Annotated in this window: 32 protein-coding genes and 1 tRNA gene (1 of these 33 running past the window's edge); 22 read left to right on the top strand and 11 right to left on the bottom strand. The window is 70.4% G+C overall.

Annotated features, from left to right (window positions below; all coding sequences use genetic code 11):
* The 6 genes from purH to ENSA5_RS29940 all read left to right on the top strand — a co-directional run.
* Positions 1-1081, top strand: partial view of a bifunctional phosphoribosylaminoimidazolecarboxamide formyltransferase/IMP cyclohydrolase gene (gene purH, locus ENSA5_RS29965; RefSeq protein WP_258183056.1) — the 3' portion only. The gene continues 533 nt to the left of window position 1, outside the view; the window shows 1081 of its 1614 coding nt (coding positions 534-1614); its start codon lies off the left edge, out of view; it ends in the stop codon at positions 1079-1081.
* Positions 1082-1100: 19 nt separating this feature from the next.
* Positions 1101-2378, top strand: coding sequence for a phosphoribosylamine--glycine ligase (gene purD, locus ENSA5_RS29960; RefSeq protein ID WP_219906890.1), 1278 nt, complete (start codon positions 1101-1103; stop codon positions 2376-2378).
* A gap of 30 nt (positions 2379-2408) precedes the next feature.
* Positions 2409-3734: a DUF1015 domain-containing protein gene (locus ENSA5_RS29955; protein ID WP_106395135.1), complete on the top strand. Its 1326-nt coding sequence runs from the start codon at positions 2409-2411 to the stop codon at positions 3732-3734.
* Between the two features lie 10 nt (positions 3735-3744).
* Positions 3745-5148 carry an ATP phosphoribosyltransferase regulatory subunit gene (locus tag ENSA5_RS29950; RefSeq protein ID WP_106395134.1) on the top strand — a complete coding sequence of 468 codons (1404 nt, stop codon included), beginning with the start codon at positions 3745-3747 and terminating at the stop codon, positions 5146-5148.
* On the top strand, positions 5145-6428 hold the full coding sequence (locus tag ENSA5_RS29945) for an adenylosuccinate synthase (RefSeq protein ID WP_106395133.1): 1284 nt from the start codon (positions 5145-5147) through the stop codon (positions 6426-6428). The genes ENSA5_RS29950 and ENSA5_RS29945 overlap by 4 nt, the downstream gene beginning before the upstream one ends.
* Before the next feature lie 442 nt (positions 6429-6870).
* Positions 6871-8514, top strand: a complete 1644-nt coding sequence (locus ENSA5_RS29940; RefSeq protein WP_106395132.1) for a GYF domain-containing protein — start codon at positions 6871-6873, stop codon at positions 8512-8514.
* A 78-nt stretch (positions 8515-8592) separates the two neighbouring features.
* On the opposite strand, the gene ENSA5_RS29935 is transcribed toward ENSA5_RS29940, so the two are convergent.
* Together ENSA5_RS29935 and ENSA5_RS29930 are read right to left on the bottom strand one after the other, a co-directional pair.
* Positions 8593-9618, bottom strand: coding sequence for a threonine aldolase family protein (locus ENSA5_RS29935; protein ID WP_106395131.1), 1026 nt, complete (start codon positions 9616-9618; stop codon positions 8593-8595).
* A complete protein-coding gene (locus tag ENSA5_RS29930) occupies positions 9615-10124 on the bottom strand; it encodes a hypothetical protein (RefSeq protein ID WP_106395130.1) in 510 nt (169 codons plus the stop codon). Before ENSA5_RS29930 ends, ENSA5_RS29935 begins: the two co-directional genes overlap by 4 nt.
* 302 nt (positions 10125-10426) lie before the next feature.
* On the opposite strand from ENSA5_RS29930, the gene ENSA5_RS29925 reads away from it, so the two are divergent.
* Positions 10427-11230 carry a coiled-coil domain-containing protein gene (locus ENSA5_RS29925; protein WP_106395129.1) on the top strand — a complete coding sequence of 268 codons (804 nt, stop codon included), beginning with the start codon at positions 10427-10429 and terminating at the stop codon, positions 11228-11230.
* Positions 11231-11354: 124 nt separating this feature from the next.
* A tRNA-Cys gene (locus ENSA5_RS29920) sits at positions 11355-11426 on the top strand.
* A 67-nt stretch (positions 11427-11493) separates the two neighbouring features.
* Here ENSA5_RS29920 and ENSA5_RS29915 read toward each other — a convergent pair.
* Together ENSA5_RS29915 and ENSA5_RS29910 are read right to left on the bottom strand one after the other, a co-directional pair.
* Positions 11494-13692 carry a tetratricopeptide repeat protein gene (locus tag ENSA5_RS29915; RefSeq protein WP_146156254.1) on the bottom strand — a complete coding sequence of 733 codons (2199 nt, stop codon included), beginning with the start codon at positions 13690-13692 and terminating at the stop codon, positions 11494-11496.
* A gap of 68 nt (positions 13693-13760) precedes the next feature.
* Positions 13761-15587, bottom strand: coding sequence for a hypothetical protein (locus ENSA5_RS29910; protein ID WP_106395127.1), 1827 nt, complete (start codon positions 15585-15587; stop codon positions 13761-13763).
* Positions 15588-15894: 307 nt separating this feature from the next.
* On the opposite strand from ENSA5_RS29910, the gene ENSA5_RS39600 reads away from it, so the two are divergent.
* The gene (locus tag ENSA5_RS39600) at positions 15895-16563 is read left to right on the top strand and encodes an FHA domain-containing protein (RefSeq protein ID WP_106395126.1); all 669 of its coding nucleotides are present in this window, start codon (positions 15895-15897) and stop codon (positions 16561-16563) included.
* 37 nt (positions 16564-16600) lie between these two features.
* On the top strand, positions 16601-19369 hold the full coding sequence (gene recG, locus ENSA5_RS29900; protein ID WP_106395125.1) for an ATP-dependent DNA helicase RecG: 2769 nt from the start codon (positions 16601-16603) through the stop codon (positions 19367-19369).
* A gap of 93 nt (positions 19370-19462) precedes the next feature.
* Here recG and ENSA5_RS38520 read toward each other — a convergent pair whose 3' ends face one another.
* The 3 genes from ENSA5_RS38520 to ENSA5_RS29885 are packed head-to-tail and all read right to left on the bottom strand — an operon-like array spanning position 19463 to position 22628.
* Positions 19463-21127 carry a hypothetical protein gene (locus tag ENSA5_RS38520; protein WP_181198297.1) on the bottom strand — a complete coding sequence of 555 codons (1665 nt, stop codon included), beginning with the start codon at positions 21125-21127 and terminating at the stop codon, positions 19463-19465.
* Positions 21124-22308 (bottom strand): hypothetical protein, encoded by a 1185-nt coding sequence (locus tag ENSA5_RS38515; protein WP_181198296.1) that lies wholly within the window; start codon positions 22306-22308, stop codon positions 21124-21126. Before ENSA5_RS38515 ends, ENSA5_RS38520 begins: the two co-directional genes overlap by 4 nt.
* A gap of 44 nt (positions 22309-22352) precedes the next feature.
* Complete coding sequence (locus ENSA5_RS29885; protein WP_219906889.1) at positions 22353-22628, bottom strand: (2Fe-2S)-binding protein; 276 nt, start codon at positions 22626-22628, stop codon at positions 22353-22355.
* Positions 22629-22706: 78 nt separating this feature from the next.
* Between ENSA5_RS29885 and ENSA5_RS38990 the strand changes: the two genes are divergently transcribed.
* The gene (locus tag ENSA5_RS38990) at positions 22707-23237 is read left to right on the top strand and encodes a ComEA family DNA-binding protein (RefSeq protein ID WP_219906888.1); all 531 of its coding nucleotides are present in this window, start codon (positions 22707-22709) and stop codon (positions 23235-23237) included.
* A 54-nt stretch (positions 23238-23291) separates the two neighbouring features.
* Here ENSA5_RS38990 and ENSA5_RS29875 read toward each other — a convergent pair whose 3' ends face one another.
* Entirely contained in the window at positions 23292-24641 is a 1350-nt protein-coding gene (locus ENSA5_RS29875) for an aminopeptidase P N-terminal domain-containing protein (RefSeq protein ID WP_106395122.1), read from the bottom strand.
* Between the two features lie 172 nt (positions 24642-24813).
* Here ENSA5_RS29875 and ENSA5_RS29870 point away from each other — a divergent pair, with 172 nt between their 5' ends.
* Positions 24814-29550 carry an NAD-glutamate dehydrogenase domain-containing protein gene (locus tag ENSA5_RS29870; protein WP_106395121.1) on the top strand — a complete coding sequence of 1579 codons (4737 nt, stop codon included), beginning with the start codon at positions 24814-24816 and terminating at the stop codon, positions 29548-29550.
* Positions 29551-29658: 108 nt separating this feature from the next.
* Here the strand turns inward: ENSA5_RS29870 and ndk are convergent, their stop codons facing one another.
* Complete coding sequence (ndk, locus tag ENSA5_RS29865) at positions 29659-30075, bottom strand: nucleoside-diphosphate kinase (RefSeq protein WP_106395120.1); 417 nt, start codon at positions 30073-30075, stop codon at positions 29659-29661.
* A 67-nt stretch (positions 30076-30142) separates the two neighbouring features.
* On the opposite strand from ndk, the gene ENSA5_RS38510 reads away from it, so the two are divergent.
* The 3 genes from ENSA5_RS38510 to ENSA5_RS29850 all read left to right on the top strand — a co-directional run bounded on the left by ENSA5_RS38510 (position 30143) and on the right by ENSA5_RS29850 (position 37505).
* On the top strand, positions 30143-32023 hold the full coding sequence (locus tag ENSA5_RS38510; protein WP_181198295.1) for a receptor L domain-containing protein: 1881 nt from the start codon (positions 30143-30145) through the stop codon (positions 32021-32023).
* Positions 32024-32286: 263 nt separating this feature from the next.
* Positions 32287-36051: a DNA polymerase III subunit alpha gene (dnaE, locus tag ENSA5_RS29855; protein ID WP_106395119.1), complete on the top strand. Its 3765-nt coding sequence runs from the start codon at positions 32287-32289 to the stop codon at positions 36049-36051.
* A gap of 170 nt (positions 36052-36221) precedes the next feature.
* Positions 36222-37505: a cyclic nucleotide-binding domain-containing protein gene (locus tag ENSA5_RS29850; protein WP_106395118.1), complete on the top strand. Its 1284-nt coding sequence runs from the start codon at positions 36222-36224 to the stop codon at positions 37503-37505.
* 24 nt (positions 37506-37529) lie between these two features.
* Here the strand turns inward: ENSA5_RS29850 and ENSA5_RS29845 are convergent, their stop codons facing one another.
* On the bottom strand, positions 37530-39200 hold the full coding sequence (locus ENSA5_RS29845; protein WP_181198294.1) for a tetratricopeptide repeat protein: 1671 nt from the start codon (positions 39198-39200) through the stop codon (positions 37530-37532).
* Between the two features lie 87 nt (positions 39201-39287).
* On the opposite strand from ENSA5_RS29845, the gene ENSA5_RS29840 reads away from it, so the two are divergent.
* From ENSA5_RS29840 to udk, 4 genes are all read left to right on the top strand, one after another.
* Complete coding sequence (locus tag ENSA5_RS29840) at positions 39288-41015, top strand: ABC transporter substrate-binding protein (protein WP_146156253.1); 1728 nt, start codon at positions 39288-39290, stop codon at positions 41013-41015.
* 31 nt (positions 41016-41046) lie between these two features.
* A complete protein-coding gene (rlmB, locus tag ENSA5_RS29835) occupies positions 41047-41787 on the top strand; it encodes a 23S rRNA (guanosine(2251)-2'-O)-methyltransferase RlmB (protein WP_181198293.1) in 741 nt (246 codons plus the stop codon).
* A 348-nt stretch (positions 41788-42135) separates the two neighbouring features.
* Positions 42136-52962, top strand: coding sequence for a tetratricopeptide repeat protein (locus ENSA5_RS29830; protein WP_106395114.1), 10827 nt, complete (start codon positions 42136-42138; stop codon positions 52960-52962).
* An 89-nt stretch (positions 52963-53051) separates the two neighbouring features.
* A complete protein-coding gene (udk, locus tag ENSA5_RS29825; protein ID WP_106395113.1) occupies positions 53052-53675 on the top strand; it encodes a uridine kinase in 624 nt (207 codons plus the stop codon).
* 55 nt (positions 53676-53730) lie between these two features.
* Here udk and ENSA5_RS39430 read toward each other — a convergent pair whose 3' ends face one another.
* A complete protein-coding gene (locus tag ENSA5_RS39430; protein WP_106395112.1) occupies positions 53731-54483 on the bottom strand; it encodes a MopE-related protein in 753 nt (250 codons plus the stop codon).
* 74 nt (positions 54484-54557) lie between these two features.
* Here ENSA5_RS39430 and ENSA5_RS29815 point away from each other — a divergent pair, with 74 nt between their 5' ends.
* From ENSA5_RS29815 to ENSA5_RS29805, 3 genes are read left to right on the top strand one after another with little or no spacing between them, the layout of a single operon-like run.
* On the top strand, positions 54558-55094 hold the full coding sequence (locus ENSA5_RS29815; RefSeq protein WP_106395111.1) for a hypothetical protein: 537 nt from the start codon (positions 54558-54560) through the stop codon (positions 55092-55094).
* Positions 55091-56221, top strand: coding sequence for a tetratricopeptide repeat protein (locus ENSA5_RS29810; RefSeq protein WP_106395110.1), 1131 nt, complete (start codon positions 55091-55093; stop codon positions 56219-56221). Before ENSA5_RS29815 ends, ENSA5_RS29810 begins: the two co-directional genes overlap by 4 nt.
* A gap of 30 nt (positions 56222-56251) precedes the next feature.
* Positions 56252-57670 carry an AI-2E family transporter gene (locus tag ENSA5_RS29805; protein WP_106395109.1) on the top strand — a complete coding sequence of 473 codons (1419 nt, stop codon included), beginning with the start codon at positions 56252-56254 and terminating at the stop codon, positions 57668-57670.
* The last annotated feature ends 1 nt before the right edge of the window (position 57671 follow it).

Below are 57671 nucleotides of genomic sequence, written 5' to 3'. Positions count from 1 at the left end.
CAAGGCCTTCGCCCACACCGCCAGCTACGACGCGGCGATCGCCGACTACCTCGCGCGCCACGACGATGAGGGCCAGGCGATCGACGCCGCGGCGATCACCCCGGGGCTGTTCGTCAGCGGCGAGCCCCTCGTCGAGCTGCGCTACGGCGAGAACCCCCACCAGCCCGCGCGCTTCTTTCGGACCGACTACGCGGCCGCCGAGCAGACCGGCCTCGATCGGGCCCTGATCCACCAGGGCAAGGCGCTGAGCTACAACAACCTGCTCGACGCCGACGCGGCGCTGGGGCTGATTCGTGATCTCCACGCGGGCCTGCCCGAGGGCGGGCGCGCGGCCGCGGTGTTCAAGCACTTGTCGCCGTGCGGCGCCGCGCTCGGGAGCCGCGAGGAGAGTCTGGCCGAGACCTTTATCCGCGCCCGTCAGGCCGACGCCGAGAGCGCGTTCGGTGGGATCGTGTCCGTCAGCGAGGCGGTCGACGCGGCGACCGCCGAGCGCCTGGTCGAGACCTTCCTCGAGGTCGTGATCGCGCCGGGCTACAGCCCCGAGGCTCGCAAGATCCTGGCCAAGAAGAAGCGCCTGCGGGTGCTCGAGCTGCCCGAGATGTTCAGCCCGAGCTCGGGCCCGCCGCCGCTGCGCCTGCGCTCGGTCGCGGGCGGCGTGCTCGTTCAGCGCGAAGATCTGATCGGCGTGGCCGCCAAGGACGGCCAGGTCCCGACCGAGCGCAGCCCATCGGCGGCCGAGCTGACCAGCCTCGACCTCGGCCAGCGCGTCGCCAAGCACGTGCGGTCCAACGCGATCGTGCTGGTCCGCGAGGGCGCGACCGTCGGGATCGGCGGCGGGCAGACCTCGCGGGTCGAGGCCGTCCGTCAGGCGATCAGCCGGGCCGGGGACGCGGCCAAGGGCGCGGTCCTGGCGTCCGACGCGTTCTTCCCCTTCCGCGACAGCATCGACGCGATCGCGGCGGCGGGCGTGACCGCGGTCGTCCAACCTGGCGGCTCGATGCGCGACGCCGAGGTCATCGCCGCGTGCGACGAGCACGGCGTCGCAATGGTCTTCACCGGCGAGCGTCACTTCCGCCACTGAGCGGCCCCGGGGCGATGTTGTGAGCACGATACTGATCGTTGGGGGGGGAGGTCGCGAGCACGCGCTCGCGTGGCGCTGCGCGAGGGAAGGGCACCGCGTGGTCGCGAGCCCCGGGAGCGACGCGCTGGCCGAGATCGCCGACTGCTTCACGCTCGGGCCGAGCCACGCCGAGCAGGTCGCGCTCGCGCAGCGCGAGGGCGTCGAGCTGGCGATCGTCGGGCCCGAGGCGCCGCTCGTCGCCGGGCTCGGCGATGTCCTGCGGGCAGCCGGGATCCCGACGATCGGGCCGAGCGCCGCCGCGGCCGAGCTCGAGGGCAGCAAGGCCGCGGCCAAGGCCTTCATGAGCGCCCACGGCATCCCCAGCGCCCGGCACGTGACGGTCTCGTCGATGGCCGAGGGCCTCGCGGCGATCCGGAGCTTCGAGCGCCCACCGGTCGTCAAGGCCAGCGGGCTCGCGGCCGGCAAGGGCGTGACCGTGGCCGAGACCCACGCCGAGGCCGAGGCCGCCCTGCGCGCCTGCGTCGAGGGCGGGCGCTTTGGCCTCGCGGGCGCCGAGGTCGTGCTCGAGCAGCGCCTCCACGGTCAGGAGGCCAGCTTCTTCGTGCTGACCGACGGGACCCGCGCGGCGTGCTTCGAGCCCTGCCAGGATCACAAGCGGATCGGCGAGGGCGACACGGGCCCCAACACCGGGGGCATGGGGGCCTACGCGCCCGCGCCGATCGTCGACGAGGCGGTCCGCGGCCGGATCATGGATCGCGTCGTCGAGCCGACGCTCGCGGGCCTCCGCGGCGAGGGGCGGCCCTTCGTCGGCGTGCTCTTCGTGGGCCTGATGATCGACGAGGGCGGCGCCCCGCAGGTCATCGAGTACAACGTGCGCTTCGGCGATCCCGAGGTCCAGGCGCTGATGCTCGGGCTCGAGGTCCCGCTCGTGCCGCGGCTGCTCGCGGCCGCCCGGGGCCGCGGCGAGCTCGTCGACGAGCAGCTGCCCGGGATGCCGGCCGCGACCGTGGTCATGGCCTCGGCGGGCTACCCCGAGAGCTCGACCAAGGGGGTCGAGCTCGTCGGGCTGGGCGAGGCCATGCGCGTCGCCGCCGACGATCCGAACCTGGCGATCTTCCACGCGGGCACCCGCCGCGACGGCGCCCGCTGGCTGACCAACGGCGGCCGGGTCCTCGGCGTGAGCGCCCGTGGCGAGGAATTGCGCGCTGCGCTCACGCGGGCCTATGGCCTGGTCGATCGCATCACGCTCGCGGGCGGCCAGGTTCGGCGGGACATCGGCGCCCGGGCGCTGGCCTAGGAGCCCGTCGGCGGGGTATAGGCGACTGCCATGGCCAGGATCCGCGCCTTCAAAGGGCTCCGCTACGACTCGAGCAAAGCCGGGCCGCTCGGCGATCTGCTCGCCCCGCCCTACGACGTGATCGACGCGCGTCAGCGGGCCGAGCTCGCGGCGGCTTCGCCTCACAACTGCGTCCACGTGATCCTGCCGGAGGCGCCCGCGGGCGCCGAGGATCCCCTCGCCAAGTATCGCGCGGGCGCCGAGGCCTTCGCGCGCTTGGAGGCCGAGGCCCTGATCCGCGACGCCGAGCCGAGCCTCTACGTCTATCACCAGCGCTTCGAGTCGGAGGGCCAGACCTACGTCCGCAAGGGCCTCGTCGCGCTGATCGAGCTGACGCGCTTTGGCCAGGGCCCGGTCCTGCCCCACGAGCGGACCCTCGCCGGCCCCAAGCTCGATCGCCTCGAGCTCATGCGCGCCTGCGATGCCCACCTCGAGCTGGTGTTCGGCCTGTTCCCCGATCCCGAGCGCCGCTGGCAGGCGGCGGTCGAGCCCGCGCTCGCCGAGCCCGATCTCGAGCTCGACTGGGGCGGCATTCATCACCAGCTGTGGCGGGTGGCCGACCCGGGCGTGGTCGCGACCGTTGAAGGGATCCTGGCCGACAAGAACATCTATATCGCCGACGGCCACCATCGCTACGAGACGATGTGCAGCTTCCGCGACGAGCTCGAGGCCGCCGGACGCGGCGACGCGGCGCGCTGGGGCATGATCTACCTGTCGAGCCTCGATGACGAGGGGCTCGTGGTCCTGCCCACGCACCGCCTCGTCCACGGCCTCGCGAGCTGCGAGCTGCCCGCGCTGCTCGAACAGCTGAGCCCGTGGTTCGAGATCACGCGCGCGCCGATGCCCAACGACGCGGCCGCGCTGCGTCAGCTGCTCGTCGACGCGGGCGCCGAGCGGGCCGCGTTCGCGCTCGCGGTGCCCGGGGCCGACGCGCTCGAGCTCGTGACGCTGCGACCCGACTTCGATCCGGCGGCCGCTGGCCTCGGCGAGCTCCCGGCCGCGCTCGCGCGCCTCGACGTCGCGCTGCTCCACGAGCTGGTGCTCGAGCGCGGGCTCGGGATCACCAAGCAGGCTCAGGCCGACAAGACCAACATCCGCTACGAAAAATCGACCGCCGCGGCGCTCGCCGTCGCGCGCGGCTCGGACCCGGGCGACACCCAGCTGGTCTGCTTCATGAACGCGACCCCGGTCCGCGACGTCGTCGCGGTCTGCGACAGCGGCGAGGTCATGCCGCAAAAGAGCACCTTCTTCTATCCCAAGATCCCGACCGGGCTCGTGTTCCGCACGATCGCTGGGCCCGGGCCCACCGCCGACTGAGCGCGCCGCGATGTCGAAGGCGAAGGCCAAGCCCCGGGTCGCCGCGCAGCCCCAGCCGGCCAACCCCGCGATCGTCGACGCGAGCGTGTTCAACCCGCTGCCCGTCGGCGCCCGCGATCTACTCCCGGCCGCGGCGAGGCGGCGGCGGGCGCTCACGTCCACGCTGCTCGCCGGGTTCGAGCGCTGGGGCTACCGCGAGGTCACGCCGCCGCTGATCGAGTACTTCGAGGTCCTCGGCCGCGGGCTCGGGCCCGAGGACCGTGAGCGCTGCGTTCGCTTCATCGAGGCCGGGACCGGCGGGCTGGTCGCGCTGCGCTCGGACGTGACCCCGCAGATCGCCCGGATGGTCGCGCAGCGGGTCGGGGGGACGGTCGCGCCCGACGATGGCCTGCGCCTGTGCTACGCGGCGACGCTCGTGCGCTTGCCGAGCGGCCGCCACGATCGGGCCGAGCTCCATCAGGTCGGGGTCGAGTACGTCGGCGACGCGAGCCCGACCGCCGACGCGGAGCTGGTCGGCCTCGCCGACCAGCTCCTGATCACGCTCGGCTCGAGCGACCACCGCTTCGATCTCTCGCACTCGGCCGTGGTCCGCGACGCGCTGGCCTTCCTCGCGCTCGCGCCCAAGGTCGAGCGCGAGCTCCGAGACCGGCTCGCGCGCAAGGATCGGGACGGGCTCGCCGAGGTGCTCGCGCGCGTCGGCGTCGGCGCTCGGGCGGCGCGGGTGTTCGCGTCGCTCGCGGATCTTCACGGTCCGCCCGCGCTGCTGGCCTCGGCGCGCACGCGGCTCCGGGAGATCGGCGCGGGCGCGGCCGTCGATCGTCTGGCCGAGGTCGTCAGGGCCATCGAGCTCGAGCACCCGCGCAGCGCCCCGCGGGTGCTCGTGGATCTCGGCGAGGCCCGGGGCTTCGACTACTACACGGGCGTGCGCCTGCGGGTCTGGGCGCCGGGGGTCGGCGGGCCGATCGTCCGCGGGGGTCGCTACGACGATCTGGTCGCCCGCTACGGCGCCGCGCTGCCCGCGACCGGCCTCGCCTTTGATCTGGACGCGCTCGAGCAGGCCCTCGCAACCGCCGGGGCGGCCATCGACGGGGCCGAGCAGGCGTCGGCGCGGCTGGTCGTGACCGCCGGAGCGCGCGTGCGCAAGGACCTCGCGGCCGGGCTGCGCAGCGCCGCGGTCCGCGAGGCCGCCGACGCGCGGAGGCGAGGGCTGCGGGCCTGGATCGATCGCGAGCCCAAGCTCGAGCAGGCCCAGCGCTCGGCCGAGCGCCACCGGGTCGAGCGGCTCACGTGGCTGTTCGTCGCGGGCCGCGGCGCCGCGGCCGAGATCATTCGTCAGCGCTGGCGCCGAGGCGCGAAGGGCTGGCGGCAGGAGTCGGAGACAACCATGAGCAAGCAAGGCAAGGACCCGTCATGAGTACTCTCGCGGTCGTCGGCGCGCAGTGGGGCGACGAGGGCAAGGGCAAGGTCGTCGACGTGCTCGCGGCCGAGGCCGATCTCGTCGCTCGCTTCGCAGGTGGCAACAACGCCGGGCACACCCTCGTCGTTGGCGGCAAGAAGATCATCACGCACCTGGTGCCCTCGGGCTGCACCTACCCGGGGACCCGGTGCTTGCTCGGCGCCGGGATGGTCATCGATCCCGAGGTCTTCGCCGAGGAGATCGCCGAGATTCGCGCCCACGGGTTGCTGCAGGGCGACGAGCTCCGGGTCTCGCTCGACGCCCACGTGATCTTCCCCTTTCATCGCGAGCTCGACGGCCTGCGCGAGGACGCCTCGGCAGCGCAGAAGATCGGGACCACGCGGCGCGGGATCGGCCCGGCCTACGAGGCCAAGGTCGGGCGTCGCGGGATCCGGGTCCGAGACCTGCTCAACCCGGCCAGGCTCCGCGCGCGGCTCGAGCACAACAAGAGCGCGCTCGAGCCCGAGTTCGCGCGCCTCGGCGGCGCCCGACAGATCGACGTCGACGCGCTGTGCGAGGTCGCGGCCGGGTGGGCGCAGTGGCTCCGCCCGATGGTCTGTGACGCGAGCGCGGAGGTCCTCGACTATGTCGCCGCCGGTCGCCCGGTGTTGTTCGAGGGCGCGCAGGGAGCCCTGCTCGACGTCGACCACGGCACCTATCCCTACGTGACCTCGAGCTCGACGATCGCCGGGGGCGTGTGCACCGGCCTCGGTGTTGGGCCCACCCTGATCGACGGGGTCTGGGGGATCACCAAGGCCTACACGACTCGGGTCGGCGCGGGGCCGTTCCCAACCCGGCTCGACGGCGAGCAGGGCGAGCGCATCCGCGCCGCCGGAGGCGAGTACGGTGCCACGACCGGGCGGCCCCGCGACTGCGGCTGGCTCGATCTGCCCGCGCTGCGCCTGGCCGCCCGACGCAACGGCTTGACGGGCCTGGTCGTGACCAAGCTCGACGTCCTCGCCGAGCTCCCCGCGATCGAGGTCTGCACCCGCTACCAAGACGATCTCGATCCCGGCCGCGACGGATTTGACGACGCCGTCCCGGTCTTTGAGCCCGTCCCCGACTGGGGCGATCCGAGCTGGGGCGATCGCGTGAGCGCGGCGCGCTCGGTCGAGGATCTGCCCAAGCCAGTGCGCGCTTACCTCGATCTCATAAGCGAGCACGTGGACGTGCCCGTCACGATGATCTCGGTTGGGGCCGATCGCGAACAAACCATACGTCTAGGGGCCGCGTTCTGAGCCCCGTGCGCGTAACCAGCGGCCGCTTATCCCCGTTTGCGAGCCCCTCGAGCCTCTTGGTGGCCGTCGCCGGGTGGCGCCCGCGCCGGGTAACCTGCCTGGCACATCCGGCTCCTTGGGCCCCCGGACGAGGGCTGAGGGGCGCTCGGAGGGTGTCCACGATCGCTGCGGTTTCACCGCAGCATCATGAAATGATACGGACCTCGAAGGTTGTCGGTGATGGCTTGGTTCCATATACTGACGCACCGCTCGCGCGGGGCCGGCGTGGCAAACAACTCACCCACTTCGGCGTACGCGCGCTCCCGTCTCCCATGACGTCTCGGTTCACCTCAGGTTTGGGTTCAGGTTCGCGGCCCGCTTTCATGGCCGGACCCGCGGATCATCTTGTTTGGGAGCAACGTGCTCAAACGTCGGGATCATCAGGATCATCAGAGGGCGTCCTATGAGAATTGAATGTGACAAGTGCGGCGCGAAGTACTCGATCGCGGACGAGAAGGTTCGCGGCAAGACGTTCAAGATCCGCTGCAAGAAGTGCAGCAACGTCATCATCGTCCGTGACAAGGCGGTCGCTGCCGGAGAGGCAGAGGCGCCCGCGGGCGAGGCTGCATCCGAAGAGCCGCCCGGTTGGCACCTCGCGATCGACGGCGACACGGTCGGACCGCTGCCCGAGGACGAAGTCCGTCGGCGCTACGACGCCGGTCAGATCGACAAGTCGACCTCGGTCTGGCAGGAGGGCTTCGAGGACTGGCTCGAGCTCGGTCAGATCGAGACCTTCGCCGATCTGCCCGATCGCGCGCCCGGGGCCGCCATGGGTGGCGGGATCGCGGCGGGGGCAGCGGCTGCGGCTGACGATCCTTTCGCCAGCGCCGGATCGGACGACGCGTTCGCGGCGGGCAGCGGTGAGTTTGGTGGTGGGGCCGGTTTCGGTTCCGAGCCTGAAGCTCCGCCCGCGGCCGCGGCCGCGCCGGTGGACGAGTCACCTCGCGTCGACTCGCTGACCGGCCAGCGCAACGAGAACTCGGTCCTGTTCTCGCTCGACAGCCTCAAGGCGATGGCCTCGACCTCGAAGCCTGCCTCGGCGGGTCCCGTGCGTCAGGCACCGTCGACGACCGCGCCCTCTTCCGAGGGCTCGGGCTTGATCGACATCCGGGCGATGGGCGCGATGATGGACGCGCCGAGCGCCGATGCCGGTGGCGGCGCGAGCGGTGGCGGTGGCGGTGGCGAAGAAGAGATGCTGCCGAGCTTCGGCGGCGGTGGCCTCGGCGGTCTGTCCGTCGAGCCCCTCGTCACCGAGCCTCCACCCTCGGCGGCGCCGGTCCAGGCCGAGCCCCAGCGGTCCAACACCCCGATGTACATCCTCATCGCGCTCCTGCTCGTCGGGCTCATCGGCCTCGGCGCGATGATCCTGCTCGATAAAGACGAGGAGCCTCAGGTCATCAAGGAGGTCGTCACCGTCCCCGGCTCCGTCGAGGAGAAGAAGGACGACGACGGCGACGAGGACAAAGACAAGGACAAGGAAGACAGCGACGGCGACGATGAAGCCGCCGAGACCGGGGGCGAGACCGGGGGCGAGACCGGCGCAGAAGAAGCCAGCACGGGCAACAAGCCCTCGGGCAAGAGGAAGAAGAAGACCGGCGGCAGCGGCGGCAGCGTCGCGGGTAGCTCGTCGGGCTCGGGTGGGTCCTCCGGTGGCAGCTCAGGCGGCTCCTCCGGTGGCTCCAAAGAGAAGGATCCCGACGTCGACTGCCTCCTCGATCCCAACCTCGCCAAGTGCAAGGGCGGCAGCAGCGGCAGCAGCGAAAGCAAGGCGGCGCCGGATCCCAGCCTGCCCAAGAAGCTCGGCGCGGCCGAGATCAAAAAGGGCATCGACGGAGTCAAGCCGGCGGCCAAGAGCTGCGGCACGGGCACCACGGTCGCCGTCAAGTTCTCGGTCAAGGGCTCGACCGGTTCGGTCATCTCCGCGAAGGCCCTCGACGAGCACGCTTCGAGCTCGGTCGGCAAGTGCGTGGCCGCAGCGGCCAAGAAGGCGAAGTTCCCCAAGTTCCAGGCGGACCAGCAGGGCTTCACCTTCAAGTTCCGGATCTGACTCAGGGATCCCGTTCAAACGCAGAGGGCCGCCATCGCGCGGCCCTCTCGTTTTGGTTTCGGGTGCTGTGCTCGAGCTTCAGCCGAGCACGGATCGGATCCACTCGATCGCCTGCTCGATCGCGTTGTCGTCGACGCCGAGGTGCACGACGAGCCGAATCTCGGCGTACTTGTTCGGGTAGCAGAGCACGCCGGCCTCGCGCAGCGGCGCGCACAGGAGATCAGCGTCGCCACGATCGGGGAGCTCGAACAGCGCGATGTTGGTCTCGGGCTCGATCGCCCGCCAGCAGCTCAGATCGGACAGACCCTGCCACAGTCGACGGGCGCGGCGGTGATCGTCGCGGAGCCGCTCGACGTGGTGGTCGAGGGCGTGGAGCCCGGCCGCGGCGAGGATCCCCGCCTGACGCAGCGCGCCGCCGAACGCGTGTCGGCTCGCGCGGGCGCGGGCGACGAACTCGAGCTCCCCGCACAGCAACGAGCCGACCGGACAGCCCAGGCCCTTGCTCAGGCACACGCTGACGCTGTCGGCGACGCTCGCGAGTTCGGCCATCGAGCAGCCCGAGGCGACGTGGGCGTTCCACAGGCGCGCGCCGTCGAGGTGGAGCGGGCGGGCGTGGGTGCGCGCGAGCTCGGCGATCGCCTGCATCTGCGCGAGGGGCCAGACCCGCCCGCCGGCGAGGCCGAGGGTGTTCTCGAGCCAGACCAGGCCCACGCGCGGCCAGCCCCAGCGCTCCTCGGAGATCCGCTCGTCGAGGTCCGCGGCCGAGAAGCCGTGGCGATCGCCGATCTCCATGGCCTGAACCCCCGAGAGCCGAGCCGGCGAAGCGTCTTCGTGGACTTGCACGTGGGCCTCGACCATGCAGGCGAGGGCGTCGCCCGGCCGCGTGTGGGTTGCGACGGCGAGCTGGTTGGCCATGGTCCCCGAGGGCACGAAGAGCGCGGCGGGCTTGCCGAGCAGCTGCGCGACGCGGCGCTCGAGCTCGTTGACGCTGGGGTCGTCGCCGTAGCAGTCGTCGCCGACAGCGGCGCGGGCCATCGCCTCGCGCATCGCGACGGTCGGCTTGGACACGGTGTCGCTGCGCAGATCGATCGCCTGGGCGCTCATGGGTCCTGGGCCGGGGGAAGCAGCGGCACGGAGTGGTCGTCTTCGGGCTTGTCTTCCTCGGCCGGAGGATCTTCCTGGGGCGGGGGAGGGGGAGGCGCCGGCTGTCCGCGCTCGGCGCGAACCTTGGCCGTGATGCCGTCGAGCATGGCGTTGGGCAGGTGGACCGGGCCTGCGCCCGTGTTGACCCCGATGCTCACGCTCGCCCGTCCGGCCGGGTCTTCGGTTGGAAACATCTCGATGCTCCCGCTGCCGATCCGGTTCCCGTCGAGGGGGAACTCGAACAGGATGTAGCCTGCCTCCTGATCGCGGTCCGTGATCGAGAACCCGCGATCGATGCGGAGGTAGCGGATCGCCGTCGGCCAGACCTGATCGATTGGATAGCTCAGGACCCGTCGGTTCTCGAGCAACGCGAGCGGGCGGGCGACGACGGCCGCGGTGGCCTCGTCGCTTGTCTGGCTCGCGCGCGTCTCGATCGCTGGCCCCGCGACGAGCGTCAGCGCGATCACCCCGAACGCGCTCCGCGGACCGAGCCGGCTGCGCCGACCGAGAGGAGCGGAGGGAAGGGTAGCTATGTTGGCCTGAGAGGGGCCGGAAGAGGTCATGTCAGCACGCTAGGAAGGGGTAGCGAAATAATCAAAATTCCGGCACTTTTGATCTGGCTCATCCTGAGCGTTCAGGGGTAGACCAGGAGTAGCGGTGGAGCGTTTCGCCCGAAGTCCGTGCTCCCCGATACCAACTGGTCAACGAGAGCAAGTCCTTCACCCGTCGCAGCCGTAGTCGTCGCCCGTCCCAGCGGAGGTCCCCAGAAATGTCACGAGAAAACTCAGCCCTGATCGCCCTCGAAGAGCTCAAGAACCTCGAGGCCCAGCGAGTCCAAACCGTCGAGGAAGAGGCTCGGGCCAAGAGCGAAGCCGAGCGGCGCGCCAAAGAAGAGGCCGAGCGCAAGGCTCGCGAGGAGCAAGAGCGGATCCAGCGCGAGCAGGAGGAGCAGGCTCGTCTCGCCCAGGAAGAGAAGGAGCGCAAGGAGCGTGAAGAGCGAATTCGCGTGGCCGAAGCCGAGGCTCGCAGTCGCGCCGAGCAAGAGGCGCGCCTGCGCGAGGAGCAGATGCGACTCGACGCGCAGGTCAAGATGGCCGAGCGCAAGAAGACCCCGTACTGGCTCTACATCACCGCTGGTGTGCTCGCGATTGGCCTCGGCGTCGGTGGCTACGTTCTGGTTCAGAAGAACAAAGAGAAGGAAGCGACCGAGCTCGCCAAGCAGGAGACCGAAAAGCAGCTCGCCGCCGAGAAAAAGGCGCGCGAGGAGGCCGAGGCTCAGGTCGCCGAGCTCGAGGCCAAATCGGCCGAGCTCGCCGACAAGCAAGCCGAGCTCGCCGCACAGCTCGAGGCGGCCACGTCCGAGGCTGAGCGGGCCAAGATCCTCGCCGAGCAAAAGAAGCTCGACGAGGAGCAAGCCTCGATCAAGAAGAAGATCTCGGCTGGCCGCAAGAAGGGCAGCGGCAATGGTGGTGGCGGCAGCAGCAGCAGCAGCAGCTCGAAGAAGCCCGCGACCAAAGAGCGCAAGGACAAGCTCAGCATCGGTGGCGGCGACGCGCCGCTCGGCGGGCTCTAGCCGCGAAACTGGTCTCGGGGCCAGGCCGGGACCAGCCCGGGAGAACGCCGACGCGGACTGCCGCGTCGGCGTTCTTCGTTTGCGCTTGCGAGCACTCGCAGGCCATGTTAGTTGACCGGCCCGCGGCACGGTGGCCAAGTGGTAAGGCAGAGCTCTGCAAAAGCTCTATTCGCCGGTTCGATTCCGGCCCGTGCCTACGAAGAGGGACCCAAGTGGGTCCCTCTTTTTTCTTTTTCTGCGGGCTGCGGGCTACGGCCCCCAGGCTACAGCGCGGTGCGGGCGGTCTTGGGCAGCTCCTTCCAGCGCAGGTAGCTCTGGGCCATCTGGTACTCGAAGTCACCCATCATCTGCTGATCGAGGACCTTGGTCATGAGCTCGAGGCAGGCCTCGTGGCCGCCTCCGCGCCAGCGCTGGAGGGCCTCATAGAAGAACGCCTCGGACCGCTCGCGGGGGCTGTCGGCGGCGGCGGCGAGGCCATCGTCGTCGAGCTGGCCGAGGCCGTAGCGGGCGAGCTTGCGCTGCCAGGGATCGCCGTCGTCGCTGGTTGCGTAGCTGCGCAGGAATTCACGGGCGAGCTTCGGCTCGGGCGCCCCGAGGCGCTCGGCGAGATCGAGGACCCACAGCGAGTAGTAGACCCCGAGCTCGCCGCCGCCGTCGCGGGCGAGGGCGGCCGCGAACAGCTCGGCGGCCTGGTCGAGGTGACCGTGGATGACCGTGAAGATCAGGGGCTCGGTGTACGCGTCGTCGCGATCGGGCGCGAGCCGCTGGGCGTCGCGGACGTCGTTCATCGCGAGCTCGATCTCGCCGAGATAGAAGAAGACTCGCGCGCGGCGCAGGCCGAATTCAGCGCGGAGTGAGTCGGCGAGGCCGGGGTAGCTCAGCAGGGTGTTGAGCTGGCGGAGGGCCTCGCGCAGCTGCTCGGCGCTGGCTTCGCGGTCGCCGGCGAGGGCCTCGACCTCCGCGAGGCTGATGTGCGCGCTGATCTGCCAGTCGTAGCGCTCGAGCTGATCACTGAGGGCTCCGGACAGCTTGTCGAGGCGACGAAGGTGAGCGCGGGCCTCGTCGAAGTCGCCCCGCCGCATCGCGATGACCCCGAGCAGCGACAGCGCGGCCGAGCGCGGCTCGAGGGCCACCGTCTGCTCCATCAGGGCCTCGGCGCGGTCGATGTGACCGGCGTTGAACTCGGCCACGGCCACGGTCATCCACGCGAGGGTGATGCCGGGCTCGATCGCGCGCTGGGGCCAGGTTTGGGCCGCGCGCTCGTGAAAGGCCTCCACGCGCTCGAGCATGGCGCTGGTCTCGCTCGCTCCGGACGCGGCGCGGGTCTCGAGCGCGAGCTGGTAGAGGGTCGAGAGCTCCGACCACGCGCGGTGGAGGTCGTCGCGGTCGGTCGCCCGGGTCTTGCCTGCGAACGCCTGCTCGTAGTGGACGATCGCGGCCTCGGTGAGGTTGCGCGAGCGCAGCACGCGACCGAGGGCGAGGTGGGCTGGGGGGTGATCGGGGAAGCGCGCGAGGCTTCGGCGGGCGAGGTTGTCGATGATGCCCCAGCTCTGGCGGACGATCTCGTCGGGCAGGCGGTGGTCGGGCTCGGGGAGGAACTCGCGCGTCAGCTGGTCGAGGTCGGCCGGCGAGCGGCCGCTGGCGCTCGAGTCTGCGGCGTCGCGGATCAGGTCGCGCAGCGCGGCGGTCGGTGCGTCGGTCTCGAGTCGATCGAGCGCGGCCACGGCGGCGTCGGGATCGTCCGCGCGCAGGTAGAGGCGCGCGAGCAGGTAGCCGGTGAAGGGCACGCGCGGATCGCTGGTGCTGGAGAAGCTGCCGCTGCGCTGGGCGTCGCGGTAGCGCCCGAGGTACACGCCAGCGAGCTGGTCGACCAGGAAGGGCGAGGGCAGCAGCGCGCTGACATCTTCGAGGAGGCGGTCGAGGTGATCGTTGAAGCGCGGATCGTTGCCAAACTCGGCCGTCCGATCGATCCAGTCCTCGAGTTTTGCGTAGTTCGCCCGGGCCTTGGTCCGCTGGCCCTCGTCGCCGAAGGCCTCGCTCAGGCCGAGCGCGAGCAGGGCAGGGCGCTCGTCGCCCGCTGGGGCCGTGCGCCCGTAGACGGCGGCCGCCGCGGCGGCGAGCTCGGGGTCGGGCGCGAGCGTGCGCAGCTCACTCGGGACCCAGAGTCCGGCGAGCTGCTCGAGGGCGTCGACCGCCGCGGGCGTCCTGTCGCTGGCGAGCGCGTGATCGAGGTAAGCGAGGAGGTAGGTCCGCAGCTGCGCGCGGGCGGCCGCGCGGCCCGGATCATCGACGGCCAGCAGCGCGTAGGCGTTGCGCGCCTCGCCGTAGTCGTCGAGATCGTTGATCGTGTCCGGGGCGACGAGCTGCGGGGTCTCGGCCCCGGGCCCTGTGGTCTTGGTGCAGGCCGGCGCGCACAGCAGCGAGCCCAGCACGGCGAGGGTCAAGAGGGGGCGTCGAGCCACCGACACAGTGTACGGAGTCGATTGCGCTCGGGCCAGTCGCGCCGCGCAGGTGTTTCGCAGGGGTGGGCTCAGAGCGACGCTCCGCGGCCGCCGCTCTCCCTCCGATTCTTCGGCAGCTCGCGGGCGCCGAAGCCACGCTCGGACCACCGGATGCCAAAGGTGATCGTGTGGACCGCACCGACGTAGGTCCCGGCGTTGCTCGGCAGCCCGCGCCCCGCCAGGACCGCGTCGGCGTAGGGCGAGTTGATGTCGGCGCCGCTGCGCTCGAACTCGATCGCCGCGACTGGATCGAAGGCCGGGCTCACGCCGCCAGGGCCGACGCGGGTCGGGACCAGAAAGTCGACGCCGTAGGACGGGACCAGCGACCAGGTCCCGTTGCGGCCAGGAAGATTGAAGCTGGCGCCGATCGTGGCGAGGATGGTCCAGCCGTCGCTGTTGGCCGCCGTCAGCGCGCTGGGCCGGACGCCGGGAGAGTTGAAGCCGCCGCCGAACAACAGGTCGACGCGCGGAAAGCAGCGCAGCTGCTTGCCCGTCTCGGGATCGACGCCCTCGCTCCCGCCGCTGCACAGGACCTTGTAGTAGGGCAAGTTGGCGCCGATGACGTCATCGAGGCGGTAGCGGGCCCACAGCTCGGCGCCGAAGATGTCCTTGAAGCCGCGATAGATCGGGGTCTCGGGCAGGGTCGAGGCGTCCTGATCGAGGCCGACGAGCTCGAGCGAGCGGCTGTCGCGTCCGTCGCACCCGCCGTCGGGGTCGAAGCCCGGGCAGCGATCGATCCAGTAGAGGTTGGCGTCGAGCGCCCAGTTGCCCAGCTCCCCGGCTGCTCCGATCGCGAACTCCCGGGGGATGGTCTCGGACAGGGTCGCGTCGATCGGGGTCGCGCCCTCGCAGGCCGGCAAGCTGCTGTCGTCGACGCTGCGCTGATCGGGCAGACAGACCGCAGCCGAGCCGTTGAGCGTGACCTCGCCGCCCGCGAGCAGCGGCTGGGTCCGGTAGCGCAGGCCGATCGTCACGCGATCGCGGATGTCGAAGGCGACGCCCAGGGTCAGCGCGAAGTCGAGGCGCGTCCCGTTGGGGTTGAGCCCAAACCAGCGCAGGCGCGTGCTGCCGCGGAAGCTCAGGCGCTCGGCGCAGGCCGGGTTCTCGACCGACGCCGACTGCGGGTCGCAGCCCGCGTCGGCGTTGGCTCCGGTCAGGACCGAGTCGACGTCGCGCGCGAGGTAGGTGCGCTGGCGTGGAAAGTGGGCGGTGGCCCCGAGGCGCATGAAGTGGAGCGCGTTCCAGGCCAAGGAGAGATCGAAGTCGGTCCGCATCTCGAGCATCCCGCCCTTGCGCAGACGCGGGCAGATACGCGAGCCATCGATCGCGCAGCCGATGTCGGTCTCGGACAGGAGGTGATAGTTGAGGCTCGGATCGCTGTCGATGCGGTAGCGCGAGTCGAAGGTGTGGACCGCGACCCCGATAGCGATCGGATCGAGCAGGAAGCTGGCGCCGATGAAGTAGTCGAAGGCCGGGTTGACGAGGTTGATGCGGTCGCCGAGGGCGTCGATCGGCGCGCCGTTGACGTCGACGCCGAAGCGTCGGATCGCGAGGTGATCGATCCCGGCGCGCAGCGTGGCCTCGAAGGTCAGGCCCGGGAGCGAGCCGAGCATCGCGGGGTTGTGGTAGATCGCGGTGACCGACGAGGAGGCTGGCCCCTGGGCGCTGGGCCCCCCGAGGCGCTTGGCCACGCCCGGTGTCGCGTGGACCGTCGCCGGCAGGGCCAGGACCGCGAGCCCGCCGAGCCACCTTGCCGCCCACCGCCGGGCCGCCCGGCCGGATCCGAGAGCACGCGCGCGGGTCGTCGAGATCCGGCGGCCGATCTCGATCGGGCGAAATGCGAGTTTGACCGCCACAGGCGTCGCAACTCTGCCACGCACTGCCGCCGCGCGTCAGGTCGCTCGAGCGCATGTCTGAGGCGATTTACGCGCTGCGGGGGGCTCTGTGGACACAGGATCGGCGAGTGATCCGACGACCGCGGGGGACCCCAGCATGTGAGCTGGCTGTCGGCGCCGGGGTGCTGATCACCCGTCTCGCGGGGGACGCGGGCGGGGCGAAGCTCAGCGCGGGTTGACCCTTCGCCGAAGCTAGCCCTAGGATCTGCGCTGGCGCTTGGCCGAGAACCAAGCGTCGAGAGCCGCGCCACGCGGCTCAGGAAACGGCATGAACAAGACGGTTCACCAGTTCGAGTGCCGAGACGACATCTGGAAGCGAGTCGAGGCGCTCGCCAAGCGTCGCGGCGTGGCGACGGACGAAATCGTCCAAGCGGCGCTGATCCAGTTGTTCACGCGCAAGAAGTCTACGGCTGTATCCAGCGATGCGAACACTCCGGCCCCCGCGCCGCGGCCGAGTCCGCCGGGCGGGCCGCCGGGGCGGGGAGCACCACCTCGTCCGAGCGGCGCGGGCGGTCGACCCACGCTCCCGCGCCCAGCCAGCGGGGGAGGGCGCCTGCCGCCGCCGGGGGGACGTCCGCAGCCCCCGGGCGCGCCGCCGCCGGGCGCAGGCGCACCGCCACCTTCGGCCGCGGCCGAGGTCGTCGAGGATCGGCCGCTGTACCTGTTCTTCGAGGGCAACTGGTACACGGTCGACCAAGAGCAGTTCGTGATCGGCCGCGGGAGCAAGTTCTCGGATCTGCCGATCAAGGACGCGAACATCTCGCGTCGTCACTGCGCGGTCGTGCGTCGAAACGGCCAGTACTACATCAAGGATCTCGGGAGCACGAACGGCGTCGAGTTTGCCGGCCAGCGCGTCGACGATCACCTCGTCGAAGAGGGCAACGTGTACTACCTGTGTGATCACGAGCTGCGCTTCTCCTTCCAAGCGCCTTACTGACCGAGCTGCCCGTCGTGGATCTGGGCACGCTTCGCTGATGACCAGCGATCCTCTCGAGCAATTGCGGGTCGCGCTGCGCTCCGCGGCGGTCGATCAGTTCGCGGGGGTCCTGGCCGAGGGCCTCGGTCAGCGCCTGCGCGAGCCGACCGATCGTCTGCTCGCGGCTGGCGTTGGGCCGCAAGAGCGCGAGCTTCGGCATTTTCGGGGCGGGCTCGACCGCTTCGAGGAGCGCGGGCGTCAGGATCGCAGCCGGGTGGTCGCCCATGGCCTGCGCGTGTGCCTGGCGCTCAGCGCCGCGCGCTCCGACGTGGCCGAGGCCGGCAAGCCGAAGACCGGGCGGCGCAAGCAGGACCTCGGTCGACGGCTCGGGAAGTCGAGCGCGAAGGCGCAGGCCGGGGCTGACGCGTCGAGCTCCAAATCCGAGAGCGCGGCTCGGACGGACGACACGGCCGCGCCGACGAGCAAGAAGAAGACGGCGAGCAAGAAGAAGACCGCGAGCAAGAAGAAGACCGCGAGCAAGAAGAAGACCGCGGGCAAGAAGACAACCGCGAGCAAGAAGACGACCGCGAGCAAGAAGACAACCGCGAGCAAGAAGAAGACGGCGAGCAAGAAGAAGACGGCGAGCAAGAAGAAGACCGCGAGCAAGAAGACAGCCGCGGGCAACAACGCCGATCCCGAGCTCACGGCGCTGCGCGCCGCCGCCGAGCAACGTCAGGCGAGCGTCGAGCTGCTGCCCGGCGTCGGGGCGCGAACGCGAGACAAGCTGGCCGCGCGCGGGCTCGAGACGATCGAGGATCTCGCCTACCTGCTCCCGCTCGCCTACGAAGATCGCAGGCGGACCTCGTCGCTCCAGGACATCGAGGAGGGCGCGGCGGTCGTCATCGACGGCGTGATCCGGAGCTTTCGCCAGGGTTGGTTCAGCGGGCGCTACTCCGCGACCTTGCGCATCGAGCAGGTTCAGCGAAACGGCGCGCGCCTGGGCCTCGAGGCTCGGTGGTTTCACCCGGTCGGCGGTCTCGGGCAGCGGGTCACGACGGGCGCACCGATCCTGCTCGCGGGCGTGGTCAAGCGCTTCCGGGGCAAGCTCAACATGGTCCACCCCGACGTCCTCGACCCCGAGCACGGCCTCGGGATCGCGCTGCGCTACCCGCAGGTCGAGGGCATCGGTCAGCGAACCCTGGTCCGGCTGTGTCGGGCCGCGCTCGAGCGCCTGCGCGCCGCCAAGCTGGCCGAGCCGCTCCCGCCCGCGCTGGTCCGCGAGCACGGGCTGCCCGGTCAGATCGAGGCTCTGAGCGCGCTGCACGATCCGCCCGACGATCTGCCCGAGCCGGCCCTCGAGGCGCTGATGCGGCGCGACAGCCCGGCTCATCGGCGTCTGGCCTTCGAGGAGTTCTTCTTCTTGCAGCTCGGCCTGCTGCGCCAGCGCGGGGCCTACCGCTCGGTCCCCTGCGCGCTGCCGCCCCTGGCCGAGGGCAGCTTCGACAGCGAGCGGCTGCGCGCGTGCCTGCCCTTCGAGCCGACCGGCGCCCAGTGGCGGGTCATCGCCGAGATCGAGCGCGACCTCGCCCGGTCCAAGCCGATGCTGCGGCTGCTGCAGGGCGACGTCGGATCGGGCAAGACCGCGGTCGCGTTCGCGGCCGCGCTCGCGGTCCTCGACGCCGGGGCCCAGGCGGCGCTCATGGCCCCGACCGAGATCCTCGCCGAGCAGCACCTGCGCAGCCTGACGCCCTGGTGCGAGAAGGCCGGGGTCCGCATCGCGCTGCTGACCGGCTCGACGCCCCGGGCCCAGCGGACCAGCCTGCTCGCGCTGCTCGCCGCGGGCGAGATCGATCTGCTCGTCGGGACCCACGCGCTGCTCGTCGAGGGCGTCGACTTTGCCCGGCTCGCGCTCGTGATCGTCGACGAGCAGCACCGCTTCGGCGTCGAGCAGCGCGGGGCCCTGCGCGACAAGGGCGCGGCCCCGCACCTCCTGGTCATGACGGCCACGCCGATCCCCCGCAGCCTCGCGCTCACGGCCTTCGGCGAGCTCGACGTCTCGGTCATCGACGAGCTCCCGCCGGGCCGGGTCGGCGCCACGACCAAGGTCTTCGCAGGGGCGCGCTCGCTCGGGCGGGCCCGCGCGGCCCTGGTCGAGCGGGTCCGCGCGAACGAGAAGGCCTATGTGGTCTGTCCGCTGGTCGAGGCCAGCGAGGCGATCGACGCGTCCGACGTGGAGGCGACGGCCGCGGCCTTGCGCAAGCTCGTGCCCAAGACCGAGATCGCGGTCGTTCACGGCCGGATGCTCGGGCGCGAGAAGGACGCGGTCATGCAGCGCTTTCGGGCTGGCGAGGTCCGGGTGTTGGTCGCGACGACGGTGATCGAGGTTGGCGTCGACGTGCCCGATGCTCGGGCGATCCTGATCGAGCACGCCGAGCGCTTCGGCCTCGCTCAGCTCCATCAGCTCCGCGGTCGCGTCGGTCGGTCTCAGGGCCAGTCGCTGTGTCTGCTGCACACCGCCAGCGCTCGGGACTCTGACGCGGGCCGGCGCCTCGAGGTGCTCGAGGCCAGCACCGACGGCTTCGTGGTCGCCGAGCGCGACCTCGAGCTCCGCGGGCCGGGCGAGCTGTTTGGGACCCGGCAGTCGGGCATTCCGCGGCTGCGCTTCGCGAGCTTCTCGGGCGAGGGCATGAAGATGTTGGTCGCTGCGCGCGAGGCTGCGTTGAAGATCATCGACGAGGATCCGACGCTGGCGCGGCATCCGGCGCTGCGCCTGGAGCTGCGCCTGCGGACCGGCGACACCCAGCTGTGGGCCGGCGAGTCGGGCTGAGCCGACCGATCCAGCTCGACGAGCGGCGAACCCAGCCCGATCCGAGCGCGCGCTCGGGTCGGTCGCGCGTGGCCGCGAAGCCCGGAGCCGAGCTCAGGGGTTCGCGCCCGCGGCGATCCACTCGCGGACCAAGGCCACGCTCCGGTCATCGAGCAACACCGGCGAGTTGCGTGGCATGTGCCCGACCGTCTCGCCCTCGCCCGTCTGCGGCTCACACTTGGCGAGGACCTGGTACAGCCACGACGCGTCCGGATCGCCAGGCTCGACCAGCGACGCCCCCGGATTACCCACGACCTCGTGGTCGAGCAGCTCCGCGAGCAGATCCACCGCTTGGAGGTTCAGCCCCGCGGCCTGGCCGGAGACCCCGTGGCAGGCGTTGAACATGCACGAGGGCTGAAACACCGCGCCGAACACGTTGGCGAGGGTCGGCTCGAGATCCGGCGCGACGCCAGGATCGTGATCGCTACACTCGGGCACGGGCGGGATGCTCTCGTCGCCGCTCTCGGGCACGTTGAAGGGCTCGTCTTGCTCGGCGGAGGTCGGCATGCTCTGGGCCGGGTTCTTGGGCACCGTCAGGATCCCGCAGGGCCCCTCGAACTCGAGCACGCCGTCGTTCTCGCCCACGGCGACCGTCCCGCCCGTGACCGACAGATCCATCATGACCTTGGTGTCGACGAGGGCGAGCATCACACACATCTCCTGATCGCCGATCCCCCAGCCAACGTTGACGTCGCGCCAGTTGTCGTAGCCGCAGGTGTAGCGCAGGCCCTCGACCCCGGTCAGATCGAGGGGCGGGTCGAACACGCCGCCGTTGGCCTCCCCGTCGAAGCCGTCGACGGTGAACACGCTCACCCCGTCGAGCGGACCGCCGGTGAAGCTGAGGTCGAAGTGGTTGCCGAGGTAGTGGTAGTGCGGCAGCACGTAGTGCAGCTTCATGTCGAGCGGCGTGCCGGTCGAGTCCTCGTAGCGGGCGCCAAAGTCCTCGCAGACCCCGGTGAACTTGCTGACCGCGTTGGCCGGGATGTCGAGGTCGAGGTAGCTCGTGCGCAGGGGCGTGAGCACGACCTCGACGTCCTTGGGGTGGATCAGCTCGAGGGTCATGAACAGGTCGGTCTCGATCGCCGCGGGCCCGACGTTGAGCATGTGCAGATCCGACACGACCTTGTGACGCGGCGGGATCTTGATGACCGCGCCCGCGCCCGTGCGCTGCTCCTCGACGAAGGACTGGGTCGACTGGGCGAAGAGCACGGTCCCGGCCGTGGCCGCGCCGAGCTCGTTGAAGCCGCGATCGCTGCACTTGTAGTAGCCGTCGTCGCCCGCGTAGAGCTCTTCGGGGACCACGAACCAGTTGGAGTGGTGGAAGTAGCCGAGGTTGCTGAGGGTGACGGCCTGGACGTAGATCGGGGCCTCGTTGTCGAGGGTCCACTGGACGCAGGGCTCGGTCTCCTCGAAGGGCGCGAGCTCGCGGGTCCCGAAGCGGTGGGTCAAGATCGCCGTCTCGGGATCCTCGCCGCTGGTGTCGGTGCCCGCGTCTCCGTCGCCGTCGCCGTCGCCGTCGCCGTCGCCGCTGCCGCTGGTGTCCGCGTCGGCGCCCTCGCTCTCGCCCTCATCGGCGTCGTCGCCCTTGCAGCCGAAGGCCACGACGGGGCTGGTCAGGAGCAGGACCAGGGCGACCCGAGCGCGGGCGCGACCGTCTGCAGCTCCTCGGCCGAGGCGACTGGGAGTTCGACTGGGAATTCGACTGGGATCGTGCGTCATGCTGACCTCTCGCGGGCGTGTCGGCGCCGCACCAGAACCAAAAATAGAGCCCAAAAGGGGAGCGCTCGTGGGGCGCCAAAGCGGTCCAGCTTGCCACGGCGCGGGTCGACTGAGCAGCGGCTGCCCCCGCCTGAGCTTGGGTCTGCGCCCGCGCTGGTCTCGGTGCCCGTGTCTGAGCCGGTGTCCGTGTCGCCGTTGGCCGAGCCGCCGTCGCCGTCGCCGTTTCCGTCGCCGTCGCCGTCGCCGTCGCCCGGGTCGGCGAACACGATCAGGGGAGCCAGGCCGTGGCCGACGTAGGCGTCGCCCTGCGGCTGCTCGATCGTGGCCCGAAGCACGAGCGTCTGGCCCCAGCTCGACTCGGGCGGCGAGAAGGGCACGAGCAGCTCGCCGGGCCCGTTGAGCCCGGTATCGAGATCGATCGTAGCGAGGGTCGACCACTCGAGCTGCGCGGGCTTGGTCGAGGCCCAGGCGAGCGCCAGCGTCGAGCCGGGGCTCGCGTCGACGCAGATCTGCAGCTCGAGGAGCTCCTCGCCATCGAGGGAGTCGGCCGTGTCGGCGATCGTCGCGGCGGCCTGCACGGGCTCGGTCGGCTCGGCCTCGTCGGTCACGCGCACGACCCAGGGCGCCCGCATCCAGAGGTTGTAGGGCGGCTCCCAGGTGTAGCCGGCGACGAGCCAGGTCCCGGCCGGGACCTCGGCGCTGGCCCAGATCACGGGGTCGGCCGCGGCGGCGTAGGTGATCGGGCGGCGCGCGTCGTCGGCGGTGATCCGCGTCCAGCACCCGGCCCAGGCCGCGCTGGTCTCGAGCGTCGACTCGGGATCGTCGAGCAGCTCGGGCTGCTCGAGCCCGGCCTCGACCGAGCGCTCGAGATCGAAGGTCGAGATGTAGCGAGGCGGCGGGCGACCGGCGGGCCACTGGCGGCAAAAGCCGATGAATTGGTGGGTCCGGCTGTCGTCGAATTCGTCGACCGAGAGCAGCGTGTCCTCGGCCGGGATCTCGTAGCTGAAGGCGAAGTTCGACTCTGCGCTGCGGTCTACGGTCTGGATACACGGAGCATCGGGCCACAGTACCGGCGTGCGTGGGTGCACGGTGTTGCCTGCGCGCGCGTCGGGCACGTGGGCGAGCGTGGCGATCAAGGCGAGCGGGGGCCCTGCGCCGAGCATGAGTTTCCAGACGGGCATCCGAGCAGCCCTGATCATATCAGCTCGGCGCGGCGACGATGGCGTCAGCGCTTGTGGCTGCCCATCGGCGCGCTCTGCCGACGGCCCCCCGCGTCATCGACCAGCTCGTCGAAGAGCGAGAGCTGACGCAGGGACTTGGGCGCCCGACTGCGGGCCAGGTCGCGCCGCGCCTCCTGCTGGAGCAACACGCGGATCGGATCGTGGCAGCTCTTGCAGCCCGTGCCGGCCTCGCAGTAGCGGCCGACGGCCTCGAGCGAGTCGGCGCCGGTACGGATCGCGTGCACGACCTCGGCCTCGGAGACCGAGAGGCAGTGACACACGAGAGGATCCTCTTCGCGCATCTGGAGATGTTTTAGCACCAACGCGCAACGACGTGGGAGCCGGGCCGAGACCAGGGCATGCGAGCTTCGAGCAAGGTCCCGCCCTTGGCCGCTGCGGTCGCCCTGATTGCGTCCCTGGCGGGGCTGTGTCCGGCCCCACCCGGCCTCGGCTCGAGGCTCGCTTGCGCCCGCGCGCAGCTGGTCGAGGGGGAGCTGCGCTGCGACCGGGAGCTGCTCGAGGATGTCGGCGAGCTGTGTGAGGCCGCGGAGCCCCGCGCGCTCGGGCCTGGCGACGCCCTGCCGCCCGCTGCGTGCGTGTGCGCGGCCGCGGCCGCCTTGCCCCTGCGCGAGCTCGGCCTCGGGTGCGCGCCCGCGGGCCGGATGCCACCGGATCAGCTCGCCGCCCTCGACCAGCCCGTGAACGTCAACCTCGCGTCACCCGCCGAGCTCGCGAGCTTGCCGGGGATCGGACCGAAGCTCGCCGAGCGGATCGTCGCGGGTCGGCCCTACGCTCAGGTCGGGGACCTGGCCGAGGTCCGCGGGATCGGGCCGGTGCGGCTCGCCGCGCTCCGGCGCCGCGTGCGGATCAGCCCCGCGCGGTCCCGATGATCTCTTCCAGCGCCCCGATCGCCTTGGGGACCGCGGCGGTCAGCCGCGTGCGGATCAGCCCCGCTCGGTCCCGATGATCTCTTCCAGCGCCCCGATCGCCTTGGGGACCGCGGCGGTCAGGACCTCGGGCCCCTCGGGCCGGATCAGCACGTCGTCCTCAATCCGGATCCCGAGCCCACGAAAGCCCTCGGGCACGTCTTCGGTGTCGGCGGCGATGTAGAGGCCTGGCTCGACCGTCAAGACCTGACCGGGCGTGAAGGGGCGGGGGGTGCCGCCGATCGTGTAGCGCCCGGCGTCGTGGACGTCGACGCCGAGCCAGTGGCTGGTCCGGTGCATGTAAAAGCGCTTGTAGAGGTCCTTGGCGCGGATCTCCTCGGCGCTCGCGTCGATCAGGCCGAGCTGTGCGATGCCCTCGCACAGGACCTCGAGGCAGGCCTCGTGGATGAGCTCGATGTTGCCGCCGACGACGGCGCGCTCGATCCCGGCGAGGTTGGCCGCGAGCACGACCTCGTAGACGGCCCGCTGCTCGGGCGTGAACCGGCCCGAGACCGGCCAGCTCCGGGTGATGTCGCCGCTGAAGTAGTCCCACTCGGCGCCCGCGTCGATCAAAATGACCTCGCCCGCGCGGAGCTGATCGCGGTTGTCGACGTAGTGGAGGATCGTCGCGTTGTCCCCGCTGCCGACGATGCTGCCGTAGCCGGGCCCGGAGCTGCCTCGGCGGCGAAATTCGTACTCGAGCAGGGCCTCGAGCTGGTACTCCCACACGCCGGGTCGGCCCTGGCGCATGGCCGCGAGGTGACCGGCGGCGCTGATGTCGATCGCGCGCCGGAGGCTGTCGAGCCCCGCGGCGTCCTTGATGATCCGGTCCTCACCGATCAGATCTGCGGCCTCGCCGTAGCGCAGCGGTGGGGTCGTGCCCTCACGGTTGCGACGACGCAGCGAGGTGACGGCGCGGGCGAGGGTCGCGTCGAGCTGCGGCCACCGACCGACGGGGAGGTAAACGGTTTCACAGCCGTCGAGCAGGCCGGGCAGGCGCTCGTCGAGCTCGTCGAGGGCGTAGGCCTCGGTCGCGCCGTAGCGCTCGCGCGCGCCCTCGGGGCCGACGCGCCGACCACTCCAGATCTCGGCGTCACGGTCGTGAGGCCGCACGAACAGCGTCAGGCGCGGTGGGCTTGCGCCGTCGTCCCTGCCAGGTCGGAGGAGCATGACCGCGCCGGGCTCCTCGAGCCCGGTCAGGTAGTGGAAGTCGGAGTCGGGCCGAAAGCGGAATTCAGTGTCGTTGGCGCGAGTCTGGAGCTCGCCGCCAAACAGCAGCAGCCCGGCCGACTCGGCGCGCAGCTTTGTAGCGAGGCGTGCGCGACGTTCGGCGTAGGCCTCGACGCAGGGGCGGGGACCGGCTGACATGTCCGACAGTGTGTCACACCTGCGATCGGCCGCGTCCGCTGTGTCGCCCTGTGAATGTGAATTCGCGTGGCCGTGGGCCCAACCCCGAGCGCTCGGTACCGCCTGGTCGGGTCGGTGAACTCGGTGCGCCAGGATCTTGCCAAGATCGCGCGCGCGGACCATCGTTGCGCCGATGTCTCCGCGCGAGCTGAGCACCCGACGAATCCACGAAGTCCGTGACTCCCTGGCCTCCTACCAACCCAAGTTGGAGGGCACGGACGTCAACCAGCTGTCGCGCCTGTGTCAGGCTGTGATCTCGGCGATCGATGTTCGCGATCTGCGGGACACGACGACGGTCGAGTTGATCGAGCAGCTCGAGCTCGTGCTCGACACGATCAAGCAGCGCAAGACCGGCGAGATCAAGACGGCGGTGCGCCGCCGCGACACCGACGTGATCGTGTTCGAGAGCTGCGTCGACGACCAACCATTTTTGGTCTCGGCCGTCCGGGCCCTGGTCGCGCACGAGCGCTTCGAAGTCCGGACCTCGCTCAACGCGGTGACCAAGCTGCGCCGCGATCGCAGCGGGGCGCTCGTCGACTTCAACTCCGGCACCCGCGAGTCGATCATTCGGATCGAGGCCCGGGTGCCCGAGGGCTACGCGACCCGCGACAGCGACCTCGAGCGCCTCCGCGAGCGCCTCGAGCAGCGCCTGCGCCTGACCTCTTCGATGGTCGGTGACTTCCAGGCCATGAAGTCGCACATCCGCTCGCTGGCCGACGCGCACGCGAGCGCGGCGGCCATGAGCGCGCCGGAGCTGTCCGTCGATCTGCGCGAGGCCGAGGGCTTGCTGCGCTGGCTGTGCGACGACAACTACGTGATCTTCTCGGTCGAGGAGTACAGCCGCGAGGGCGAGAACCTCGTCGCGCTCGGGACCGCGGCCGCGGGCCTGCCCGCGCGCGACTCGGAGATCCTGCGCAAGGCTGGCGGCGAGGTCAGCCGCCTCGTCCGCTACCAACGCAGCCGCGAGGAGTCGCCGGTCCACCGCGCTGGCAAGCCCGGGCACTTCGTGTTCACGGCGGTCAACCGCAGCGGGGAGCCGAGCGGCGTGACCGTGATCGACGGCCTGTTCACCTACAAGGCCCTGCACACGCCGCCCGAAGAGATCCCCTATCTGCGCTCTGCGCTCCGCGATCTGCTCCGCGATCGTGAGGTCTCGGTCGACAGCCACCGCGGCAAGAGCATCACCAACGCGTTCAACTCGCTGCCGCTCGAGTTCCTGCTCGCCGAGTCGCGCGACAACGTCTGGACCCTGACCGATCGGGTCCTGCGCGCCGAGGAAGAGGGCGGCAGCGACGTCCACATCCAGGTCGGCGAGACCGGGCACTTCGCCTTCGTGTTCGTGTCGCTGCCGCGCGAGCAGTTCTCGGAGGAGCTGCGCATCGAGCTCCAGGATCTGCTCCTCGCCGAGCTCGGGGCCAGCTACTCCGACTACGGCGTGTACCTCGACCGCTACGAGAACGCGATCGTCCACTTCTACGTGACCGCGCCGGGCCAGCTGCGGATCATCGACACCGACAGCCTCCGGGCCAAGGTCCACTCGATGGCCAAGGGCTGGAGCGAGCGGCTCCGCGAGTCGCTCGAGAGCTACGTCCGCGACTACCTGCCCGACGTCGAAAAGGCCGACGAGCGCGTCGACGAGCTGTTCACGGTCTACGTCAACGCGTTCAACGAGGAGCACCGCCGCCGGGCCGCCGACGAGCGCCTGATCGGTGACCTGCGCTGCATCGAGAACCTGCGGGCGGGCGCGCCGCTCGACTGTGATCTGTTCATCTCGCGGACCGGTGACTACCCCGGGAGCCTCAACCTGCGCGTGTTCTCGCGCGATCCGCTGACGCTCAGCGCCCAGCTGCCGGTCATCGACAGCTTCGGCTTCGAGGTCATCGATCAGTACACGCGCCTGCTCAAGCTACCCCACGCGGTCCAGTACGAGATGCACACCTTCCGCCTCAACGTCCGGCGCGAGCGGCACCGCGGCGTGCTCGGGCGCGTCGGCGAGATCACCCGGGGCCTCCGGGCGGTCTACACGGGCAGCGTCGGGCTCGACCGGCTCAACCGCCTCGTCGTCGCGACCAACCTCAGCATCGAGGACGTCGCGACCTTGCGCGCCTACGTGGCCTACCTTCATCAGCTCGGGGTGGTCTGGGACCGCGATCTCATCCAGCAGGTCCTGGTTCGGCACTCGACCGTCGCGGCGGGGCTGCTGACCTGGCTGGCGGCGCGCTTCGATCCGCGCGAGACCGGCCTCGACGCCGCGGGCGCGGCCGCGGCCCTCGACCACGAGCTGCGCGCGGTCACCGACTACACCGCCGACCGCGTGCTCCAGGCCCTCGCGCGGGTCGTCCGGGCGACGGTGCGGACCAACGCCTTCGTGGCCCCCGAGGACGCGGCGCTCGCGTTCAAGGTCGACGGGCCCGCGGTCGGCTTCGGGCCCGAGCCCCGGCCGTTTCGCGAGATCTGGGTCTACCACCCGCAGCTCGAGGGCGTGCACCTGCGCGGCGGTCGGGTCGCCCGCGGCGGGCTGCGCTTCTCCGATCGCCCCGATGACTTCCGCACGGAGATCCACGGCCTGATGGCCACGCAGATGGTCAAGAACGTGCTGATCGTGCCGATGGGGGCCAAAGGTGGGTTCGTGCTCCGCAACCCGCCGGCCGACCGCCGGCGCCTGCGTGAGGCCGGCGATCACTACTACCAGGTGTTCATCCGCGCGCTGCTCTCGGTCACCGACAACGTCGTCGACGGCGAGTACGTCACGCCTGAAGGCATCGTCCACGAGGAGGACCCCGATCCCTACCTGGTCGTGGCCGCCGACAAGGGCACCGCGCACCTGTCGGACACCGCCAACGGCATCAGCATGGACCAGGGCTTTTGGCTCGACGACGCCTTCGCCTCGGGCGGGTCCAACGGCTACGACCACAAGAAGACCGGCATCACCGCGCGCGGGGCGTGGGAGGTGACCAAGCGCAGCTTTCGCGAGCTCGGCGTCGACGCCGAGCAGGACGTGATCACGGCGATCGGCGTCGGCGACATGAGCGGCGACGTGTTCGGCAACGGCCTCTTGCGCAGCAAGTCGGTCAAGCTGCTCGCGGCCTTCAACCACCTCCACGTGTTCATCGATCCCGATCCGGATCCGGCCGTGTCCTTCGCCGAGCGCAAGCGCCTGTTCGAGCTGCCGGGCTCGAGCTGGACGGACTACGACGCCAAGCTGCTCTCACCTGGCGGCGGCGTCTACGGGCGCAAGTCCAAGGAGGTCCCGCTCTCGCCCGAGGCCCGGGCGCTGCTCGGGATCGACGCCGCGGCCACGATCAGCGGTGACGAGCTGATCCGCGCGGTCATGAAGCTCGAGGTCGACCTGTTTTGGATGGGCGGGATCGGGACCTACGTGAAGGCCCACGACGAGACCCACGCCCAGGTCGGCGACAAGGCCAACGACAGCGTCCGCGTCGACGGCCGCGAGCTCAACTGTCGGGTGTTCGCCGAGGGCGCGAACCTGTCGATCACCGATCGCGGCCGGGTCGAGTTCTCGCGCAAGGGTGGGGCGGTCTACACCGCCTTCCTCGACAACTCCGGCGGCGTCGACACCTCGGACCACGAGGTCAACATCAAGATCTTGTTCGCGCCCTTGCTCGCGGCCGAGACGATCTCTCGCGCGCAGCGCAACGACGTGCTCGTCGAGGTCGAGAGCGAGGTCTGCGAGATGGTCCTGGCCAACAACCGGTCCCAGAGCCGGATGGTCAGCTACGACGTGCGCCGCTCGGGCCCCGACCTGTGGCGCTACGCCCGGACCATGGCTCTGCTCGAGGAGGAGGTCCCCTTCGCGCCCGAGTCCTTCGCGATGCCCAACGAGGACGAGCTCGCGCAGCGCCGCCGCAAGGGCGACGGGCTGTTCAAGTGCGAGGCCGCGGTCCTCGGATCCCACGCCAAGATGCTGGCCTATCGCGAGCTGCTCCGCGACGAGCCGCTGCCGACGGCGATGGCCGTCGAGCTCGTGCGCGAGTACTTCCCGGCCCGGGTCCGCGAGCTCGCCGGGGAGTCGGCGATCGCCGACCACCTGCTGTTCCGCGAGATCGCCACGACCATGGCCGTCAACCGGATCGTCGACGCCGCGGGCTGCAGCCTGTTCGCCGAGATGACCACCGTCACCGGTCGCAGCTACCGCGACGTCGCCGTCGCCTACCTCCAGGCCCTGGAGATCGGCGGCGTCGACCGGCTCATGAGTGAGCTCCACGAGCTCGAGGACAAGCACCGGCAAGAGGGCGTCTACCGGGCCATGGAGCGCCTCGGCTTCGCGCTCGAGGACGCGACCTTCTACCTGCTCGGGCCGATCGCCGAGGGCGGCAAGATCGATCCGGTCAAGACCCAGGAGCTGCTCGCGTCGATCCTCGACTACCTCCCGCCGACCTCGCGCGATCGCTCGCGCCTCGATCGCCACGTCCGGCAGCTGACCGAGGCGGGCATCCCCGACGAGCTCGCGCTGGCCGTCGCGCGCACGCGCTTCTTGTTGGTCGTGCTCGACGCCCTCGAGATCAGCCGCGCGCGCGGCATGGCCCCCGAGGACGTCCTGCGCCTGCGCCTCGCGGTGTCCGACTCGATGCGGATGTCCGAGCTCCAGTCCGCGATCTCGCGGATGAAGCTGGCCTCGACCTGGGACGGGCCGGCGGTGCTCTCACTCGCCCGCCAGCTCGAGTTCCACGCCCACAAGATGACGCTGCTGGTCGAGGACGGCGACATCGACGCGATGATCGAGGCCTACGGGCTCGGCAAGGTCCAGACCTTGATCGGCGAGTACCTCGAGGGCGACGTGACCGTCGCGAGCCTGGTCATGCTCGACAGCCAGCTGCGGCGGCTGCTGCCGCCGATGCGCGGCGGCTGAGGGGTCAAGAGGGGCAAGAGGGCCAAAACCGCGGAGTCCCCTGGTCTGAAGTTCCGCGAGGAACTTCAGACACAGGGGACTCGATGCGCGGTTTTGGTGCGAGGGGGTTCAGCGCGCGAGCTCGAGCCCGCTGAAGAAGTAGCCAATCTCGAACGCGGCGGTGTCCTCGGCGTCCGAGCCGTGGGTCGCGTTGCGCTCGATGTTGGTGCCGAACTGTCCACGCAAGGTGGTCGAGGGGGCCTCGGCGGCGTTGGTTGGACCCATGAGGTCACGCCAGCGCTTGATCGCGTCGTCGCCCTCCAGGACCATGGCCAGGATCGGGCCCTCGGTCATGAATTTGACCAGATCCCCGAAGAAGGGCCGCTCGGCGTGGACATGATAAAAGCCCTTCGCCTGGCGCTCGGACAGGAGCAGAGTCTTCATGGCGACCACCTTCAGGCCCGACTCCTGAATGGCCGAGATGATCTTGCCCTGGAAACCTGCGGCAAAGGCGTCGGGTTTGATGACGGCGAACGTGCGTTGCATGGCGGCCGGAAGCTAGGAGTTCGTCCTTCGTTTGTCCAGCATGACGAACCTCTGGCAAGATCTCTGCATGACTCGGTGCCACCGCGCAGGGGGAACGGACGCGGGGCGGACCCGAACAGGGTGGAGCGGCCTCGGAGCCAACGTGATGTTGCTCGCGGCCGCGCTCGGGGGGAGCGCCGCGGGCTGCGGGCCCGATCAATTTCCTGGCCGAGAAGGCTTCACCGACGGCGGGACCCTCGGCGAGACCGGGACCGGGACCGAGACCGGGACCGAGACCGAGACCGACACGGAGACCGAGACCGGTGACCCCGAATGCCCCGAGCTCGTCAACACGGGCAACGTCTCGATCGGCGATCTCGACACCCTCGACGCGCTGGCCGGGGTCACCAAGATCGACGGCGACGTCGAGATCACCGGCGAGTTCGGCCTGCTCGACAACGGGCTCGAGCCGCTCAGCTGCCTCGAGGAGATCACCGGCTTCGTCCACGTCCACGACACGGACCTCTACAACTTCGTCGGCCTCGAGCGCCTGCGCAGGATCGGCGGCTACTTCTACATCGGTCAGACCTTCAACCTCGTCGATCTCAGCGGACTGAGCGCGCTGCGTCAGGTCGGCGCCTACTTCCACCTGAGCGAGAATTTCGGGCTCGTGTCCTCCGCGGGCACCGACCTGCTCGTCGACGTCGGGACCTTCGTCTACGTCGACCACAACCCGCAGCTGCAGGACCTCGACGGACTCGCCTCGCTCCCCGGGACCAACGGCCTCCTGCGGATCGAGAGCAACGCCGCGCTCACCAACCTCGACGGCCTGTCGAGCATGATCGGGGTCAGCGGCGATCTCGGCATCATCAGCAACCCCTCGCTGTCCGACACCTCGGGGCTCGCGGGCATCGAGGCGGTCGGCGGCGACGTGCTGTGCCAGAGCAACCCCGCGCTGCCCTCGCTCAACCTCGACAGCGTCGAGACGATCGGCGGCTCCTTGTTCCTGACCGACCTGCCGAGCCTCGCCTCGCTCGACGATCTCTACGGGCTGATCGGGATCAACAACTCGCTCTACATCTGGAACACCGGGCTGAGCAACGTCGATGGGCTCATCGATCTCGAGTTCCTCGGCGGCGCGATCTGGATCGAGAACAACGCCAACCTCGGCGACGTCGACGGGCTGCTGTCGCTGACCGAGACCTTCGCTTCGGTCCGCATCGATCAAAACTTCGGGCTCGTCGACGCGAGCGGCCTCGCCAACTTGGAGGTCGCCAACGGCGGCCTGTCGCTGTGGGGCAACCCGAACCTCGCGGTCGTCGGCCTCGACAGCCTCGAGCTCGTCGGTGACTACCTCCGGGTCGGGTTCTCGTCGCTCGACGCGCTGACCGCCCCGCAGCTCCAGACGATCGGCGGCGATCTGCTCGTGTTCAACAACGCCAGCCTCGCCACGGCCGTCGGCTTCTCGCAGCTCCAGACGATCGGCGGGCGGCTGTACTTCCGCGAGAACCCTGGGCTGAACAGCGTCGGCTTCCCCGCGCTCACGCAGGTGCTCGGGCGCGTGCAGTTCATCGACAACGACGCCCTCGTCAACCTCGACGGCCTCGGGGCCCTGCAGCTGGCCCAAGAGGTCAACATCCGCGAGAATTTCATGCTCAACAGCATCTCGGGGCTGTCGAAGCTGAGCGAGGTTCCGGGCTACTTTCGGGTGGTCGAGAACGAGGGCCTGTCGGTCCTCGCTGGCCTCAACCAGCTCAGCGCGGTCGGCGGTGACCTCCAGATCCGCGACAACTTCAACCTCGAGCTGATCAGCGGCCTCCAGGCCCTCGACGCCGTCGGCAGCGACGTGACCGTGACCGGCAACATCGACCTGCCGACCTGCGCGGCCGAGGGCCTGGTCGAGGGCATCGCGTTCATCGGCGGGGCCGTCGACATCAGCGGCAACCTGCCCGACGGCTGCGGGGGCTAGCCCGGGGTGCTAGCTCCTCTCGCGTCGCGGCGCTCGCGGGCTGGATCGCGGCCGCGGCCGTGGTCGGCGTCGGCGGGGGCTGTCCTCGAGCGGTGACCCGGGCCGACCCGGGAGTGCCACTTTCGCGCGCTCTCACCTGGCGCCCCGAGCACGTGAGACTGACCCGGCCCTGGAGATCTCACGCACGTCGACTCGGACGCAGAACGGCGTTTAAGAGGCTTCCAGGTCATGACCCAGCCTCGCGAGGGGGGTACGCTGCGCACATGTCCACGGACCTCACGGGCGACGCGTCCGGCGTCGACGATTTCGCGCATCTGCACCTCCACACGCAGTACTCGCTCCTCGACGGGGCCATCCGCATGAGTGATCTGTGTTCCAAGGTCCAGGCCCGCGGCATGAAGGCCGTGGCCATGACCGACCACGGCAACATGTTCGGGGCCATCCAGTTCTACCAGACCGCCAAGGCCCACGGCGTCAAGCCGATCTTCGGCTGCGAGGCCTACATCGCCGACGGCGACGCCGAGGCCAAGTCCGACCGCAAGAACTACCACATCGTGCTCCTGGCCAAGAACGAGGTCGGCTACAAGAACCTCCAGCGCCTCGTCAGCTACGGCCACCTGCGCGGCTTTTATTACAACCCCCGGATCGACCGTAAGGTCCTGCGTGAGCACAGCGAGGGGCTGATCGGCCTGTCGGCGTGCCTCGGCGGCCACGTCTCGCGCCTGATCACCAGCGGCGACATGGACACCGCGCGCGAGCGCGTGCGCGAGTACGCCGACATCTTCGAGCCCGGCCAGTACTTCTTGGAGCTCCAGCCCAACGGCCTCGAGGCTCAGGAGCAGGTCAACGCCTCGCTCGCCCAGCTCGGCCGCGACCTCGGCGTCCCGCTCGCCGCGACCAACGACTGCCACTACGTCGATCGCAGCGAGTCCTACGCCCACGAGGTCCTGATGTGCATGGGCATGGGCCGGACGATCAACGACGAGAAGCGCCTCAAGCACGACTGCAGCGAGTTCTTCATCAAGACGCCGGAGGAGATGTGGGGCTACTTCAACCGCTACCCCGAGGCGATGGAGAACACCGCCCGGATCGCGCAGATGTGCAACGTCGAGCTCGATCTCGGGCGCCCGGAGCTGCCGGACTTTCGCCTGCCCGAGGGCATCGAGGACGAGGTCGAGTACCTGCGCCGGGTCGCCTATCAAGGCCTCAATGAGCGCCTCGCCGAGCTCCGCGTGCTCGGGCGCAAGCCCAACGAGGACGCCTACCGCGAGCGACTCGAGCGCGAGCTCGGGATCATCATCGACATGAAGTTCCCGGGCTACTTCTTGATCGTCTGGGACTTCATCCGCCACGCCAAGCAGATCGGCGTGCCGGTCGGGCCCGGGCGTGGATCGGGCGCGGGCAGCCTCGTGGCCTACAGCATGCGGATCACCGACATCGATCCGCTGCAGTACGATCTGCTGTTCGAGCGCTTCTTGAACCCCGAGCGCGTGTCGATGCCGGACTTCGACATCGACTTTTGCATGGATCGCCGCGAGGAGGTCATCCGCTACGTGACCGAGCACTACGGCGTCGAGCGGGTCGGGCAGATCGCGACCTTCCACAGCCTCAAGGCCCGCGGGCTCCTGCGCGACGTGTGCCGGGTGATGGAGAAGTCACCGGGCGAGGCCAACGAGCTGGCCAAGATGATCCCCGAGGGGCCGAAGGTCTCGCTCTCGCTGTGCATGGCCGAGCCCAAGGCGATCCGGGCCAAGATGAAGGCCGACCCCGACAACGCCGCCAAGCTCGAGGGCAAGCTCCAGATCGCCGAGGCCGCGAGCAAGCTGCGCAAGCGCTGCGAGGTCGACTCCGGCGTCCGCCAGATCGTCGAGATCGGCTGCTCGCTCGAGGGCCTCAACCGTCACGCGGGCATGCACGCGGCCGGGATCGTGATCGGCAACCGGGCGCTGACCGAGCACGTGCCCTGCTTCAAGGCCGACGACAAGATCGTCACCCAGTACACGATGACCGACGTCGAGCGGGCCGGGCTGGTCAAGTTCGACTTCCTCGGGCTCAAGACCCTGACCGTCATCAAGCACGCGGTCGATCAGATCAACAGCCTCCCGCCCAACTGGCGGCTCGATCCGACCTCGCAGGGCGCAGGGGAGGGCACGGCCTTCGACATCGACAAGATCCCGATGGACGACGCCGCGGTCTACGAGATGATCTCGCGCGGCGAGACGACCGGCGTGTTCCAGCTCGAGTCTTCGGGCTTCAAGAAGCTGCTCCAGAAGCTCCGGCCCGACAAATTCGAGGACATCATCGCCGCGGTCGCGCTCTACCGACCGGGTCCGCTCGAGGGCGGCATGGTCGATCAGTTCATCGACTGCAAGCACGGGCGCAAGAAGATCACCTACCCGCACCCGCTGCTCGCCGAGGTCTTGCGCGAGACCTACGGCGTGTTCGTCTACCAGGAGCAGGTCATGCTCGCGGCCCAGATCCTCGCCGGGTTCTCGCTCGGCGGCGCCGACTTGATGCGCCGCGCGATGGGCAAGAAGAAGGCCAAGGAGATGGAGCTCCAGCGCAAGCTCTTCGTCGACGGCTGCGCGACCCAAAACGACATCTCGGCCAAGAAGGCCAACGAGGTCTTCGACTTGATCGACAAGTTCGCCGGCTACGGCTTCAACAAGTCGCACTCGGCGGCCTACGGGCTGATCACCTATCAGACCGCGTACCTCAAGCACCACTACCCCGAGTGCTTCATGTGCGCGCTGATGACCTGCGACAAGGACAAGAGCGAGAACGTGGTCAAGTTCATCGCCGAGGCCCGCTCGATGGGCATCATGGTCCTGCCGCCCGACGTCAACGAGTCGGCCTCGGACTTCAACGTCGTCGTCCGCGCCAAGCCGGCGACGCCAGCGGGCGACGAGGCCAAGGCCAAGGCCAGGCCCAAGCGCCGGTCTCGCAAGCGCGAGCGCGAGCGGGTGACGCCCGAGGGCGAGATCGTCGCGATCCGCTTCGGCATGGGCGCCGTCCGCAACGTCGGCGGCAACGCGGTCGAGTCGATCCTCCACGCGCGCGCCGACGAGGGCCCGTTCGTGAGCCTGTGGGAGATGTGCCGTCGGGTCGATCTCAAGCGCGTCAACAAGCGCACGATCGAGGGCCTGATCCACGCGGGCGCGCTCGACTCGATCGCCCCCGAGATCGGCCGCGCGACCCTGGTCGCGGCGATCGACTCGGCCGTCGACCAGGGCCAGAGCAGCCAGCGCGATCGCGACAGCGGCCAGACCGGCCTGTTCGACATGTTTGCGAGCGAGGAGGTCTACAACGAGACCTACCCAAACACGCCGGAGTGGACGCCCAAGCAGCGCCTGGTCAACGAGCGCGAGGCCCTCGGCTTTTACCTGACCGGCCACCCCCTCGACCGCTACCAGCAAGACGTCGACAAGCACGCGAGCGTCCGCGTCGGCGAGCTGCGCAAGGATCTCCAGGGCAGCGAGCTGGTCCTCGGCGGCGTGGTCTCGGAGCTGCGCGAGGTCACGACCAAGGCCGGCAAGACCATGGGCTTCTTCCAGCTCGAGGATCAGTTCGGTCGCGTCGAGGTCGTCGTGTTCCCGCGGACCTGGGCCGAGGCCGTCGACGCCAACGACGAGACCTCGCCGAGCTGGGGCGAGTGGCTGCAGGGCCACGGCGAAGATCCGGTGTTCGTGACCGGCAAGCTCGAGGCCGATCAAAACGACGCCGGCGAGGTCACGCGCTTCAAGCTGCTCCTGGCCAAGGTCGAGCCGATCGCCACGGTCCGCGAGGCCCGAACCCGGGGTGTGCGTCTGCGCCTGCGCGCCGAACAGCTCGATGACGCGCGCATTCTCGCGCTCAAGCACCTCGTCGTCGACCACCGCGGCGGCTGCTTGATGGAGCTCGCGGTCACGGTCCCGGGCCGCTACCAGACCAAGGTCGTGTTCGGCGACGAGTTCAAGGTCTCGGCCGACGACTCGCTGTTCCTGGCGCTGGAGAAGCTGTTCGGCGAGCCCGTGGCGGAGCTCGTCTGATCTGCGCCAGGCGGCCGCTGAACAACCCCGCGCGGCCCACAGTGGGTCCCTGGCCTTCGAGGCCGTGAAGCCAAACCGAAGCTGTGTCGGGCAGGCTTCGAGCTCCTGGCGAGCAGGGGCGTGCTCTGGGTTGTGGTGGGTTTTTCAGCAGCCTGCTAGCCTCGGTGCTCATGCAGATCCATGGATACGGCGAGACCGACGTAGGCCGGAGCCGGACCCACAACGAGGACTACATCCTGGTCGAGCCCGACCTCGGGTTGTTCCTCGTCTGTGATGGGATGGGCGGACACGCGGCCGGCGAGGTCGCGTCGGAGACGGCGGCCAAGGCCGTGCACCGCCACGTCGCGAGCCAGAGCCACCTGCTCAATGGTTTCGACGGCAGCGAGGAGGCCTGCGAGGCCGTCGAGGCCCTGCTGCGGACCGCGATTCAGGCGGCCTCGGCCGAGGTCTTCGATCTCGCGCGCGGCGGCCAGGGTCGCCACGGGATGGGCACGACCTGCATCGCGCTGATCGTCGTCAACGGCAAGGGCTTCATGGGCCACGTCGGGGACAGCCGCATGTACATGGTCCGCGGCGGGCGAGTCTGGCAGCTCAGCCAGGATCACACCTTTTTTAATGACGCCGTCCGCAACGGGATGATGAGCTACGAGGAGGCCCGGGCGAGCCCGTGGGCCAACATGGTCACCCGCGGCGTCGGCATCCAGCGCTCGGTCGCCGTCGACACCCTGGTGTTCGACATCGTCGAGAACGACACGCTGCTGCTGTGCTCGGACGGGCTCACGGCCTACGTCCAGGATCACCACGAGCTCGTCTCGGTCCTGGCCGATCCGGCGCTGCCGGGCCTGCCCAAGAAGCTGGTCCGCGTGGCCAACGAGCGCGGCGGGGGCGACAACATCTCGGCCGTGGTCGTGCGCGGGGTCCCCGAGATGCCCGCGCGCCCGTCCGACAGCGCGCGCCGGGTCAAGGTCACCCAGAACCTCAAGACACTGCGCCACATCGCGCTGTTCATGGATCTGGGCGACCCGGAGCTCGTCCGCCTGTTCAACAAGTTCAAGTCCTTCGAGCACCCGCCGGGCACGGTCGTGATCGTCGAGGGTGACGACACCGACTCGATGTTCGTGATCGTCGAGGGCGACGTGCAGATCGCCCGCGGCGGCAAGGTCGTCGCAACCTTGACCCGCGGGGCCCACTTCGGAGAGATGGGGCTGCTCAACCAGCGCCCGCGCTCGGCCACGGTCACGGTCACCTCGCCGACGCAGATCCTGGTCCTCGAGCGGGGGGCGTTCAACGAGGTCCTGCGCGAGGACACCGGCCTCGCGGCCAAGCTGCTCTACAAGCTCGCGCAGATCTTGAGCCTGCGCCTCGACGAGAGCTTCAACGCCGACGGGTCCGAGCAGGCCGAGCGCAAGACCCTCGAGCTCGGGGTCCTGTCTCCCTTCCGTCCGCGGCGCTGACTCGGGCTCGGGCCGCTCGCGGCCTCAGTCCTCGAGCGGGTCTTCGGTCCGCTTGCGGGCCTTGGACTTGGCGTCGAGCTTGGGCTTGGCGTCGAGCGCCGGCTTGGGCTTGACGACGGACTTGCGCTTGGCCGGCTTGGGCTTGATCGGCGTGGCCGCGGTCTTCTTCTTGGCCGCGGTCTTCTTCTTGGTCGCGGTCTTCTTCTTGGCCGCGGTCTTCTTCTTGGTCGCGGTCTTCTTCTTGGCCGCGGTCTTCTTCTTGGTCGCGGTCTTTTTCTTGGCCGCGGTCTTCTTCTTGGCCGTCGAGGCTTTCTTCTTGGCTGCGGTCTTCTTCTTGGCCGTCGAGGCTTTCTTCTTGGCCGCGGTGCCCGCTCGAGGCTTGGTCTTTGCCGAACGCTTCTTGGCCGCAGGCGGCTTCGCGCCAGACTTGGCGGCGGCTTTTTTTGCGACCGGGGCGCTCGTCGCGTCGCTGTCGCGGGGGCGGAGGCGGGGATCGCCGATGATGGCGCTCCACTCGCTCGGCGGCAGCCCGAGACGCTCGCGGCGGGTGTCGTCGTAGCCGAAGAACACGGCGAGCTCGTCGAAGATCGAGAGCTCCAGCTCACGATCGAGCTGGGCCGACTCCCGCGCGAGGCGCAGGAGGTTGCGGCGGTACAGCGCCAGCCCGGTGAGGGTCGGGGCGCCCTCGACCTCGCGGATGCTGCGGGCCGCGAGCGCGAGCGCCCGCGCGCGGGGATCGACACCCTCGAGGACCAGCTCGAAGGGCGGGGCCTCGTTGACGACGACCACGAAGCCGGGCTCGCGGGCGAGCGCGCGCAGCTCCGGGTCGGGGCAGTTGACCAGCAACTCGACGACCTTGGCGTGGAGATCCGCTGGCTCTGGCGACCAGTCTGGCGCGGGCTGACGGGCGTCGAGCTGCAGGACCTGGAGCGCTGCGTGGGCAGCGCGGACGGGCTGGCCGGCCATGTAGGCGGCCTCGTTGCTGAGATACCAGACCTCGGCGTCGTCGCCGAAGCGGTGCAGGAGGCCGTCGAGCCAGGGCAAAGCCGCAAGTGGGGCGCCGAGATCGAGGTGGAGGCGGGCGACCCGGACGGCGAGCTGGACGACCCGGCCCATGAGCTGCTCGACGTCGTCGGTGTCGAGCTCGAGGGGGTCTCCGGCGAATTCGCGCAGGAGGCGAGCGAGCTCCTCGCGCTCGGTCTCTGGGTCGAGGAGCTGCTCGATCACCCACAGCTCGGCGAGCTGATCGAGCCGCTCGGCGGCGCTGTCGCGGTCGCCAAGCGAGACCAGCGCCTCGACCTCGAGCAAGCCAAAGTCGAGCTGATCGGCCGGGGTGGCCTCGTCGAGCTCGCGAGCCTGGGTCGCGCGGGTCAGGGCTCGCTGCGGCTCCTCGAGATCATAGAGAAGGATCTGGGCGGCCGCGAGCTGGGCGTCGACGTAGTCGGCGTCGGCCTCGATCGCGCGCTCGTACCACTCGAGGCTGCTCTCGGGGTCGGCCTCGGCCAGGCTGATCGCGGCCATGAGCATCGCGGCGTCGGGGACCCCCGGACGCAGCTTGAGGGCCTGGTGCGCGGAATTCCGGGCGCGCTGGAAATCCCCGCGGTCGAGCAAGGACCAGCCTCGGTCCAGGTGCGCAGTGAAGCGACTGGCCTCGCCGAAACCTTCGTCATCTTGGTCGTACTGGCGACGGGGCACTCGCTTCCTATACCACTGTCGCGTCGCCCGAGGCGACGCGGCGGCGGCTTTTTGGGCTCGGGCGGAGCCGCGCGTACACTCCGGCGCGTGGGTGAGCGTCTCCACCATCGAGCGTTCGTGCGCCGAGCGCTGCGCGTGACCCTTCTTGCCGCGCTGCCCTCGGTCGTGAGCTGTCAGACCTCGCGCGCGGGGCAGGGGAGCGAGGGCGCGCTCGTCGATCCGGCCGAGGTCCCGCCGCAGCTGCGCTCGCAGTGGCAGGCGCTGGTCGACGCGCAGTCGGGTGACCCGGGCTCCGCCGCCGTCGACGAGGCCGCCGACGCGCTGCTCGAGCAGGAGCCGCCGCCCGAGCTGCGCGCTGGCGCGCTGGCGGCCAAGGCCGATCGTCAGTACCTGCTCGGAAACGACGCCGAGGCCATCGCCCTGGCCGACGAGGCCGCGGGCTTGCTCGGGGCCGGCGACGCGCGGCCCCACTCGAAGGCCCACCAGCAGTTGGTCTCGGCGATCCACCGGGTCCTCGCGCTCGCCCACACCCGCGGCGGCGACCCCGACCGGGCGCTCGCGGAGCTCGAGCAGCTCGAGGCGTGGGGGGAGATGGAGCGGGTCGAGCTGCGGGGCGCCCGGGCCGTGGCCCTCGACCGGAAGGGCGACAGCGCCGCGGCCCTCGCGGCCTTCGTGGCCTGGCGGGAGCTGCTCGCGGAGCAGACGCCGGACGCGGGCTACGCCGAGGAGCGCATGCACGCGCTGGCCGAGCACCTCGACCGGCCGACGATCGAGGCGCTGGCCGAAGCCGCGCCCGGGCCGGACGCCGCCGACTGCCTCCACGCCACGCTCGGCCGCGACCCCGGTGACCACGCGCCCGCCTGGGTCAGCGCGTGCCGCCCGCTGCCCGCTCGAATCGGGATCTTGTTGCCGCGGACCGGCAAGCTGTCTGCGCTCGCCGACGGGCAGCTCGCCGCCGCGGTCGCCGCGGTCACGGTCCTCGGACGGACCCGTCCGGTCTCGGTCATGTGGCGCGACAGCGGCTCGACTCCCGACACCGCTCGGGCGGGCGCGGATCGACTCGTCGCCGATGGCGCCGAGGTCATCATCGGCCCGGTCGGCACGAGCAACGTGCGCGCCGCGATCTCCGCGGTAGGGGACGATCGCTTCCTCCTGCCTGGCGAGAGCAGCGCGAGCGCGCGCGGTGTCGCGCCGACCCTCGAGGAGCGGACGCTCGCGCTGATCAACTTTGCGCGTGACCAGGGCGCGACCGAGGTCATCGTGTTGACGCCCGAAAACGGCTACGGCCGGCGCGTCCAGAAGGCTGAGAAATCAGCTGACCTAAAGTCAGTCAAGTCATTGAAATTCATCACTTATCCGTCTTCGACAACGAGCTTCTCGCCGATCGTCAGGCCGCACCTCGCGGCCCTGCGCAAGGGCGCGGCGCTCATCATCGCGGACGCGCTCCCGCGCACGGATCTGATCGTGCGAGAGTTGCGCCGCGAGCAGCTGCGGGTCCGCGGCGGCCGGGTGGACAGCGAGGGTACTGAAATTACGGTTCTAGGTACTGGTGAGGGACTCTCATCTAGCGCGATAGGCGCCAAACACGCGAGCCTCGACGGCGTCGTGCTCGCGCCTGCGGCGCATCCTGACCCCAGCTCGCGCGCCTTCGAGGACGAGTACTTCGCGCAGCAGCAGCAGCGGCCGGACGACCAGGCGCTGCTCGTGTGGCGCGCGCTCGAGGCGGCCTGGTCTGGGGCCTCGGCGACGCACGAGCCCGAGCCGTCTCTCGTCCGGATCCAAGGGAGCAGCCTTGTCGCGGTCAAAGCGCCCTAAGCGGGGTCGAGGCGCTCGCAAGGGGCCGCGCTTGCTCCCCGGCCAGCACGGGGTGCCCGGAGAGCGCGCCGTGCTCGAGCTCCTGCGGGCCGGGCCCGGGCGAGTCCAGCGCCTGCTGATCGAGACCGGGCGCGAGTTCCCCGCGATCGCCGCCCTGGCGGCCGAGGCCGAGGTCCCGATCGAGCTCGTCGAGCGCGAGCTCCACGAGGACCTCGTCGGTCCAGGCCTGGCTCGCGGGGTCCTCGCGGTCGCAGACCCGCCGCGCAGCTGGGACTTCGACGATCTCCTCGAGCGCGAGGACGGCCCGCGGACCCGTCGAGGCCACCGTCTGATCGTCGTCTGCGACGGCATCGTCGACCCCCACAACCTCGGGGCGGTGATCCGCAGCGCCGAGTTCTTCGGCGCGGCCGGGGTCGTGTGGGCCCGGGACCGGTCCGCGCCGCTGTCACCGGCCGCCGTCCGGGCCTCGGCGGGCGCCAGTGAGCGCGTTGCGCTGTCCCAGGTCACCAACCTCTCGCGGGTGCTCGAGCGGGCCAAACAAAGCGGCGACTGGTGGGTGATCGGGACCGTGGTCGACGCCGGCGCGGCGCTGCGCGAGCTCGCGGTCGACCCCCCGGGCCAGATGTTGTTGGTGCTTGGCAGCGAGCAGCGAGGCCTGCGTCGGCTGACCCGGGAGCGCTGCGATTTTTTGGTCACGATCGAGCGGGCGGGTTCGCTCGGCTCGCTCAACGTCTCGGCCGCGGCCGCGGTCGCCCTCGCGACCTTGGGCTGAGCGCGCGCGGGCCCAGCCCCGTGACCCGCCCGCGCGGTCGAGAAGCTCGCGACATTTTCGCCACACATCGGCGCCGCGAATCGGGTACCGTGTGGCGGCCGCAGGCTGAACGACGCGATGCTCGAGGCGTCCGCGTGTCGTCGGCGTGCCGCCGCGCGTTCGTCATCTGCTGCCAACACGCCGCGTCAAATCGTCAAAAGCACCGCGTCGGGCACTAGTACCGCGCGACGCGAATCGCTACCCTTGGCCACCGTTTTCGAAGGCGCCTCGATTGCCCCTCTGCGATCGCTGCGCCTCGTCGACTCCCGCGCGCCGACGCGGACGGGTCGACCGCAACCAGGACACGACATGGCCGAAGTTCGCTCCGCTCTCCTCTCGTATCTGCGCTCGACCGACGACGCGACCCACGCTGCCCTAGCCGCCGCGATCGAGTCGACGGGACAAGACCTCGCCGCCGCCTCGACGGCCGTGCGCGACGACCCGAGCAACGTCGAGGCCGCCGCCGCGGCGCTCGGGCACCTGGTCCTCGCGGCCCACGGCAAGGACGACGCCGACGGGTCCGCGATCGTCGATCGGGCCAAGACCCTCGCTCAGCGGGCGCCTCGCAAGGCCGAGGGCACCGGCGTCGCGCTCTTGTGCGGTGAGGTCGTGTGGCGTGTCGGCGGCCAGCCGCGTCTGGCCGAGCCCTACTTTCGCCGGGTCCGTCGCAACGAGGCCAGCAACCCCGAGGTCGTCGGCTTCTATCGCGAGCTGTTCTCGGGCCCGTCCGACGGCAGCCAGCTGATGCAAGTCCTGGTGCAGGCTCGCCGCGCGAGCAAGGATCCCGACCGCCGCTTCGAGCTCGCCGAGGAGATGGCGACCCTCGCTCAGGACCGGCTCGGCAGCACCGACCGCGCGATCGAGGTCTGGCGCTCGGTCGTGCGCGAGGACGGCAACGACCTGCGGGCGATCGCCAACCTCGAGGGCCTCTATCGTGAGGGCAAGAAGTGGACGGCGCTCGTCGAGCTGCTCAAGGATCAGTTCGACACCATCGCCGACAGCGAGGAGACCAAGCAGGAGCGGATCGACAAGCTGCTCGAGATCACCGAGCTGTACCGCAAGGAGCTGCGGCTCGAGGCCATGGCCCTCGCGACCTTGCAGCGGATCCTCGACATCGAGCCGCGCCACCAGGGCAGCCTCGAGGTCCTCGCCGACACCTACGCCAGCGGCAAGCGCTGGAACGACCTGCTCGGCGTCTACCAGCGCCTGCGCGACGCGGCCCAAGAAGACCAAGACAAGACCGCCGAGGCCGACGTCCTGCGCAAGGTCGCGGCGATCTGGGTCGAGAAGCTCGGCAACCCTCAGCGCGCGCTCGAGCCCCTCGCCGAGCTGCTCGAGCTCCTGCCCGGTGACCGGGGCGCGCGCGAGATGATGGCCAAGATCCACGAGCAGCGCCGCGACTGGCGGGCGCTGATCGCCCTGCGCCGCGAAGAGCTCGCCGAGCGCGAAGGGGAGGAGGGCCTCGACCTGCGCCTCGAGCTCGCGCGCCTCGCCGAGGACAAGCTCGGGGATCGCCGCGAGGCGATCGCCGGGTGGAACGCGGTGCTCTTGCATCACGGCGAGCACGAGAAGGCCCTCGAGGCCCTCGCGCGGCTCTACGAGCGCGAGTCTCGCTGGGCCGAGGCCGCCGAGATCCGTCACCGCCAGGTCGCGATCGCCGACTCGGTCGGGCGCGCGGTCAAGCTGCTCACCGACATCGGGCACATCTACGCCGAGCGGCTCCGCAACCCGCGAGACTCGATCCGCGTGTGGCGAGAGATCGCCCGCCTCGTGCCCGGCCACGACAAGGCCCTGCGGACCCTGCGTGACGCCTACGTGGCCTCGAACATGTGGGACGAGCTGACCGAGCTCTACGTCGCCCAGGGCCGGGTCTCGGACCTCGTCGACGCGCTCCAAAGCGCGGCCGATCGGGTCAGCGCGACCGACGAGCGGGTCGGCCTCTACCGGCGCGTGGCCCAGCTGTGTCGTGAGCGCCTCGGTCAGCCCGAGCGGGCCGTCAAGGCGCTCGAGCGGACCCTGGCGATCCAGCCCAACAACCTCGTCGTCGCCCGCGAGCTCCTGCCGATCTATCGCGAGCAGGGCAACTGGGCCGCGCTGATGCGGACGATCGGCGTGCTGCTCGAGGCCAGCGACAAGGTCGACGACAAGCTCGAGCTGATCGAGCAGCTGCGCGAGGTCGCGGCCGATCGGCTCGCGTCCCCGCAGCTGACCTTCCAGTGGGCGGCGCGGGCCTACGAGCTGCGTCCGACCGACGAGAGCTTGCGCGCCCAGCTCGAGGCCGCCTCGGCCTCCAGCGACAACTGGGACGAGCTCACGCGGATCTTCGAGCGCCGGATCGCCGGCGAGCCGGTGTCCGGGGCCGAGAGTGAGACCAGCGGCGAGCTCTCGGTCCAGGCGGTCAAGCGGGCCGAGCACGACGAGCAGCTGATGCTGCTCGAGAAGTTGGCCGTGATCGCCCGCGATCACCTGTCCAAGCCCGACGACGCCCAGCGCTACTTCCGGCGCATCATCGAGCTCGATCCGACCAACGAGGGCGCGATGTCGGCGCTCGAAGACATCTACACCTCGACGCGGCGCTGGGACGATCTCAGCGAGGTCTACCGCCGACGCCTCGACGTCGCGCCCGACGACGCCGCCCGGCTCGCGACCTTGCGTGGGCTCGCGCGGCTCCAGGAGGGCCACCTCAAAGACCTCGACGCCGCGGTCGAGACCTACGACAAGATCCTCGAGCTCGAGCGCGAAGACCTCGCAACCCTCGACGCGCTCGCGGACATCTTGCGCGGGCGCGGGGAGTGGCAGCGCCTCGCCGACATCCTCCAGCGCAAGCTCGAGATCCCGGCGGGCGAGGGCGACGAGGCCCGGCCCTTCGAGCCCAGCGACATCCCCGTGCTGTTCGAGCTGTCCCACGTCCGCGCCGCGCGGCTCAACGAGATCGATCGCGCGATCGCGGGCTTCTTGAAGATCCTCGAGCTCGAGCCGACCCATCGCCCGGCCGTCGACGCGCTCGAAGAGATCTATCGCTCGGACCCCGCGACCGCGGTCACGATCATGCGCGGGCTGCTGCCCTACTACCGCCGCGTCGGCGATCGCAGCCACGAGGCCGAGGCCATGGAGGTGCTCCTCGCTGCGGCCGAGAGCAGCGAGGGCGAGGGTCAGGACCTGAGCGACCCCGCCGTCCGCGAGCAGCGGCGCGAGCAGAAGTCGCAGCTCGCCGCGATCTACGAGCAGATGCCCGAGCGCCGGGGCGAGGCGCTCAAGATCTACGCCGAGCTGTTCGAGGGCGACCCGGCCGACTGGGAGGGGCGCCAGCTGCTCCAGCGCCTCGGTCGGAGCCTCGCGCAGATGGAGCTGGTCGCCGAGTCCTACAAGAACGCGCTCGCGGTCATCGCCGCCGCCGCGGCCGCGGCCGAGGCCGAGGGCAGGGCGCTCGAGCGGGCCGAGGCCAACCTCCGCCGCGATCTGCTCCTCGAGCTCGGGGCGATGTGGCGCGACGATCTGCTCCAGCCGCTCGAGGCCGAGCGCGCCTACGCCGAGATCCTCGAGCGCGACGAGACCCACCAGGCCGCCTACGAGGCCCTCGAGTCGCTGCTGCGGGCTCGCACGGCCCACCAGGAGCTGCTCGAGCTCTACCGTCGGCGCGTCGACGTGGTCTTCAACCAACGCGAGCAGCGTGAGCTGCTCGGGCGCATCATCGAGATCGCCCGCGAGGTCCTCGGTGATCGGGAGACGGCGGTCGTGACCGCCGAAGAGCTGCTCGATCTGATCCCCGACGATCTCCCGACGATCGAGCTGCTCGCCCAGATGTACGCCGAGGGCGGCGAGGCCGACGACCTCGACAAGCTCGAGGAGCTGCTCGGTCGCTGGGCCGAGCTCGCCAACGATCGCGAGCTGCGCCACGAGCTCAACTGCAAGCGGGCGTCGCTCCGGGTCCAGCACCAGCAAGACGCGTTCGGAGCCGTCGATCTGCTCGGCTCGGTCATCGGCGAGAACGGCGATCACGAGCAGGCCCGGGCGCTGCTCGAGGATCTCCTCGACGTCGCCGACATCCAGCTCCAGGTCGCCGGTCTGCTCGAGCCGATCTACCAGCGCCGCGGCGACCACAGCGGGCGCATCCGCGTGCTCAGGGTCCGGCGCAACAACGCGGCCGCGGAGATGCGCCGCGACGACGCGACCTCCTACCTGCTCCAGATCGCCAAGATCCAGGAGCAGGAGCTCGGCGACAACGAGCAGGCCTTCTCGTCGCTGCGCGAGGCCTACCTCAGCGATCCGCGGCGGCTCGACTCGCGCGAGCAGGTCGAGCGCCTCGGCCGGGAGCTCGGCAAGGAGCGCGAGCTGGTCCAGATCTGGTCCGAGGCCCTCAACAGCGAAGAGGCCAGCGACAAGACCCTGCGCATCGATCTCGTCCACCGCGCGGCGATGCTGCTCGACGATCGCCTCCACGACTCCGAGGGCGCGCGCAAGGCCTGGCTGGCCCTGCTCAACCTCGATCCGCCCGACGCCGCGCTCGCCCACAAGACCGTGCGCGCGCTCGTGCGCCTCCACCTCGAGGCCGGTGACTTCGCGGCCCTCGTCGACGCCCAGCGGGCGCTGCTGCGCTTCACCGACGCCCACCACGAGCAGGTCCGGATCCGGCTCGAGATCGCGACGATCCAGCTCGAGCAGCTGATGGATCGGATCGGCGCGGCCCTGACCTGGGCCGAGGTCGTCGACATGGAGCCCGCCAACCAGATCGCCCTCGACGCGCTCGAGCGCCTCCTGCTCGAGGAGCAAGAGTGGCAGCGGCTGACCGAGGTCCTCGAGCACCGGATCAGCGTCGCCGAAGAGCCGCGGGTCCAGGCCCAGCTGTGGCGGCGGATCGGTGACATCCGTCGGGTCGAGCTCGACGACGCCCAGCTCGCGATCGAGGCCTTCCAGTCGGTCCTCGATCTCAAGACCGGCTACGAGGACGCGGTCTACGCCCAGACCCAGCTCGTCGAGCTCAACCGCCAGCTCGAGCGCTGGCCCGACGTCGAGGAGGGCCTGCGCCGGCTGATCATGCTGGCCGACACCGACGACGAGCGGGTCCGGCTGCTGGCCGAGACCGCCGAGGTCGTCGGCAAGCGGCTCGGCCGCCCCGACGACGCCCTCGATCTGCTCAAGCGGGTCTTGGATCTGGCCCCGACCGACGCCCGCGCGCGCTCGATGGTCGGGAGCTTCCTCGAGCCCGACGAGACCCGCGAGCGCTCGATCAAGATCTTGACCCCGCTCTACGAGGCCGAGCAAAACTGGGCCGCGCTGCTCGAGCTCCAGGAGCTGCAGGCGCGCAAGCAGCCCAGCGGTCGCCGTCGGCTCCAGGCGCTGCTGCGCGTCGCTCGGACCCAGGAGGAGAAGCTCGAGGATCCGGCCCGCGCGTTCGCGGTCTTGTGCGAGGCCATGACCGAGGCCGGCGACCAGCCCGAGCTCTCGGAGATCCTCGACAAGGTCGACCGCCTCGGCTCGGTCCCCGAGCGCAGCGAGGCGCTCTACGAGTCCTACAAGCGGACCGTCGATCACATCCTCGACTCCGATCTTCAGCAGCGAGTACTGCGCTCGATGGGCGAGGTCGCGCTCGCCCGGCTCGGGCGGCTCGACGACGCGCGCGGGGTCTACGAGCGCCTGCTCGAGACCCGGCCCGACGACGACGAGGCGACCGACGCCCTCGAGCAGATCTACGTCCGCCAGGACGCCGACGAGGCCCTCGCCAGCCTCCTGGTTCGCAAGGTCGATCGCACGAGCGCGCCCGACGAGCGCGACAACCTGTTGATCCGTGCGGCCGAGATCCATCGCACGCGCCTCGACGACGCCGACGAGGCCATCCGCCTGTACGAGCGGCTGTCCGACGCCGGCCTCCAGCGCGAGGACGTCCAGCAGGTGCTCGAGCCGCTCTACGAGGCGACTGGCCGGTTCCGCGAGCTCGCCGCGCACCTGACCCGCAAGCTCGCCCAGCTCCAGGGCAAGGCCGCCGTCGACACCCACCTGCTCCTCGGTCGGCTCTACGGTGAGCACCTCGACGACTCCGAGGAGGGCATCCGCCACCTCGGCGCCGCGCTCAAGGCCGACCCCGATCACGCGGTCGGGACCGACGAGCTCTCGCGCTATCTCCAAGATCCCTCGATGCGCAGCCGCGCGGCCGAGATGCTCGAGCCCGTGTTCCTCGCGGTCCAGGACTGGGAGCGCCTGCTCCAGATCCAGGAGGTCCGCCTCGACGAGGCCGAGGACCACGGCGAGCGGGTCCAGATCATGCTGCGCATGGCCCGGATGCAGGAGGAGCAGCTCGAAGACCTCGACAAGGCCTTCGAGGCCTACACCCGCGTGTTCAAGGAAGATCCGAGCAACACCCGCGTCCGCGACCACCTCGGCCGCCTCGCCAACGTGCTCGCGACCACCGACCGCTACGCCGAGATCCTGACCGAGTACAGCGCCGCCAACCCCGACGACAGCTCGGACTCGATGCTCGAGATCGTCCACGAGTGCGCGCGCTTGTGGTCGGGCTCGCTGCGTCAGCCGGCCAAGGCCGTGGCTCTCTACGAGCGCCTGCTCGAGGCCCGGCCCGACGACCGCAGCGTGTTCTCGGAGCTCGAGTCCGCCCTGAGCATGGGCGAGATGTGGAAGGAGCTCGCCGACGCCTACTGGCGCGAGGCCGAGGACAGCCTCGACGAGGACCGGCAGATCGATCTGCTCATGCGCCTGTCACGGGTCGCCCTCGACGTGCTCGACGAGCCCGAGTTGGGCGCGAAGGCCTTCCGCCGGATCCTCGACACCCAGCCCGACAACGACCGGGCCCGCGCCCAGCTCGAGCAGGTCTATCAGATGACCGAGAGCTGGGAGGAGCTGCTCGAGCTCCTGCGTGACCGCCTGTCGCGGAGCTTCGATCAGGACGACCGCACGCCGGTCTACCTCCAGATCGCCGAGCTCCAGGAGGGTCCGCTCGACGACGCCGAGGGTGCGCTCGACTCGCTCGAGAGCCTGCTCGGTGAGGTCCCCGACGAGATCAACGCCGTCTCGGCGCTCGAGCGGATCGCCGACGCGCGGGTGCCCCAGCGCGAGCGCGTGTTCAACATCCTCCAGCCGATCTACCAGGCCTCGGGCAACACCCCGCGCCTGGTCTCGGTCTGCGAGTGGCGGCTGACCGTCAGCGAGGATCCGGCCATGCGCCACGAGCTCCACCTCGAGCTCGCCCGCCACCTCGAGAGCATCCCCGACGGGGCCCAGTACGCGTTTCGGGCCCTCGCCCGGGCGCTGCACGAGCCCGGCCCGAGCGACGCGCTGATGACCCTCGACGCCGAGATCGAGCGCCTCGCTAGCTCGGTCGAGATGCCGGGCGCGCTCGCCGACGCCCAGGTCGCCGCGTCGGACAGCGAGCAGCTCGCGAGCGACGTCGATCGTCGGCTCGAGCTGCTGATCCGCGCCGCGCGGATCCGGAGCGAGGACTCGCCCGAGATCGCCGTCGAGATCCTCCGGCGCGCGCTCGAGCTCCGCGACGATCAAGACGAGGCGCTCGCGCTCATGGACGGCGCCCTGGTCCGCCTCGGCTACCACGAGGAGCTGCGTGAGGTCCTCGCCCGGCGCGTCGAGGTCGAGCCCGACGACTCCGAGCGCGTCGATCTGCTCCGCCGCCTCGCGACCTTGTTCGAGGACATCCTCGCCAACCCCGAGGAAGCCGAGAAGGCCTGGCGGCGGCTGCTCGACATCGAGCCCAACGACCTCGAGGCCCTCCAGCGCCTCAGCCGGGCCTACGCCGCGAGCGGCTCGACGAGCGAGCTGATCGAGGTCCTCGATCGCCGGATCGACTCGTCGAACGACGGCGAGGAGCGCCGCTCGCTCCGCATGCAGCTGGCCAGCATCCACCGCGAGTCGGCCAAGAACCGCGAGGCCGAGATCGAGGTCCTGCGCTCGCTGCTGGCCGAGGCCCCGTCCGACGACGACGCGATGGCGGCCCTCGCCCGGGCGCTGCTGGCCGAAGAGCGCCACGCCGAGGCCGCTGACGTGATCCAAGATCGCGCCACGATCGCCTCGACGGCCGAGCGCAAGGCCAGCTTGATGCTCGACGCGGCTCGGCTCTACGCCGGCCCCCTCGATGATCTGCTCGGCGCCGTCGAGCGCTACGAGCAGGTCCTGCAGCTGCTCCCGGGGCAGGAGGGCGCCGTCGCCGACCTCGTCGAGCTGAGCAAGAAAGAAGAGGTGTCCGAGGCCGCCGCGACCCTGGTCCGGCCGCACCTCGACGCCCACGGCCGCTGGCAAGAGCTGGCCGTCGTCATCGACGCCCGCGCGACGCTCTCGCAGGATCCCGACGAGGTCCTCGTCTCGCTGCGCGAGCTGGCCATGGTCCGGCACGAGAAGCTCGGCGACGCGACCGGGGCCCTCGACGCGACCATGAAGCTGGTCGACAACTCGCCGGCCGACGAGCTCGCCGATCCGCTCAGCGCGGTCATGCGCCTCGCCGGTGAGCTCGACGGCCTCGAGCCGCTGATCGACGAGCTCAGTCGGCGCGCCCAGGACGAGGGCCGCGACGCCGAGGCTCGGATCACCATCGCGCTCGCGGCCGCCCACGCCGCGTCCGACTACATGGGCGATCCCGACAAGGCCCTGGCGGTCCTCGTGCCGCTGCTCGACGCCGAGCTCGCCGATCTGCCGACCTGCGAGCGGATCGAGGAGCTCGCGCTGCGCAAGGACGACACCGCGCTGATCGAGCGTGCGCTGTGCGAGGGCTCGCGCCTCGCGGTCGGGACCGACGCCCAGGTGCCGATGCTCGTGCGCCTCGGCGACGCCCGGGTCGCGCTGTCGAACTGGCCCGAGGCCGTCGAGGCCTTCCGCGACGCCCTCGACATCGAGCTCGGGCTCGAGCCGGCGATCCGCGGGCTCGAGGCCGTGCTGACCAACAGCCTCGGGGACGAGGGCCAGGGCGAGCCGCCCGACGGGCTGCTCGACGCCCTCGAGACCGCGTACCAGTCGTCGAGCAACTCGGCGGGCCTGGCCACGGTCACCCGCGTTCGCTTGCGCGAGGCCGAGGGCTCCGATCGGATCAGCTTGCTTCAGAACCTTGGCGGGCTGATCGAGCAAGGCGGCGGCACCTCGCTCGAGGCGCTCGAGGCCTGGGGCGCGCTCCTGGCCCTCGACGGTGACTCGAGCCAGGCGCTCGAGCGGACCCTCGCGCTCGCCGAGCAGTCCGAGCTCGCGCCCCGGGCCGGGGAGCTGCTGGCGGCGGCGGTCGAGGCGGCGGTCGAGGCCGGTCGGGTCAGCCCGCCGTGCTGCATCGCCGCCACGCGGGTCTGGCTGTCGACCCTCAACGCGCCCGATCGGGCCATGGCGGTGCTCAGCCCCTTGCTCGAAGAGCAGCCCGAGCACGCCGAGGGCCTCGCTTTGCTCGTCGAGACCTCGCGCGCGCTCGGGGATCCCAAGGGGCTCCACGAGGCCCTGACCCGGGCCGCCGCCGCTGCGTCCGATCCCCTGGTCGCGGCGGGGCTGTGGCGCGAGGCCGCGAGCGTGGCCGAGTCGCTGCTCGCCCAGCCGGCCGTGGCGATCGAGGATCTGCGCCAGCTGATCGAGGCTGACGAGTCGGATCGTCCGGGCTGGACCCGGCTGCTCGCGCTGCTCGCTCAGGCCAACGATCGCGAGGCGCTCGTCGACGCCCTCGGGCGCCGGGTGATGATCACCGACGACGACACCGAACGTCGCGAGCTTCGCTATCGCCAGGCCAACCACCTCGTCGACAAGCTCGAGCGCTTCGAGGACGCGATCATCGTCTACAACGACATGCTCGGCGCCGATCCGGGCGACATGGTCGCGCTCAACGAGCTCGAGGTCCTCCTGCGTCGGCTCGAGCGCTGGCAAGATGTCCGCGACCTGCTCGAGCGCAAGCTCGAGGTCGTCGAGGGCGAGGCGCGGATCGCCGTGCAAGAGGAGATGGCGCGGCTCGCCGAGGACAAGCTCGAGGATCCGACCGACGCCGTCGAGGTCCTTCAGGCGGTCGTGCTCGAGTACCCCGATCGCGACGCGACCCGGGCCTGGCTCGAGCGCCTCTTGACCCGTGAGGAGCGCTGGCACGATCTCTCGGATCTGCTCGGGGCCCGCATGGATCGCCTCCGCGACGTCGGCGACACCGACGGCTACCGCGAGCTCGCCTCGCAGCTCGCCAGCTTGCTGGCCGAGAAGCTCGACGACAGCGATCGCGCCCAGGAGATCCTGACCGAGCTGCTCGAGGTCGATCCGAGCTACGTCCCGGCGATCCTCTCGCTGGCCTCGGTCTACGAGGCCCGCGGCGACGACGAGGCCATGCAGTCCACGCTCGAGCGCGCGGCCGCGCTCGAACCTCAGGGCTCGACCGGTGCCCGGCTCCAGCTTCGCCTCGCGCACCTGGCCGAGGACGCCGCCGGCCGTCGGGGCCACCTCGAGAAGGCGCTGCAGCTCGATCCATCCAACGCCGAGGCCGGGCGCGAGCTGCTCGAGCTGTCGAAGTCCGAGGAGCGCTGGGATCAGGTCGTGTACCTGCTCGAGATGGCCGTCGGTCGGGCCAAGACCGACGACAAGCGGCGCGAGCTGCAGCTCGAGCGGGTCGACGTGATGACCGCCAAGCTCGAGGACAACGAGGGCGCGCTGCGGGTCCTCGCCAGCATCTACGAGCACGTCCAGGACGACGTCTCCGTCAACCAGCGGATCGCCGACGCGCTGTTCGCCTCGGGCGGTCGCAGCGAGGAGGCCGGCGGCATGTACCACTGGCTCGTCGAGGTCACCGCCGGCAAGCGCAGCAAGAAGCGCGCGCACTACCTGACCCGCCTCGGCCGGATCGAGATCGAGGCCGGCCAGGCCGAGACCGCCCAGAAGCGGCTCGAGGAGGCCTACCGCCTCGACACGACCAACGTCGAGACCCTCTTGACCCTCGGCAAGCTCCACGAGCAGAACGAGCGCTGGCCTGACGCGCTGAAGATCTATCGCTCGATGCTGCTCCAAAACGCCGACAAGTCGGGGCTCCTGCGCCGCGGCGACATCTACCTGCGCCTCTCGCAGGTCCACCTCGGGCTCGGCGAGAAGCCCAAGGCCCAGGCGATGCTGCGCCGCGGCATCGAGGAAGACCGCGACCACGCCGGGCTCAAGGCCGCCCTCGAGGCGATCGGCGGCTAATCCGCTCGGCGCGCGAGCGCGAGACAGGCCAGTAGGCTCACATCACGGCGGGCCCCGCGGGCGGTCGCTTGGGTCTATACCTGGCCCCGGTGGATCATTCGCGGACCAGCCTCGTGATTGGCATCGCCGGTGGCAGCGGCTCGGGCAAGAGCACGGTCGCCGACGCCCTGGCTTCGGCCCTGCCTGTCGACTCTGTCGCGACCTTGCGTCATGACAGCTACTACCGCGACCGGCCTGACCTCAGCCTCGAGCAGCGCAACCGGGTCAACTACGATCACCCCGAGGCGCTCGAGACCGATCTGCTCGTCGAGCACCTCCAGCACCTCAAGGCCGGCAACCCGGTCGAGGTCCCGGTCTACGACTTCAAGACCCATCGCCGGCTCGCGACGACCCTGCGCCTCGACCCCGCGCCCGTGATCATCGTCGAGGGCATCTTGGTCTTCGTCGACGAGCACCTGCGCCGCGAGATCGAGATCAAGATCTTCGTCGACACCGAGCCCGACATCCGGGCGATCCGCCGGATCCGCCGAGACATGCGCACTCGCGGCCGCGACTTCGAAGCCGTCCGCAAGCAGTACTACGAGACCGTGCGCCCCATGCACGTGCAGTTCGTCGAGCCAAGCAAGCGCACCGCCGATCTCATCATCCCCGAGGGTGGCGAGAACCGAGTCGCGATCGACGTCCTCGTCGCCCGCCTCCGAGCCGCGACGTAGTGTCGTGGACCCCCGCAGGCGTCAGCAAAGTTGCTGACGCCTGCGGGGGCCTAAATCACTTGATGATGCCGGCTTTGCGGGCTTCTTCTTCGGAGATGCAGTCTTCGTCGACCGTGTTGTCGCAGTCGTCGTCGATCTTGTTGCAGATCTCGACCGTGCGCACGTGGCTGGGCATGCACTGGATCGATCCGGCCACGCACTGCTTGACGCCGTTCGCGCAGGCCCCGGCCTGACCGGTCTTGCACGCGGCCCCGGTCCCGTCGACGTCGCCGTCGTCGATCTCGCCGTCGCAGTCGTTGTCCTTGCCGTCACAGACCTCGGTCCCGGGCGCCTTGGCGGTGGCGCTGCACACGGACGCGGAGCCGTCGGGGCTGCACGAGTAGGTGCCCGCGGTGCGGCACTCGCCCTCGCCGGCGAAACACTTGGTCCCGTCGCGCTCGAAGCCGTCGTCGACGCGACCGTTGCAGTCGTCGTCGATATTGTTGCAGAGCTCGACGGCGGGGAGCACGGCGCCCTCGCAGGCCTGCCAGAAGCCCTCGGCGTCACACTCGCGCTGGCCCTCCTGGCAGATGCCGCGGCCGACGGTGCCCTCGGGGCCGGGTTTGCCGTCTTCGACGAAGTAGCAGGGCTCTCGGCTGCCCGGGTAGCACTCGGCGGCGGTGCGCTTGTTTGCCTGCTTGCGGGCTTTGGCCAATTCCTTGTCGACCTCGCTCATGCCCTGCTTTTGGCAGCCGAAGCCGAGGCCGGCGAGGAAGGCGAAGCTCAGCGCGAGGGAGATCTTCGGGGCCCGGGGGGGACGCGCGGACATGGGGGGGAGAGTACAACGTCTGCGTCCACATGTGGACCGCCCCGTCGCGGGCCGTGCTATCTTCCGCCGGCACCGTGTCCGTCCTCGGCAGGGTATATCTGGGCGTCAGCCTGATCATCTTCATCCTCGGGTTGATCTGGTTCACGCTCGTCCTTCAGGAGAATCGCGCCTGGGTCGAAGTCGTGCTGCTCGTGCCGCGCGTTGACTTCGTCGATCCGCTGGTTCGCAAGCGCTTCCAGATGAACGTCGCGGCGATCATGGCCGGCTGGGGCGGGTGCGTGAGCCTGCTGCTGCTCATGGGCATCGTCACGCCCTTTCGGATCCGCAGCATGGCCCTGCTCCAGCGGCGCCTGCGTGAGCTCGAGCGCGAGATCCTGGAATTGCGCACGCTACCTCTGCGCCAGCAAGAAGAAGACGAGATCTTGGCCGCAGAGGCTCACCTCGACATCCGCGCAAAGAAGGTCATGACCGAGAAAATGCGCCGCGATCGGATGCTGCGTGAAGGAGCGGAGCGGGGCGACGAAGCCCACGCTCCGCTCGACGGCTTTCGCCCGCCCAGCTCCGCGCGCGGCACGGGCCGCAACAGCGGGGGACGGGGGGGGGCAGCATGAGCTTCGTGCTGATCGCGCTGGTCTGCCTGGCGATCGGGTTTGGGGTCGGCTGGTGGTACGTGAACCCGCGTCGTCTCGACCGCGACAACGTCGCGCGGCGCAACCGGGTGCTCTACGAGCTGGCCGAGGGCGACCGCGAGAACGTCGCCCAGGAGCTCGAGCAGATCTGCGAGTCCGAGCCGGGTGATCCCACGGTGTTCCTGGCCCTGGCCGCGCTCGACCGTCGCCGCGGTCGGATCGAGCGGGCCAAGGCGGTGCACCGCACCGTCCTGGCCTCGGCCGATCTGCCCTCGGAGCAGCGCGTCGCGGCCCTCGTCGGGCTCGGCCGCGATCTCCTCGCGCAGGGCAACGAGCGCGCCGCCGTCGGTGCGCTGGTCCGGGCGGTCAGCCTGGCGCCGCGCAGCGTCGCGACCCTCGAGACCCTGGCGCGGGCGCTCGAGCGCGCGGGCGCGTGGGAGCGGGCGGCCGCGGCCTGGGAGCGGCTCGAGAAGCAGGTCGAGGGCCGCCGGGCCCAGGACGCCCGCGCCGGGCGCGGCCACTCGGTCGCCGGTCAGGCCGCCGAGGCGCTCGAGGACGGCGAAGAGCGCAAGGCTCGCAAGCTGGCCGAGCGCGCGGTCGATCTGGCCCCGGACAGCGGGCACTGCTGGGCCGTGCGCGCGCGGGTGGAGTCGGCGCTCGGTGATCCGATCGAGGCGCTCGAGTCGTGGCAGCGGGCCTGGGAGCTGAGTCCCGTCGGCGCTCGGGTGCTCGTGCCCGAGGCCTGGGACTGGGCGAGCGAGAACCGCCGCCAAGGAGATCTGATGGAGCGGATGCTGTCGAGCCTCCGCATCGCCCGCGAGGCCCAGCTGGTCGTGGCCCTGGCCGAGAGGGTCGCGCGCCAGCACCCCGAGCAGGCCGCGGGCGCGCTCGAGCGCGTCGCCGATCGCAGCCCCTCGGCTCAGCTCTCGCTCGTGCGCCTGCGCCTGGCCCGGGGTCAACGCGAGGCCGCGCGCGAGGCCGCGATGCGCCCGCCCAAGAGCTCGGGCCTGCTGTGCATGCGCTGCGGAACGCAGATGGAGCGCTTCGCGTTCCGTTGTGGCAGCTGTGGCGCGTGGGACTCGGCCGCCGCCGCTGGCGTCGAGGCCTGAGTCTCCCGCGGATGCTGTTAGCATCGCGGGGTGAGCGACGAGGGCGAGGGCAGCGGGGTTCAGTCGGCGGGCGGCGCGGCGAGCGAGCGGCTGCGTCGAGCTCGGCCGCGCGACACCATGCTCACGGTCCTGCGCACCTTCTGGCGGCTGTGGGGCTTGCTGGCCTTCCTGCTCCTGCTGTTGATCTGGTTTCGCGGCATCGTCTTGCCCTTCATCTTCGCGACCTTGGTCGCGTACCTGCTCGAGCCCCTGGTGCGGCGCATGGCCCCGCGGCTCGGCGATCGGCGCGGGCTCTCGGTCGTGCTGCTCTACCTCGCGCTCGTGACCTTCGGGTTCGGCTTCCTCGGCGGGGTCCTGCCCGGGGTCGTGTCCGATCTCTCGACCCTGCGTGAGTCGACGCCCTCGGCGATGGCCAAGATCAACGAGGAGTGGCTGCCGCGGGTCAGCACGTGGTTTGAGGAGACCTTTCCGGGGATGCTCGGTCCCGAACCCGAGGTCGAGCGCGAGCAGGTCAGCGAGCTCATCGTTCAACCCCAGCCCGACGGCAGCTACCGCGTCGATCTGAGCGGCGCCCACCTCGAGGTCCACGAGAGCAGCGGGGGCTGGGTGATCGAGACCTCGCCCAAGCAAAAGGCCAACATCGCCGAGCTCCTGCGCGACATCATCGCGAGCAAGGGCGACGAGCTGACCGAGGCCGCGACCGAGGCGGTCCGCGCGGTGATCTCGGGCATCGCCTCGTTCGTGACCGACCTGATCATCACCTTCTTGATCGCGGGCTTCATCCTCGTCGACCTCGATCGCGTCAAGCACTTCGTGCGCTCGCTGGTCCCCAACAATCATCGCGCGGACTTCGAGAACATCGTGCGTGGGATCGACGAGGGCATGGCCGGGGCGATCCGGGGCCAGCTGCTGATCTGCCTGGTCAACGGGACCCTGGCCTTCATCGGGCTCTACGCGTTTGGCGTCCGCTACTCGCTGCTGCTGGCGATGGTCGCGGCGGTTTTGAGCATCATCCCCGTGTTTGGGATCTTGATCTCTGCGATCCCCTTGCTCGGCGTCGCGCTGGTGTCGGGCGACGCCGGGCTCGAGGGCCTCGAATTTGGCAAGTCCGCGGGGATCCTCGGCTGGATCGTCGGCATCCACCTGCTCGAGGCCAACTACTTGAACCAGCGCGTGATCGGGACCGCCGACATCCACCCGGTGATCCTGATCTTCGCGCTGCTGGCCGGGTGGGAGGTCTACGGGCCGATCGGCGCGGTCCTGGCTCTGCCGGTTGCGAGCATGATTCAGACGGTGTTCCTGTACGCGCGCAAGCAGTCGACCCTGGCCGCGCGGGAGGCCGAAGGGCGAGACGCTCGCGACGCGAACAGCTCCGACGCGATCCGCTTCGATACGGCCCGCCATCGTGCGCTCAGCCGGTCCGAGGATGACGGGGACGAGGGCTCCTAGC

The sequence above is a fragment of the Enhygromyxa salina genome, from assembly GCF_002994615.1.
Classification (GTDB): domain Bacteria; phylum Myxococcota_A; class Polyangia; order Nannocystales; family Nannocystaceae; genus Plesiocystis; species Plesiocystis salina_A.
The sequence above is the reverse complement of the archived record's forward strand: the minus strand, read 5'-3'. Positions and strand labels throughout refer to the sequence as shown.

What these genes read in the sequence shown, in the direction of transcription:
- ENSA5_RS29935 (WP_106395131.1), bottom strand. Translation starts at nt 9,618, where the DNA reads ATGAGCGCCCAGGCGATCGATCTGCGCAGCGACACCGTGTCCAAGCCG.
- ENSA5_RS39600 (WP_106395126.1), top strand. Translation starts at nt 15,895, where the DNA reads ATGAACAAGACGGTTCACCAGTTCGAGTGCCGAGACGACATCTGGAAG.
- ENSA5_RS29925 (WP_106395129.1), top strand. Translation starts at nt 10,427, where the DNA reads ATGTCACGAGAAAACTCAGCCCTGATCGCCCTCGAAGAGCTCAAGAAC.
- ENSA5_RS29940 (WP_106395132.1), top strand. Translation starts at nt 6,871, where the DNA reads ATGAGAATTGAATGTGACAAGTGCGGCGCGAAGTACTCGATCGCGGAC.
- ENSA5_RS38510 (WP_181198295.1), top strand. Translation starts at nt 30,143, where the DNA reads ATGACTCGGTGCCACCGCGCAGGGGGAACGGACGCGGGGCGGACCCGA.
- ENSA5_RS29830 (WP_106395114.1), top strand. Translation starts at nt 42,136, where the DNA reads ATGGCCGAAGTTCGCTCCGCTCTCCTCTCGTATCTGCGCTCGACCGAC.
- ENSA5_RS29875 (WP_106395122.1), bottom strand. Translation starts at nt 24,641, where the DNA reads ATGTCAGCCGGTCCCCGCCCCTGCGTCGAGGCCTACGCCGAACGTCGC.
- ENSA5_RS39430 (WP_106395112.1), bottom strand. Translation starts at nt 54,483, where the DNA reads ATGTCCGCGCGTCCCCCCCGGGCCCCGAAGATCTCCCTCGCGCTGAGC.
- ENSA5_RS38520 (WP_181198297.1), bottom strand. Translation starts at nt 21,127, where the DNA reads ATGACGCACGATCCCAGTCGAATTCCCAGTCGAACTCCCAGTCGCCTC.
- ENSA5_RS29810 (WP_106395110.1), top strand. Translation starts at nt 55,091, where the DNA reads ATGAGCTTCGTGCTGATCGCGCTGGTCTGCCTGGCGATCGGGTTTGGG.
- ENSA5_RS29955 (WP_106395135.1), top strand. Translation starts at nt 2,409, where the DNA reads ATGGCCAGGATCCGCGCCTTCAAAGGGCTCCGCTACGACTCGAGCAAA.
- ndk (WP_106395120.1), bottom strand. Translation starts at nt 30,075, where the DNA reads ATGCAACGCACGTTCGCCGTCATCAAACCCGACGCCTTTGCCGCAGGT.
- dnaE (WP_106395119.1), top strand. Translation starts at nt 32,287, where the DNA reads ATGTCCACGGACCTCACGGGCGACGCGTCCGGCGTCGACGATTTCGCG.
- ENSA5_RS38990 (WP_219906888.1), top strand. Translation starts at nt 22,707, where the DNA reads ATGCGAGCTTCGAGCAAGGTCCCGCCCTTGGCCGCTGCGGTCGCCCTG.
- ENSA5_RS29850 (WP_106395118.1), top strand. Translation starts at nt 36,222, where the DNA reads ATGCAGATCCATGGATACGGCGAGACCGACGTAGGCCGGAGCCGGACC.
- ENSA5_RS29945 (WP_106395133.1), top strand. Translation starts at nt 5,145, where the DNA reads ATGAGTACTCTCGCGGTCGTCGGCGCGCAGTGGGGCGACGAGGGCAAG.
- recG (WP_106395125.1), top strand. Translation starts at nt 16,601, where the DNA reads ATGACCAGCGATCCTCTCGAGCAATTGCGGGTCGCGCTGCGCTCCGCG.
- ENSA5_RS29870 (WP_106395121.1), top strand. Translation starts at nt 24,814, where the DNA reads ATGTCTCCGCGCGAGCTGAGCACCCGACGAATCCACGAAGTCCGTGAC.
- ENSA5_RS38515 (WP_181198296.1), bottom strand. Translation starts at nt 22,308, where the DNA reads ATGCCCGTCTGGAAACTCATGCTCGGCGCAGGGCCCCCGCTCGCCTTG.
- ENSA5_RS29950 (WP_106395134.1), top strand. Translation starts at nt 3,745, where the DNA reads ATGTCGAAGGCGAAGGCCAAGCCCCGGGTCGCCGCGCAGCCCCAGCCG.